Raw genomic sequence first — 41,876 nt, 5'->3', positions numbered from 1 at the left:
TTGGACCCAGCCAGCCGTCGACGGCCGCCGCGAGCCGGATGCAGCCGGACGGTAGCGAAACGGCCCTTCACCAGTGTCACCGCTGGTGAAGGGCCGTTCTGCCTGCCGTGGCGGGTCCAGTGTTCGAACCTGGGTAGGCTAAGCCGACGGATTTACAGGACGCCATGGATCTTGGCGCTACTCCCCCGCTGACCTGCACGAATCCTCAGTCGGCTCACTCGATGCAGTCGGCGCATTCCGCATATTTTCCGGATCTTGGCCTTGTTGCCGCCGTAGGCGATGACCTGCTCAGCGATAGCGCGGAAGCCGACGTCCATCGATTGTCCAGGCGTAGTTACAACCGCTGCCGTCTGGGAGCCATTCAGTGCATCCGAGGAAGTCGCCATAGATCGGTGAAAAACTAACCCTGATTCGACCGCGACCACACCGGCAGGTCCCACCGACCGCTACGCCTCGCCCCCTCGGACCGGCGCTAGCACGATCCTGGGCCTCGTCTGGGACCACCCGCTTCACCACCCACCACAGAACGCGGATCGCTATGCCGAGGCCAATGACGAAGTGCAGCCAATTCACGCTCACCATCCTGTGATCGCTAAGCGAACCCAGCAAGTCGGTTTCGGCAACCGCAGCACCTGCCTGGTCATCCCGTCTGCCGTCGTCCCACCCACCGGGGAGCGGGCCAGGCCCCAGGGGTGAAGGTGGAGCGCCCCACCGGACGAACGACCTTCACCCCTGGGGCCTGGTCTGCTCGGCTCGTTCTGGGACGACGGCAGACGGGATGACCAGGCTTCCACCTCCACCACTGACCACCTGTGCTCGGTATAGCTCCCATCCCGGAGCCGGAAGCGCCCCCGCCGGAGGCGCCTGAGCAGCACCGTGTGATCTGGAGCTGCCGCCGAACGGGCCGTTCGTACGGATGACAAGATGGCGCCTATGGCGAGGCCGACCATCCGAGTCGTTGCGTACGATCCGGCATGGCCAGCTTTGGCTGCCGCTGCGATTGAGGAGCTGGAGCAGGCGTTGCCTGGATTCATGGCGGAGATTGAGCACATCGGCTCGACTGCTGTGCCCGGGTTGGCGGCCAAGCCCATCATCGATCTGATGGCTGCGGTCACTGATCTGGAGACTGTTGAGCGGCACCAGGAGGTTTTGGCAGAGCTGGGTTATCACCGTCACTTCAACGGCATGGTCGACCGTCTGCTGTACGTGCGCGCCGCCGGCGGCGTGCGCAGTCACATCCTGCACGTGGTCACGCTGGAGAGCTGGCCAACCCGCAACCAGCGGATTCTGCGCGATTACCTACGCGACCATCCAGCCGACGTCGAGCGGTATGCCCGGCTGAAGCGGGAGATCGCCGCAGCTAGGGTCGCTCCTGGCGACTATGCGCGAGCGAAGACGACCCTGATCCAGGAGATGACGGATCGGGCACGGGCAGAGCGTGGCTTGCCATCGGTGCCCGTGTGGGAGAAGACGGAGCGGTAGTACAAGTCCGGCTGTCTGCCCGGTGGACCGCCCGATCGGCACGGCCGGAGGGACCGGCGCCCACGCCGCACGCCCGTAGGGCGTGCCGGAGCGGGCGGTCCGCGGCGGCGCTTGCGCCGCCGCCTTGATCTAATACAGCAAGATTCGGCAACGTTTCGAGGTTGATCGCAGACCAGGCAAGCTCGCCTTCTTGCCGTCAATATTCGTACCAAGCTACTTGCCGCTGGACTGAGTGTCATCGGTATAGGCCATAACCCCAGCAGCTATTCGCTTCTGAGCTTTTTTGAACAGTCGATTAGACGTCGGTTCACTTTTTAGAACCAAGTCATTGTATTCGGCACGCAAAGACCGCACGACAGCCTCCAGGTCAGTGTACGACTGAGCTTGCAATGCAACTCTGCGTTCAAGCCTGACATTATGCCTCAATCGAGTAAACAGTCGGGCGCTGTCTTTGTAGAATGGCGCCTTTCGTTCCGCGCCCAAGAATGCGCCAGTTGCTGCCACCGCACCCGATATTGCGGATAGTGTTCCAAACTTATTCGACGCGTTGAGGGCCACAGCGAAACCCGCCAATGCCGATATCAAAGCAGGCAGGAAAACCATCAGCTTACCCCAAAACTCCGCAGCCTTCGCTGCCTCAAAATAGGCCGTTGCCGTATACGTGGCATCCTCGTATAGAGAGTCCATCTCCCTCAGGAGTGGTTTTACTTCATCAGCATTAACCACGGTACCTCCGTGCGGGCGGCAGCGGAACTTCCGGTTCGCTTTCTAGATATCGACACACCCAGCGCAGGTCGGGCACCGCCTGCGCGGCACGACCAAACCATGAGGCATCGTCTTGACGTGTCTCGTATATCGCTACGAGTAGCGCTCGACGCAATGCAAAGGAAGGGTCACGACGAAACTCTTGCCTAAGTAGAGCACCGTCCCCTGGACGTGCGTTCCGCCCGACATATCTCGCCGCATATTCTCGCAAGAATGTTTCTTCGTTCCTATCTCGCAGCATCCCCCAAGCCGCTTCGTAGGCCTGCAAGCTATGCATGTCTTGTCGCATCATGAACCCGAGAATATGCAGCTCAGCATACGGATAACCTTTAAATACTCTCTTCGATATAGCTTCCGTACAGAATCGACGCACCTTGTCAGGGTACCCTGCGAAGTGCTCTAGATAGTTAACGAGATCCTGCGCCATCTGTGGCACATGCTCGAAGTTTCGGACGATCCAATCGATCGCGTACGGGTCGTCGAGTTTTTTGAGCAAATTTAGACTGAATCTAGCATCTCGCTCGTTAATATCCACACCTTCCGTAGCTTGATCGAAATACTTGCGGACTTCAGCTGGAGCAGAATCAGAGCCGATATTCGCGTTATATCGGATTGCATCTTTTTCCATGTCATCGAAAACTTGCGGGACGTCCTTCGCATCGAATATTTCAGTTTTATGGCCAGACATACTCAAGCGACGCCCTCTCATAGCTCGATTAACCTCAAGCAAGCAGTGGCGAAGTATCTCCCGATCCGGCCCGAAGATGAAGATGTCATCAGAGTACCTCATGTGTTGCAATGCACTGCGGGTGATGATTCTGTCAACCGGAAGGAGATATAGATTAGCGAGTATGCCCGACGCATCACATCCTTGCGGCAGCCCCCAGACGTGATTCATTTCCTGGAACGTATGCAAAAAGTCATGAAGTCGCACGAGCATCTGTTCATCGACTTTGAGCTGCCGCAACTCCTGAACGAGGATACCGACGTTGATATTTTCATAGAATGCCGATACATCAGTTCTAGCCATGAGAAGAGCCGGATGCCTCTGATTGAACGTGCGGCCATATTTTCGCATGCGCACCCATGAACCAACAGGACGCCTAAGATCACCCTTGAAATCGGACCAGCGATAACTGTAAACGACCCTGGGAATTTCGATGTCAATCTTCGAGACCATAGAGAATACGCATGCTTCATAGTAGAGGCGATCCTCTATGCGTAGCCTTGCGAGAGGCCTAACGGTCAGCTCATCTTTAGGGAGATCAACCACTTCTACGTAGCCTGGGGTGTAGCCGCCGCCTTCCACCATTTCGACAAAGTGACGCCGGTACATATCCCACTGATACTCGATGTCCGCTAGCCGGATTACATCGGGCAGCTCAACCTCATCCTGATTTTTGAGGAATCGCCGCCACGCGAAGTCTAGTGCCCCTTCAAAAGAATCGAGGTCAGGGATATCTTCAATCCCGCCGACGGCCACTACATCCCCCTGGGAGTCGCGCACTAGGGCACTCGACAAGGAGACGATGCTACCTGATCTAAGCCGCTTTGCGGCACTTGCAAGACCAATACGCTTTGCACTGTATGAGCACGTTTGGCACCGCCAACGACCCGCAACCTGGCCGAAGATTCCCCACGACGCCAGAGGGGCTTCGCAGGCGCAACTGGCCATCACGCTGAGCTGCCCAGGTCTGAGGCTCGCCGGCATCTCATCCTTGCCTGGCCGCTTTACTCATCCGATGGTGTAGACCCTGGGTATGCAGCAGATCCGACAGGAACGACTTCGAGAGTTGGGTGAACGGATCCGAGCGCTACGCAGCGGGGCGCAGTTGACCGGTGCGCAACTGGCCGATCGTGCGGGCGTAACACAACCTACGGTCTCGAAGATCGAGACTGGGCGGATGCTTCCAAGCAGCGAAGTTATCAGCGCGCTGGCGGGAGCGCTTGGCGTGGACGAGGACGTGCGCGACGAGTTGATGAGTCTGTTGGAGCGGATCGACGCAGAGATCAGCACACTCAGACGCATAGGTGACGCGGCCCTCGCTCGGCAAGAGGCCATAAGTGTTCACGAGCGAGGGGCTACGGCGGTCGAGTGCTTCCAATCTGCATTGATCCCAAGCCTGTTGCAGACGGCCGAGTATGCCCGTCGAACCTTCAAGGCGGCCCGGTTTGACGATGAGCAAGACGTAGCTCGAGCAACGGCGGCGCGCATCGAAGGTCAGGGCTTGCTGTACGAGCAGAGCCGACGCTTCTCATTTGTGCTAACGGAGAGCGCACTCCGCACCTGGCCTGGCTCGCCGGATGTGATGCGAGCGCAACTGGCGAAGATCGCTGACGTCTCAACGCTGGAGAACATCTCGGTAGGTGTCGTGCCGTGGTCGGCGATCGTACCGACCTTCCCGTTGCATGGCTTCGTGATCTACGACGAGTCGGCGGTCAGAGTTGAGACCTTCGTTAGCGAGCTAGTGGTGAACGATGAGCAGGAGATCGCGATCTACCGGCAGACCTTCGCAGCCTTCCGCGAGGTGGCGCTTGTCGGGAAGGAGATGCGGGAGGTTGTGTCCCGGATCGCCCAGGATTACGAACGGTGGTCCGCAGGAAGGTAGAGGCATAATGCCTCTGATTCCTTGAGGCATAGGCATACGCAGGAATACTCTCGGTGTCCAGTGCATAGCCCCCTAGACAGGGAGGTGCGCCGTGAGGCCACCCTGGACCCGCTGTCTCCCCGGCCTGCCCGCCTCGGTCACCGAAGCCCGCCGCTTCGTGACCGCCTACCTGCACGATCTCCACCCCGAGATGGCCATGCGCGCCGAACTCGTCGTCAGTGAACTGGCCACGAACGCGATCAAGCACACCCGGAGTGGCCTGCCCGGAGGAATGCTCTGGGTGACCGTCATCCTCTTCGACACGGCGGCGCGTATCTCGGTAACCGACCAAGGCGGCATCACCACGCCCGTCCCCCAGGTGGCCGACGACTCGGCCGAGGGCGGTCGCGGCCTGCAGCTCATGTCCCTGGTGGTCAAGGACTGGGGACACCATTACGAAGGGTCGCACTGCACGGTGTGGGCGTTGGTCGATGGGGTCGATCGGGCGTGAGTCCGCGGGGCGTCCCTCGGCTCCGGAGCAGTCTGATCGGCCCTTCTTCTAGGCCTGTTTTGTCTATCCCCCTAGACTCGGTCCAGTGGATCGAGGAGGGTGGCATGTCGGATGAGGTCGACCGCATTGCGGCTACCAAGGATCCGTTCGTGCTGCTTCGCCTCGCCACCGAACGCCTCGCGATGGCACAGCAGGAGGTGACCGAGCTGGCGCGGTTGCGGCGGCGGGTCATCCAGGATCTGCACAGTCAGGGGCTTTCGTACGCGCAGATCGCCAAGCAGGCCGGCCTGAGCCGGGGACGTATTCACCAGATCCGCCATACCGGTCCGGCCCCCGAAGGGGCGTTCCTCGGCACTGGGGCCGTGACCGTGGTTACTCCCCTGCGACCGGACCCGAACACTGGTCGCAGCCATGTCACCTTGGATGACCTGACCGCAGGCAAGCGGCTGGAAGACCTCGCCCGGACCTTCGACCTGGAGGCCGGCTCCGAACACGTCGGTGTCAACGGAGAAATCGACCTCAACCGCTCCGGCCTGCTGGTCATCTGCGGCCCGCGCATGTCCGACGCCGTGCGCGAGACGTACGAAAAGGACCCGGTCCTGTCCTGGCGGCGCTCGACGGAGGGCACGTGGACGCTGTACGACTCCAAGGCGGACAAGACCTTGCGGTCGGGCTCGGACGCCGACCCAGCCAGGCCGCATGACATCGGCTACCTCGGCAGGCTCCCTCGCCCGGACGGGAAGGGCACCGTGCTGACGATCGCCGGTGTTCATCCGCCCGGCTCGCTTGGAGTCGTGCATCTGCTCGCCACCGAGATCGCCACGTTGTGGGGCCAGGTCGGTGACCGGCCGTTCTCCGTCGTCGTAGGAGTCGACTACGACCCGGACACCCACGAGCCAGCCAAGGTCGAGCTGCTGACGCCGCTGTATCAGCACGAGGACCTGTAAATGCGCGCCTCGTTTGCATCGGTTCCCGGCTCGGCCGACCGGTCGAACGAGGACTTCGCCGCCGCATCGCATGACGTCGTCGTGCTTCTGGACGGGGCGGGTACTCCCCCAGGGGTCGAATCTGGGTGCTCACATGGGGTGGCCTGGTACGCCCGCCAGCTCGGCGCTCAGTTCCTCATCGAAGCGGGCGCCACGCCCCGTCGGCCTCTCGCCGACGCGCTCGCAACGGCGATCGAGCGACTAGCCGCCCTGCACGGGGACGCCTGCGACCTCACTCACACCAACACGCCGTCCGCGACCGTCGCGGCCGTTCGACGGACCGGCGATGACCTGGAGTACCTGGTGCTCGCGGACTCGGTCCTGGTGCTCGATGTCCTCGACACTGACCCGGTCGCCGTGACCGATGACCGGCTGGCTCGCATCAGCCGGAGCCTGCGCGCCGAGATGGACGCGCTGCCGACCGGAAGCCCGGAACATACCCGAGCCCGCTGTGCTTACGCGCACAAGCTCGGCTCCTACCGCAACACCGACGGCGGCTTCTGGGTCGCCAGTACCGACCCGGCCGCCGCCGCGCATGCCCTTACCGGCTCGTTGCCGACCGATCGACTCCGAGCGGTCGCGTTGCTCAGCGATGGCGCGAGTCGCCTGGTCGACCGGTTCGGCCTTACCGACTGGTCCGACGCTTTGAAGATCCTCGCCGACGACGGCCCGGCCGAGCTCATCCGCCGGGTTCGCGCCGCTGAAGACAGCGACCTACACGGTGAGCGGTGGCCGCGGGGCAAGGCCAGCGACGACGCCACGGCCGTGTACTGCCTGCTCTGAACACGCCCATCCGAGAATTTGTCGACCCCCCTAGACAGTTCGCCAAGTCGGACCGTACCTTGGATGCATAGCCCCCTAGACACCGTCGACGGGACCGACGGACTCGCATCTGTCTAGGGGGGTCGACATCAAGGAGAGCACTGCATGGCACTCAAAGGCGGTACCCGCTTCAAGGTCACCATGGCCGACGTCTTCCCCAACGGCTGCAACCTGGTCCCCGCCCCGCCTCGATCGTGGAGGCCCAGGACTACGACGAGCGGTCAGGGCGACGGTCCCCGGCCAAAGACAAGATCACCGGTCAGCGAGTGTTCACCTGCCGAGTGATGGACATGGACCCCGAACTTGATGGCCGGCCGCGGGAGATCGCGGTCAAGATCCTCGCCGACGTCCAGCCCGTCGCACCCACTGGTACGCCCTTCGAGCCGGTGGAGTTCGAGGGCATGACGGTCACCCCGTACGTCACCGACAAGGGCCGGATGGCCTTCTCGCTGCGGGCCACCGCGATCACCGCGCCCAAGGGCGGCAAGGCGGCTGCGGCCCCTTCGGCCGGTAAGGCGGCGGCCTGATGGGACGGGGACCTGCGCTGTCGCTGCCGATCAACGGGCATTCCGGCGCGGAGTTCCGCAGCTACCCCCGCGCGAACCCGATCTTCACCTTCCGTGCCGGTCACGTGCTCGTTTCGCTCACGCTCCCGGACCGGCTGCTGCCCGATCACGTCGCGTTCGCTCGCGCCTTGGCCGACCAGGCGGTGGCATACGCGACCGAGGTCGAACGGATCTACCGCAACGGCAACACCGACAGGAGGACCGGATGAGGGAGACCGGCTACACCTACACGACGATCACTGCTCGGGCCGGTGAGCCCATGACCATCGGCACCGCGTTCTACCTCGACCGGACCGCGAACATCCAGTTCTACGACGGAAGCGATGGCCGGCCGTTCATCGCGATCGATCACGGTCAGGTGAGCGTGCACATCGGACCGCGCCCCACCACCGCGCTCACCGCAGAGGACGTTGCGGTAATCCGCCGATTCGCTCAGGCGTCTGCGGGACTGCTGGCCGAGGTCGAGCGCCTGCACGCTGAACAGTCCAAGCAGCCTGGTCACGCTGCGGCCTGACGCAAAGCGGGGCGGCTGGAAGCTCTCACCCTTCCGGCCGCCCCCTGTGATCGCCCTCTCACGGAATCCACCTCTGGAGGAGATCGAGTCATGTCTACCCGAACCAAGCGGCCTCGCTGCGTCGTATGCCGCAATCCCCTCCCCGAGAACGCCAGGAACGGTAAGTGCCTGCCGTGTTTGGGGCAGACCGTGCTGTTCCCCAAGCGCACCGCCGAACGCCTCGCCCGCCCGACCGGCTCCGTCGGGGGTGGTCGGTGATGGGCTGGGAGTTCCGCAAGTCGACTCCGTCGGACAACGTGATGGTGCCCGCGACGGCCGACCCGTTCGAGTCACCGAAGTGGGCGCCGCCTGTCTGGCACATGCCTCCGGTGCTCGTGCTGACCGTTCACCTCGTCCGCGCGCTCGTGCGCTTGGCGCTCTTCCTCGCCCGCCACCCCATCACGGTCGCAACGGTCGGGTGCCTCGCCTGGCTGACCTACACCATCGGATGGCAGCTCGTCGCCGTCCTGGTCGCATTCGCAGCCCTGTGCCTGGGCTGCTGGGCCGCCTACTGGTGGGACTCCTTCCTCCACCTCGTCGGCTACCCGGCCCGTGCCCGCTGGCGGCACCTGTTGGTGTACCGGCGGCGCTGGCAACCGGTGATGGTGATGTCCGGGCTGGCGTTCTACCGCAACGCCCGCGAATACCTTCCCGTCATCAAACGCGTGACGGTCACCACGACTACGGACCGTGTCCTGGTCAAGATGCTGTCTGGGCAGGCTCCGGGCATCTGGCGGGACCACGCCGAAAACCTTGCCCACGGCTTCGGGGCCGCGCTGTGCCGCATCCGCACCGCCAGCAAGCCCGGCTACCTGTGGCTCGAACTGGTCCGCCGCGACGCACTCGCCGAACCGCTGGCCGCCCTGCCAGTCGGCACCGAGGACGGCCGCGCCGTCGACCTGTCCGCTCTGCCCATTGGGCGGCGAGAAGACGGCTCGACCTGGCGGCTACGGCTCCTCGGCACGCACGTCCTGATCGCCGGTGCGACCGGAGCCGGCAAAGGCTCGGTTCTGTGGGGCCTGGTCCGGGCACTGCTCCCGGCCATACGCGCGGGCCTGGTCCAGGTCTGGGGGATCGACCCCAAGCGCATGGAACTGGCCTTCGGCCGAGACATCTTCAACCGCTACAGCGACGACGCTATGGGCGGCATGGTCGACCTGTTGGAGGCCGCCGTGGCGGAGATGCACAAGCGCGCGGCCCGGTTCGGTGGAGTCACCCGAACGTTCATCGCGACCGCGGCGGACCCCTTCCTGGTCCTGATGGTCGACGAACTGGCCTTCCTCACCGCCTACTGCCCTGATCGCGACCTGAGAAAGCGCGCAGACGCCGCGCTGGCCACGCTGACCACTCAGGGACGCTCGGTCGGGATCTGCATCGTCGGCGCGCTCCAGGACCCGCGCAAGGACGTCATCAACATCCGGAACCTGTTCCCCACCCGGATCGCGCTCCGGCTGGATGAGGCCGACCAGGTCGACATGGTTCTCGGAGATGGCGCGTACGAACGCGGCGCACTCGCCGACCAGATCTCGCCCATCCCCAAGACCGGCGCCGGAGTTGGCTACGTCCGGCTGGAGGACTCACCCGACCCGGTACGCGTACGGGCGGCGTTCGTCTCCGACACGGACATCGCGGCCATGGCCGGCTACCTCGCGGAGGCCGCATGATGACCGACCACACCACGCCGGACGCTCCGCACAAGGTCCGGCCTCCGCTGGCGCGTGAGGTCGTGAAGGCCGTCGCCGTCGAACACGGCGTGTGCATCCGCCCGGTAGCGATGCGCCGCACGGACCTGGTCACGGGTGAGACCAAGATCGTGAGCATGCCGTGCGGGCACACCCTCGCCTCGGTTTGCCCGCCGTGCGCCGAACGCAAGCGCAAGCTTCGCGCTACTCAGTGTCGGGAGGGCTGGCATCTCGGCCAGGAGCCGGTGATCGAGCGGGCCGACCCGGACGACGAACAACGCTTCTGGATGGAGAAACGGGCTGAGGTGCAAGCCTGGGCGGACCGAGCCGAGGCGGCCGGTGAGGATGCCTCGGAGTGGCGGGAACTGCTGACCGAGATCAACGCAGAACTCACCCGAACCGGCGTTGTCGGACGCCTCTCCGCCGACAAGCCTGAACGACCCAAGCGGTCCACCAAGCGCCGCCAGGACGTGCCTGATCTTCCCCGCCGTCCCGTGGCGGCTCGGACGGTCGGGAAGACCTACACCGCCCCGGACGGAAAGACGTTCCGGCCGTCGCTGTTCCTCACGCTCACCCTGGACTCCTACGGGCGCGTGAAGAACGACGGGACGCCGGTCGACCCGGCGACGTACGACTACCGGCGGGCGGCTCGCGATGCCCTGCACTTCTCCAAGCTGGTGGATCGGTTCGTGCAGAACCTGCGCCGGTTCGTCGGCTATGACGTGCAGTACTTCGCCGCCGTCGAACCACAACGCCGGCTGGCTCCTCACCTGCACATGGCAATCCGCGGGACCATCTCCCGCGCCGAGTTGCGCCAGGTCGTCGCGGCGACCTACACCCAGGTGTGGTGGCCACCGACCGACCGGGTCGTGTACGCGGGGGAGCGCCTGCCGTACTGGGACGCACAAGCACGGGCCTACCTCGACCCGGATACCCACCAACCCCTAACTACCTGGCAGGACGCGCTCAAGGCACTCGACGATGACGACGCCGAACCGCTGCACGTCGGCCGGTTCGGACGTCAGATCGACGCACAAGGCGTCATGGCCGGTACGCCGGAGTCTTCTCGGCTGATCGGCTACCTGACCAAGTACCTGGTCAAGGACATCGCCGAATGCCACGACGCCGAGACTCCCGCACAGGCTGACCACGCTGACCGTCTGCTGGAGGCGCTGCGGTATGAGCCGTGCTCGCCGACGTGCGCGAACTGGCTGCGCTACGGCGTCCAGCCCAAGAACGCCCGGTCCGGCCTGACACCGGGCTACTGCAAGGCCAAAGCACACCGCCGCGAATACCTCGGCTACGCCGGACGCCGCGTCCTGGTGTCCCGCAAGTGGTCCGGCAAGACCCTCGCCGACCACAAAGCCGACCGCAAGAACTGGGTCCTCGCCCGCCTGGCCGAGGCCGGCGTTTCGACAACCGGCCACCCCACCACACCCGGCCGCTACGCCTGGGAACTCGCACCACCCGACGACCCGGACGTCAAACCGGTCGAACAGCGCCTACTCGCCTCCATCGCCGAACGCCTGGAGATGCGACGCCAACTCGACCACGCCAACACCACCCTCGATCTTTCGGCAACGCAGGAGGCCGCGTGAGCACGAGGCGGGACGAGCTTCTGACCATTGACCAGGTCCTCGAAGAACTCGGCGGAGTCTCCCCACGAACGTTCTACCGGTGGCGTGAGATCGGGAAGGCCCCTGAAGCGATCCGGCTGCCCAACAACGAACTTCGCATTTGGCGGAGTGAGCTGATGCGCTGGCTCGGCACTCTCCGGGAGGCGGCGTGAACACGTCGTACAAGGTCAAGTTCTGGGAGATCCGCCCGAACAAGTCCAAGCCGAAGCCAGGTAAGCCGAGCAAGGTCATCTCCTACACCGTGCGCTGGACCGTGGGCGGGCGCGAGAAGTCGCAGACCTTCCAGCGTTCGGTGCAGGGGAAGAACTTCCTTTCAGACCTGCGTCAGGCCGCGAAGGTCGGCGAAGAGTTCGACATCGACTCGGGTCTCCCGCTGTCGATGCTCCCCACAGAGGGGGAAGAAAAGCCTGTCCGAACCTGGCTTGAGTTCGGCGTCGCATACATCGACATGAAGTGGCCGGATGCCGCGCCCACCAGCCGTGATGGCCTCACGGAAACGATCGCGACGGTTTCCCCTGCCCTCGTGCGGGACGACGCCCCTGAAGCGCCTGACCCGCACACGCTCCGGGAGGCTCTGCGGGCGTACTACCTCGCTCCCCAGGATCGCGAGCGTCCCCGGCCTTCTCAGATCACGGACGCGCTCACGTGGCTGGAGAAAGCCTCGCTGGAGATGCCGGAGGTCGCTAAGCCCTCCAACGTCCGGGCCGCGCTGAATGCCTTGTCGCGACGCCTGGACGGCAAACCGGCGGCAGCGGCCACAGTGGCGCGCAAGCGGGCGGTGCTGCACAACGCCTTTGAGTACGCGGTCGAGCTGGAGGAGTTCGCGCGCAACCCGATCGGCAAGGTGAAGTGGACGCCACCCAAGCTGGCCGAAGAGGTCGATTGGCGGGTGGTGATCGGCCCTCGCCAGATGCGGGAATGCCTGACCGCCGTTACGTACGTCGGCAAACGGGGGCGGGGCCGGCGTCTGCGGGCACTGTACGCCTGCATGTACTACGCGGCGCTTCGCCCTGCTGAGGCTGTTGCCCTGCACAAGGATGACTGCACGCTCCCGGAGGACGGGTGGGGCAAGCTGGTGCTCACGCGATCGCTACCCGAGTCGGGAAGGCGGTATACGGACGAGGGGACATCCCACGTGCAACGCGGGCTCAAGCTCCGGCCCGTCAACGAGATCCGGACGGTTCCGATTCCACCGGTCCTCGTGAAGATCCTCCGTGAGCACATCGCAGAGTTCGGGACGGCCGAGGATGGGCGGATCTTCCAGACCGAGCGGGGCGGCATCGTCGGGTCCACCGCCTATGGCGATGTGTGGGCTCAGACTCGCGCCCTCGCCCTCACTCCCGCCCAGCTCGCCTCTCCCCTGGCTCAGCGGCCGTACGACCTACGGCACGCGGGGGTGTCGCTGTGGCTCAACTCCGGTGTTCCGGCAACTGAGGTAGCCGAGCGTGCGGGCCACAGCGTCAAGGTCCTGCTCCAGATCTACGCCAAGTGCATCGAGGGCCAGGAGGACGGCGCGAACAAGCGGATCAGCGATGCGCTCGGCGAGTGATTTGATCTACCCTGTCGGGGCTCCGGTTCACGCCGGAGCCCTTCGCCGTTTCCGGGGTCTACCTGCGGAGACGCACCCGGATTCATTCCGCGTATATTCCGGGACCAGTGACAAACGGCTGCATCCGGCGGCCGGTGGCTGCCTGGGGCGATCAAGAAACGAGAAGGCCCCCAACCGCATCTCTGCTGGTCAGGGGCCGTTCCACCTGCTGTGGCGGGTCCAGGGTTCGAACCTGGGTAGGCTAAGCCGACGGATTTACAGTCCGCTCCCATTGGCCACTCGGGCAACCCGCCTGGTAAGCCGCCGTGGCGACGCTCAGAAGGATAGCGGACTCTGGGCCTAAGGGTGACATCGGTTTCGGGAGGCCCGATCACAGGCGTCGGTGGCCCGCGAGCGCTCGAGCACTCACTAGGCTCACAGGTTTCCATAAAGAGCCGTTATGTTTCGGAGCTGTCGTTAGAGGGCGCCGAGTTGCTGTGGTTGCTCACGATGACAAAGCGGGCGATGGCGCTCGATGGCGCTTCGCCGGTGGGCGGTCAAGGCCCCGGCGGCGTTGGCCTCGCTCGAATTTTCGAATCATTGGGCGGATTGCCGTTACAGATCGCTACTGTGCGTGCATGTTTGGCTGCGTGTCGTCCGGTCATGTCGTATGAGCCGGAAGCTTTCGTTGGCCGCCGGTCAGGTGGCGCGGACCGCGTCCGCCCGGGTGCTGCTGCGTGGCGGGGTGGATGAGGGCACCGGTGAGGCCTTGATGGCCCGGGCGGTGGCCGAGCGGGTGGGCTGGGCTGCGGACCTGGTCGCCGGGATGACCACTGGACTGTTGGCCGGGCACTGGAATGCCGGGGAGGTGGCTCGGCTGGCCGCCGGGGTGGATGATGCGGGTCAGGTGTTGCCGTCGAATGCATGGATGGCGTTGCGCCGCCTGGGCTGGGGCGTGACCGTCCCCGACGGGGTGCGGGTCAATGACCGGATCGTGCGGATGGCTCAAGAACAGGCCGGAAGAGCCCTGCACGGTGCCCAGCACCGCGCGCAGATGGTCGTTGGCATCCTGGCGACCTGGCCCGCCGACCCGGACAAGCGCACCCCGACAGAATGGGACGCCGTCCGCGAAGCGATCCCTGATGGCCGGTTCCTGCCCGGCAGTGTGATCAAGGCGCGCACACGGCAGGTCAGCGCGTTCGTCGCCGGGCATGGGCGGCTGCCGGTCGATTTGTTCGACCTGGAGGAGGCGCCGCGCGCGACGCGGATGCTGGTACTGGCCGCCGTCGACCGCCAGCAGGCCACCCTAGAACGCGCCGACGACGACCCGACCAGGGCACTGCTGCGGCTGCAACTGCCCACTCGCCCGGATCCGCGCTCCTACGCCGACTGGACCTGGGTGGCCTGCCCGTTCACCCCGCCGCCCACTGTCCCGCCCGACGCGGTGCTGCACCTGCCCACGCTCCGCCCGCAAGGCCGAAAGGTGCACGCAGATCTGGCGTTCTCCCACCCCGTCCCCAAAGCCGAACGCAAGGGCCACACGACGGCGCTGGGCGTGGACTGGGGGTTGAACACCTTGCTCAGTGCCGGGGCCTGCCGGTTGCGTCCCGACGGCACCATCATCGCGGTGGGGGCCGGGGCGATGTTCAGGGCCGCCGGGGTGATGGCCCGCCAGCACCGGCTCCGCCGCCACGGCGAGCACCTGCACGCCAAAACCGGCACTTACACCCGCCTCATCGGCGACCGGGAGGATCATCATCTGGTCGTCAAGCACGCTGTGCTGACGGCCGAACGTCGGCACGTGGCCGATCGCCGGTCGGGTCTGAACGACGCATTGGCCTGGTCGGCGGCGCGGTGGGCGGTGGATCAGGCGATCGCCGCCCGGGCGAGTGTGATCTACGTGGAGGATTTGCGGTCGATGGAGGCCAAGGGGATGGGCCGCACCCTCAACACCCGGTTGTCCCAGGAGGTGCGCGGGCAGATCGTCGGCAACATGCGGCACCTGGCCGCCGAGACCGGCATCGCCGTCGTCACCGTCCCCGCCCGCAACACCTCCAAGCACTGCCCGCAGTGTCTGGCCCCGTTGCGGCACTGCAAGGCACCCGACCGGCCCACCGCTCCCGGATGGAAATGGGCGATCTGCCCCAACTCCGACTGTGGCTGGCAAGGCGACCACGGCGCATGGCGGCGCATCGCCGCCCGCGGCCTCACCCACCAGACGAAGACCATCGTCGACCGCGCCACCGGCCACATGGCCATCGGCGGCATCATCGACACCGTCGAAGCGACCGCGGTCCTCGCCCCCACCGCATCCGAGCAACACCAGGCCAGCGGGGGTGACCGGTCCAAGATCGGCCCCACCCCGCGACGAACTCCACGCCCCGCGCCCAGGCGACGCAGGGCACCCTCCACCCCCGCCCCCCAAAGGCCGGCGGGTCAGCGTCCGGAGGGAAACGCTCACACGGACCACAAGCTGCCCCGCGCGGCCTGCCGGTACCAGGGCGTGCGCACACCCGTGCACACGATCAGCTCAAACACACCCACCACCCGCCGGGACCGACCACGGCACTGGCCGCGAGGGGCTGCGCTGGGCGCGGGCTTCCACCTCCACGCCCACGCCACCCCACCACGGTGGGAAGATCCTCCAGCCACAACACCTAATGTAGCTACGGATCCCTAAGCTGATCAGAGACGCTCTTCAGAGAGATCGTCGTAATCCGTGAGGACATGAACCGTGGCTTCGGAAAGCTCTTTCGACATCGTGTCAAAGCTCGACCGGCAGGAGGTGGACAACGCTCTGAACCAGGCCGCCAAGGAGATCGCCAACCGGTTCGACTTCCGTAACGTCGACGCGGGGATCCGGTGGTCGGGCGAGACCATCGAGGTCCAGGCGAACAGCGAGGAGCGGGCCAACGCCGTCCTCGACGTCTTCAAGGAGAAGCTGGTCAAGCGCGGCGTCTCCCTGAAGGCGATCGACGCGGACGAGCCCAAGGCGTCCGGGAAGCTCTACAAGCTCACCATCGGGCTGAAGGAGGGCATCTCCCAGGAGGACGCCAAGAAGATCGGCAAGATCGTCCGGGACGAGGGCCCGAAGGGGATAAAGGCGCAGATCCAGGGTGACGAGCTGCGGGTCAGCTCGAAGAAGAAGGACGACCTGCAGGCGGTGATCACCCTGCTCAAGGGCAAGGACCTGGACGTCGCCCTGCAGTTCACCAACTATCGGTAGATCATCAGACGGTCAGGCCGTCTACCTGCGTCGGGAGTCTCGCGCGGTCCGCGAGGGCACATCCGGGGCACATGACCAAGAGCGCCGTCAACGATCGTGCGCGTCTTCTCATGTGCCTCGGGCCGCTCCGCGACGTACTCGTTGAGGATGATCGTGGATGTTCGGGGTCCCCGCGACGCGGGCGGCCGGCCCCAGATGCGACGAGGTCACCCGGCGCATCGGGTTCAACCCGTTCGCCAAGGACAGCAGCTTGGCCTCGCGCCGTTATCTGCGACACCGGTAATGATCGCGACGATAACCGAGCCTTCGGCGAATCGACCGCGCTCAACGAGGTCGAGAATGCCGTACATCATCTTTGCGCCATAGACGCGGTCTAGTTGCAGGCCGTGTTGGTCGGCGAAGTCATCGATGAACGCGGTCAGTCCCGGTTTCTGTTTTGCGTATCCACCGAAGTGGTAGTCGAGCTCGATCCGCCACCGACCGCGCTCTCGACCGTAGGCCTGCTCTTGCAGCTCTCGGACCTCATCGCCCAGGAACCTGCCTCCCTTGAGCACGGAGAACCCGATCGCCTCCTGCCCGGTCTGGAGCCCTGCGGCGACTCCGGCCAGGGTCCCACCCGTTCCCACCGGGCAGCAGATGGCGGTGAAATGTTCGGTGATCTCTGCCGGAATCTCGGCGCATCCTCGCAGTGCCAGAGCGTTGCTTCCCCCCTCTGGCAGCAGATAGAACTCGCCGAACTCATCGTGCAGCCGTTGCACGACGTCCGATTCGTGCTTGCGCCGGTAGGTCGTGCGGTCCAAGTACGCCAGGGTCATGCCCTGCTCTACGGCGTAGGCCAACACGGGATTCAACGGCTCATGCGGCTCGCCGCGGATGACCCCGATCGTCCTGAACCCGAAGTAGTGGCCGGCGGCTGAAGTAGCGCGGATGTGGTTGGAGTAGGCACCCCCGAAGGTCAGCAGCGTCTCATGACCATCGCGCTGGGCGGCTTCGAGGTTGTACTTGAGCTTGCGCCACTTGTTCCCAGGGATCTCCGGGTTGATCAAGTCATCCCGCTTGAGCAGCAGCCGTACCGAGCGATCGGCAAACCGAGAGTCCACCAGCTCCTCGACCGGCGAGGGTAGGCGAAGGGTCGCGTCCCTGATCCTGCCGCGTTCGGTTGCCGCCATACCCCAGTGCCTCCTCGGTCTCAGCCGACGAGGCGGGAGTCGTCTTCGGGAGAGAGGCGGCGGGCGAGGTCGGTCAGGTCGAGGTCGAGGGCCTCGGCCAGGGCGGCGACGGTGAAGAAGGCGGGGGCGGCGATGGCGCCCCGCTCGATTTTGCGCAGGGTGTCGAGGGAGATGCCGGCCTCGGCGGCGACGGAGGCCGCGCTGCGCGGGCCGCGTGCGGCGCGGAGCACTTGGCCGAGGGCCCGGCCGCGGTCGCGCTGGTCTTCGGTGAGCGGGGTTCGCACCATACCGAGGATTATAAGACTGGTATTAAAATCTACCCCATGGTGACATTGAGGAGTCAGGCCGAGATCGATCGGATGCGCGAGGCGGGCCGGGTGGTCGGGGAGGCGCTGCGCCGGGTGACCGACGCGGTCGAGCCGGGGGTCAGCCTCGCCGAGCTGGACGCGATCGCGGCCGCCTGCATCAAGGAGCACGGGGCTCGCCCCAATTTCCTGAACTACCACCCGTTCTGGGCGCCCACTCCGTACCCGGGAGTGGTGTGCCTGTCGGTCAACGACGTGATCGTGCACGGCGTCCCGGACGGGCGGGTCCTGAAGGCGGGGGACATCCTGTCCATCGACTGCGGCGCCGAGGTCGGCGGCTACCACGGTGACGCGGCGGTGACGGTGCCGGTCGGGGAGGTCGACGATGACGCGAAGCGGCTGCTGGAGACCACGCGGGCGGCGCTGACGGCGGCGATCGCGGTGGCCGTCCCCGGTGGTCGGATGGGCGACATCGGGTACGCCGTGGAGACCACCGCACGGCCGTACGGGCTGCTGGAAGGGGTCGGCGGACACGGCATCGGGACGGCCATGCACGAGGAGCCGGACGTCCCGAACACCGGACGGCCCGGACGTGGGTTGCGGCTGCGTGAGGGGCTGGTCATCGCGATCGAGCCGATGCTGATCGAGGGCGGTGTCGACGAGGGGCGTACGCTCGCCGACGGCTGGTCGATCGCCACCGCCGACGGCAGCCGGGCCGCCCACTTCGAGCACACGATCGCGATCACCGCGGACGGTCCGATGATTCTCACCGCGTGAGGCTCCAGCCGGAATTCGCCGACGGCACCGCCCGGCCGTCCCGACCGGAACTCGCCGACGCCAGCCCCCGGCCGTCCCGACCGGAATTCGCTGGCGGTGCGGCCCGGCCGTCCGGTAGGACTACCTGCCGTGACGACGTGGACGCTGGCCCCTGAGCCCGTTGAATCTCCGGACGCCACCCGGCTGCGCCGGGAGTACTACGCCGAGGTCGCGAGCCGCTACTGGAAGCGGCCCGCGACCCCGCAGGAGGTCGACGAGGGATTGGCCGGGGACGGCGCGGAGTTGCTCGTCCCGCCCGCGGGTCAGTTCGTCGTCGGCAGGTACGGCGGTGAGGCCGCGGCCTGCGGCGGCGTCCTGCTGCTCGACACCGACGCCGACGCCGATACCGGCACCGACGCCGACGCCGACGCCCGCACCGCCGAGCTGACCCGGGTGTATCTGCGTCCGGCCTTTCGCGGCAAGAAGGGCGCGGGTCTCCTCCTGGAGTTCCTGGAGGAGGAAGCGCGTGCGCTGGGTGCCCGGCGGATGGTCCTCAACACCCGCCTCGATCTGATCGAGGCACGGTCGCTGTACGTGCGGCACGGCTACGCCGAGATCCCGGCCTACTGCACGGGTCCGTACGTCGAGATCTGCTACGGCAAGGATCTCCGACCGGCCGGGTAGCCGGAGACGGCGCGGTGCCCCGCACGCACAGAACAGCGCGGTGCCCCGCACGCGCAGATGAGCGCGTACGGGGCACCGATCCGGACACTCAGGAACCGATGGCCGCGATCAACGGTTCGTGGCCTTGCCCTTGGTCCAGGAGCTTTCGAGGTTGCCGCCGTTCTGCGCCGTCTCCTTGCGGAGGGTGCTCTGCGTGCCGGCGGACTTGCCCGACGCGAGGCGGATCGCGATCTTGTCCTCGATGTCCTTGGGCGCACCGCCCTGGTAGCCGTTGAACATGATGGAGAAGAACAGCGGCTGTCCGGTGTCGTCCTTCACGTAGCCGCTCAGCGCGGTGACGCCGGTGAGGGTGCCGGACTTCGCGTGGACGTTCCCGGCGGCGGCGGTTCCCTTCATCCGCGTCGCCAGGGTGCCGCCGACGAGCTTGTCGGGCTGACCGGCGATGGGCAGTGCGTTGTACCAGGTCGAGAACCAGGGCTTCGGCTGCACCGCCTGGAGGATGACGCTCACCTGCCTGGGCGTGGTCTGGTTCGTGCGCGAGAGCCCGGAGCCGTCGGTCTGCTTGACCTTGGCGGTGTCGACGCCGAGCGTCTTGAGGTACCGGGAGATCGCGGCGATGCCCGCGGCCCGGGTGCCCTTGCCCGCGGCCTTGCGGCCGATCGCCTTCGTCAGGATCTCGGCGATCTGGTTGTTGCTGAGCTTGAGGAAGGGCGTTGCCAGCTGGGACAGCGTCATCGACTGCCGGGTGGTGACGGCCTTGGCGCCCTTGGGGGTCGCGGCCTGCTTGGTCGCCCCGACGACCTTGACGCCGTGCGCCTTGAGTGCGCGGCGGAAGACGTCGGCCGCGTACTGCGTCGGGTTCGGCGCGGTGGAGAGATGGTCCTCCTTGCCGCCGTTCGCCGGGTAGGAGCCGGTGATGACGACCGTGCCGCCCTTGCGGTCGACCGACACGGTGGAGCTCGTTCCCGCCTTCGCCGTCGTCGCGCGATTATCGATCTTCACGACGCTCGTCGCCGGGGTCAGGGCGACCTTGACGGGCTTGCCCTCCTGGCCCGGGGTGATGCTCACGCCGATCGATCCGGCGTCGAACACATCGTCCGGGGAGACGTTCAGGGCCGAGATTCCGGCCGCGTAGGAGTAGGGCAGGTCCGTTGGGTCCCAGCCCGGCGGGGTGTACTCGTGGTCGAACCAGGTGTCGTCGGCGATCAGGTTGCCCGTGATCTTCTTGATGCCCTTGGCCTTGACCGCGGCGGCGAGTTTGTCGTAGTCGGCTCCCCGCAGGGTGGGGTCGCCGGTGCCCTTCAGGTACAGGTTCCCGCCGCGCGTGTAGACGCTGGTCTTGAACCGGTAGTCGGCGCCGAGGATCCCGAACGCCGCGGTGGAGGTCTCGATCTTGTTGTTCGAGCCCGGGATCTTCTGGTCGTCCGAACCACGGTCGTAGAGGACCGCGCCGGTCTTGGCGTTGCGGACGATGACACCGATGCTCGCGCCCTTGAGGCGGCTGTCCGTGAGGATGTTGTCGATGTCGGTCTTAAGGTCGCCGCTGGTGGCCGCCGTCTGCGTCGCGGTGCTCGTATCCGTCTGCGCGAGGGCCACGGCCGTCGTCGCAACGACCGCTCCGCCCGCCACCACGGCGAGCGCCCCCTTCAAAGATCGACTCATAGCAGCCGATCGTAACGATCACGGCACACCCCGCATGCCGCACTTACGGGATTTGCTACTGATTGCCGCGAAATCGCCGATAAATCGCCGCGAGAGCCTCAGGTGGCGTTCCGCCGCCGCGCCCGGATACGAGCCCGCTCAGCGGCGGTAGCCGGCCATCTCCTCGAGGCGGGCGATGCGCTGGGCGGTCGACGGGTGGGTCGAGAACAGGCGGACCAGCCCCTCGCCCCGGAACGGGTTGGCGATCATCAGGTGGCTCACCGCGGTCAGGCGGCCGTCCTCCGGTAGGGGCAGCTGGCGCGTGCCGCTCTCGATCTTGCGCAGGGCGGAGGCGAGGGCGAGCGGGTCGCCGCTGAGCTGGGCCCCGGACGCGTCGGCCTGGAACTCCCGGGTGCGGCTGATGGCCAGTTGCACGATCGTGGCCGCGATCGGGCCGAGGATCATCATGAGCAGCGCCCCGAACACGCCGGGGCCGTCCTCGTCGTCGGAGTTGCCGAACGGGATCAGCCAGGCGAGGTTCGCCACCCAGGTGACGACAGCGGCCAGCGCCCCCGCCACCGAGGAGATCAGGATGTCGCGGTTGTAGACGTGCGACAGCTCGTGCGCGAGGACCGCGCGCAGTTCACGCTCGTCCAGGATCTGCAGGATGCCCGTCGTGCAGCAGACCGCCGCGTTGCGCGGGTTGCGCCCGGTGGCGAAGGCGTTCGGCGCGATCGTGGGCGAGATGTACAGGCGCGGCATGGGCTGGCGGGCGCCCGTCGACAGCTCGCGGACGATGCGGTACATCACCGGCTGCTCGACCTCGCTCACCGGCCGGGCGCGCATGGCCGACAGCGCGATGCGGTCGCTGAGGAAGTACGCGACGCCGTTCGTGACCAGCGCGATCACGAGGGCGATCGTCAGACCGGCGCGGCCGCCGAGCGCGCCTCCGATGAGGAGGATCAGCGCCGACATGACCCCCAGCAGGGCGGCCGTCTTCACACCGTTGAAACGCACTCCGACACCTCCCCTTGTCCCCGTTAAGATCAACGGGCTGACCTGGAGAAATGTTCCCGTCAGGACCTGTCTCGAAGTCCCCGTCCGTAGCGAGCGGTGTCCAGATGGCGGCAGGCCCTAAGGCACTGCCAGGGCCGCGGCGTGCAGCACCAGTTCAGGAGCCACGGAGACCACGACCGCCCCGGCCAGCGCGACCGCGATCGCGATTCCGCCCGCACGGCCCACGCGTACGCGTTCGACCTTTCCGGCGGCGAAGAGCCGCGCGGCCCAGGTCAGGTAGTAGTACAGGCCGATGACGGTGTTGATCGCCATGATCACCGCGAGCCAGGTGGCCGCGCCGCCGACCGCCGCCCGGAACACCACGACCTTGGCGAGCAGCCCCATGACGCCCGGCGGCAGCCCGGCCAGGCAGAGGAGGAAGAACGCCAGGGCCAGGGCGCTGCCCGGGTTGACCCGCGCCAGGCCCCGGTAGGACTCCAGGTCGCGGACCCCGCGTCGGGCGGCGACCGTGACGACGGCGAACGCCCCGATGTTCATGATCGCGTACATGGCGACGTACGCCGCCGTGGCCGTCATCCACTCGTGCGGGCGTACGCGGGCGCCCCCGGCCATCGGCGCGAGGATGTAGCCGCTCTGCGCCACCGAGGACCACGCGAGCAGGCGCACGGCGTCGGTCTGGCGGAGAGCCAGGAGGTTCCCGAGCGTCATCGTCGCCGCGGACAGCACGCCCATCAGCGGGCCCCACGTGTGGCCGAACGGCCAGAACCCGACGGTCAGCACGAGGGTCAGCCCGGCGAAGCCGCCCGCCTTCGACACGACCGACAGGAACGCCGCGACCGGCAGCGGGGAGCCCTGGTAGACGTCCGGGGCCCAGAAGTGGAACGGCACGGCCGCGATCTTGAAGCCGAAGCCCGCGACGGTCAGGACGATGCCCGCCGCCGCCACGGGCCGCAGGTCGCCGTGCACGTGGGCCAGGCCGGCGGCCACCCGGTCGAGGTGCATCGCGCCGGTGACGCCGTACACGAGGCTGATGCCGAAGAGCGTCACCGCCGACGACACGACCGACACCAGGAACAGCTTCAGCGCCGCCTCGGACGCCGTCCCGTCGTACCGCCGCAGCGCCACGAGCGCGAACACCGGCAGCGACAGCGTCTCCAGCGCGACGACGAGCGTGATCAGGTCCCGGCCCGCCGCGAGCAGCAGCGCGCCGAGGATCGCGGCGAGGAGCAGGAAGTGGTACTCCCCCACCGGCAGCGCCGACCGCCGCATCTCGCCGTGCGACAGCAGCACGACGACGATGGCCGCGAGCAGCACCACCGCCTGGAACAGCACGGTGAAGTCGTCGGCGACGTACGAGCAGGAGGGGTGGCCGCCGGGCCGGACGGCGGCCGCGCAGAGCGTCGACCGCCCGTGGCCGAACGGCAGCGCCACCGCGGCCGCCACCAGGGACAGGAGGGTGAGCGCGCCGACCGCCTTCGCGGAGGCGCCGAACGCGTCGGCGAGCAGCACGACGACCGACGCCACCGCGACGATCAGAGCCGGGAGGATCGCCAGGTAGTCGATCGACTGGATCATCGGGCCCCCAGGAGCAGGTGGACGGCCCCGTCGGTGAGGGCGAGAAGCGTCTTCGGCCACAGCCCGATGAACACCGTGGCGGTGATCAGCGGCGTCCAGGCCAGCAGCTCGTGCGACATGACGTCGGCGAACCGGGTATCGCGCCACCGCTCGGCCACCGAGCCGTGCGTGACCTTGGACAGCATCCGCAGGAAGTACGCCGCGGTGAGCACCGCCCCGATCCCACCGACCGCCATGAAGGTCACGAACGTCGGCCTCGGCAGCCCGGCGTGCGGCTGGTACGCGCCGAGCAGCGCGAGCATCTCGCCCCAGAACCCGGCCAGGCCCGGCAGCCCCAGGCTGGCCACCGACGCGAACGTGAGGATCGAACCGAGGTACGGCGCCTTGGCGAGCATGCCGCCGCCCAGGGCGTCCAGGTCGCCCGTGCCGTACCGCTCCTTGACCGCCCCGGCCAGGAAGAACAGCAGGCCCGTGATGAGGCCGTGCGCGATGTTGCCGAACAGCGCGGCGTTCAGCCCCACCGGCGTGAGCGTCGCGATGCCCAGCAGCACGAAGCCCATGTGCCCGATCGACGAGTAGGCGATCATGCGCTTGAGATCCCGCTGCGCGAGGCAGGCGAGCGCGCCGTACACGATCCCGATGACGGCGAGGAGGCCGAGCCACGGCGCCCACACCTTCGCGCCCTCCGGCGCCATCGGCACCGCGATGCGGACGAAGCCGTACGTGCCCATCTTCAGCAGCACCCCGGCGAGGAGCACGGAGCCGACGGTGGGCGCCTCGGTGTGGGCGTCCGGCAGCCAGGTGTGCAGCGGCCACATCGGCGTCTTGACCGCGAAGCCCAGGGCCAGCAGCCCGAACGCGGCGACCTGCAGGCCGTGGGACAGGCCGGCGCCGTGCCGCGCGGTGAGGGCGGTCATGTCGAGCGTGCCGGCGTTCACCGCGACGATGAGGATGCCGACGAGCAGGAAACCCGAGCCGAGCAGGGTGTAGAGGATGAACTTGTTCGCCGCCGCCCGGGCGCGCGCGGCGGAGTCCTTGCCGCCCGAGCCGCCCCAGTCGGCGATCACGAAGTACATCGGGATGAGGACGACCTCGAAGAACACGAAGAACAGCAGCAGGTCGAGGGACACGAACGTGCCGAGCATCCCGACCTCGAGCAGCAGCATCAGCCCGATCAGCGCCTGCGGCGACCCGCCCCGCGCCGACGGGAGCACGCGGGCCGAATAGACCATGCACAGGAACGTCAGCGCCGCCGTCAGCACGATCAGCGGCAGCGAGATGCCGTCGACGCCCAGGTGGAAGCGGAGCCCGATCGAACGGGCCCAGGTGACGTTCACGCCGAGCTGCGGGCCGCGCCGGCCGTAGTCGAAGGCCACCGCCGCCGCGACGGCCAGCGCGAGGGTCACCGCCGTGACGGCCAGCCCGTACAGCCGGGACAGGCGGGTCACCCGGCGCGGGCTCCCGGGCAGCGGCACGAGCATCCCCAGCGCGCCGAGGAGAGGCACGACCAGCATCGCCGCGAGGATCATGTCAGCACCACCACCGCGACCACGATCAGCACCACTCCCGCGAAGAGCCCGGAGACGTACGCCTGGGCGTTGCCGTTCTCGGTGACCCGCAACAGGCCGCCGAGCCGTCGAGCACCCCGCCCGGAGCCCTCGACGCCCGCGTCGACGACCCGAGCGTCGGCACGGACGACGAGCCGGGCCAGGGCCAGCACCGGCCGGACGATCGCGACATCGTAGACGGCGTCGACGTAGAAGGCGGCGCGCAGGACCGGCCGCGCCGGGCCGAGCAGGCGCACCGGGTCCAAGGCCGGGTCGTTGTTCCACACGAGGTACACACCGCCCGCCCCCGCGGCGGCGCACAGCAGCGAGACCACCGCCATGCCCCACTCGGGCCGCAGCCCGTCGCTGCCGAGCCCGAAGAAGCCGAGGATGAGCGCCGGAATCGCCAGGACGGCGACCGGCCAGCGCATCAGCGGCGTCGCCTCCCGCGGCTGGAACTCCGACCGCCGCTCCCCGAAGAACGTCACCAGCCAGGTCCGCATCGCGTACGCGGCGGTGACCACGGCGGTCAGCAGCCCCGTGACGAGCACGAGCCAGGCGACCCACGACGGGATGCCCGGCACCGCCGCCCCCACCACATGCATGGGAGTCGCATGGCTCTTCGACAGCGGCACGTATGCGAACCAGCCGTAGGCGTGCGGCGTCGTGTGCCCGTGGGTGGCGCGCCAGGCCTGGGACAGGATCGTGTCCTTGCTGAAGAAGCCGCTGGCGGGTGGGAGGCCGGCCAGCGCGGCGAAGCCAGCCGTCATCGACCAGAACGTCACCGGCATGGCCAGGCGCAGCCCGCCCATCGCGCTCATCATGTTCGAGCCGACCGTGACGATCACGCAGCCCGCGCCGAGGAACAGCAGCGCCTTGAACGCCCCGTGCGCCAGCAGGTGGAACACCGCGCCGTCGCGCGTGCCGACGGCCAGCCCGGCCGCCATGTACGCGAGCTGGCTGATCGTGGAGTACGCGAGCACCCGTTTGAGGTCGTCCTGCGCGAGCGCGGCCAGCGCGGCGCCGAGCATCGAGATGGCCGCGATGACGCCCAGCACGGTCAGCGACGCGGGCGCGAGCCAGAACGCCGGGTAGAGCCGGGCGACGACGAACACGCCCGCCGCGACCATGGTCGCCGCGTGGATCAGCGCGCTGACCGGCGTCGGACCGGCCATGGCGTCCGGCAGCCAGGTGTGCAGCGGGAACTGCGCGCTCTTGCCGGCGACGCCGCACAGCAGCAGGAGCGTCCCGGCGACGAGCGTCGTGTGCGACATGCCCGGCACGTTCGCGAGGACGGTCCGCAGGTCGAAGGAGTGCGCGCCAATGCCGAGCACGAAGATGCCGAACAGGAAGCCGACGTCACCGAGCCGGGTGACGAGGAACGCCTTCACCGCCGCCCGTGACGTGGCCCGGTCGTGCCAGTAGTGCCCGATCAGGAAGTACGAGCAGATGCCCATGACCTCCCAGCCGACGTACAGCACCAGCAGGTCGCCGGACAGCACGACGAGCAGCATCGCCGCGGTGAACAGCGACACGAACGCGGCGTAGGAGGAGTAGCGCGGGTCGTCGCGCATGTAGGCGACGGAGTAGATCTGCACCGCCAGCGCCACGCAGCAGACGAGGAGCGCCACGACCGCGGACAGCCCGTCGACGTTCAGGGACACGCCGATCGACAGGCTTCCCGTCGGGATGCGCGCCAGCGTGCCCACGCGCAGGCCCGGCCGCTGCCACTCGTAGAGCGCCAGGACGGCGGTGAGCACGGTCGACGCCGCGATGGGCAGGACGGCGATGAGGGCCGGGCCGTTCGCGGGCATCCGCCGGGCCAGCACGAGCGCGCCGCGCCGGGCGGCGCCCGGCGCCGGCGCGCGCAGCCGGCGCACCAGCGGGGACAGCAGATGCGAGACCGTGTGCCCGAACAGCATGCCGGCGAACGCGGCGGCGAACGGGAGCACGACCGCGACGGCCGCCAGGACGATCACCGGCGCACCCCTTCGTCGTCGGTCATGGCGCCCACGTCGAGGTCGGGGTCCGGGTCGCCCTCGGCGAGGGTGCGGAGCCGGTCGACGTCGACCGTACGGCGGTTGCGGTAGATGAGGAGCACCAGCGCCAGGCCGATGCCCACCTCGGCGGCCGCGAGCACGATGACGAACAGCGTCAGCACCTGGCCGCCGTGCAGCCGGTCGGCCCACTTCATGTCGAACACGACGAGGTTGAGGTTGACCGCGTTGAGCATCAGCTCGACGGACATCAGCACGAGGATGGCGTTGCGGCGGGCGAGCACGCCGTACACGCCCACGGAGAACAGCAGGGTCGCGATCACCACCGGGTAGACGAGGTGCATCAGATCTCCTCGTCCACGCGGGACAGCACGATCGTGTCCTCCTCGTCGGGTCCGGTCCGTCTCTTCGCCGCGCCGATCCGCCGCGCGACCGGGCCGCGCGGCGCGGCGGGCCGCCGCCGGGGCTCCGACTCCTCGTCGGGCTCGGGGCCCGCGCCCCGGATGTCGGTACGGGACAGCACGATCGCGCCGATCAGCGCGGCCAGCAGCAGCACCGACAGCGCCTCGAACGGCAGCACCCACGTCTGGAACAGGCTCGCGCCCAGCGTGTGCGACGACCCGCTGCCGACCCGGTCCTTGATCGGCACGTACGCCGACCGGAACCCGCGGACCAGCGTCGTCACCAGCACACCCGCGGTCGCCGCCGCGACGACGAGGGCGACGATCCGGTTGCCGGAGTCGAGATCCTCCGAACGGCCGATCGGCGCGCGGGTCAGCATGATCCCGAACAGCAGGAGCACGACCACGGCGCCGACGTAGATCAGCACCTGCACCCAGGCGACGAACTCCGCCGCCAGCACGACGTACGAGCCGGCCAGCGCACCGAACGACACGACCAGCCACAGCGCGGCGTGCACGAGCTGCCGCGTGCCGACGACGAGCACGCCGGCGCCCACGGCCACCACTCCAAGGAGCACGATGACGACGTCCGCCGCGGTCACCTCGTCTTCAGCTCCTTGGGCGTCTCCGCGCCGAGGTCGTGCGCGGGCGGCGGCGGGACCGTCCACATCCACTCGCGGAGCCGCTCGCGCTCATGGGTCAGCTCGTTGATGTCGTACTCGGCGTACTCGAACTCCGGCGACCAGAACAGCGCGTCGAACGGGCACGCCTCGATGCAGATCCCGCAGTACATGCACAGCGCGAAGTCGATGGCGAACCGGTCGAGGACGTTACGGGTACGCGCCCGGCCGCCCTCCGGCGCGGGCAGCGTCTCCTTGTGCGAGTCGATGTAGATGCACCAGTCGGGGCATTCGCGGGCGCAGAGCATGCAGACGGTGCAGTTCTCCTCGAACAGCGCGATGACGCCACGACTGCGTGGCGGCAGGTCAGGCTGCACCTCGGGGTACTGCCGCGTGATCGACCGCCGCGTCATCGTCCGCAGCGTTACCGCGAGACCCTTCGCCAGGCCAGTTCCGGGAAGCCGTGCCACGGTTCACCATGATTACGTATAGAGAGCGGGTTCCGAAACCGACGGTACTCCCATCGCGTCCAAGCGGGGTGAGGCACTTCGAGGCTCGCCCGGCTTACCATCGGCCCATGACGCGGTCGCCGATGCCCCCGCCAGAACGACGATCGTCGCAACTTCCGCCGAAGCCCCCCTCCGACGGGATGGGCTGGGCGGTGGTGCCGCTCATCACGGTGGGTCTCGGCTCGCCGGTCTCCTTCCTGTACGCCGCGGTCCGGCGGCGGTCGGCGGGGCTCGCGGTGGCCGCGGCGGGGTACACGGGCGCGCTGGTCGCGTCGTACGAGGCGCTGACCGCGCAGGGCGACGTGCCGCACACGCTCGGCCTGCTCCTGCTGCTCGGCACGTGGATCTTCAGCGGGATGCACGCCGTTGGTATCCGCTCGCGCCTCTACCCGCCCGCCGACCCCAGCGAACACCGGAACCGCCGGGTCGTGGAGGCGGCGCGGTACCGCCGGACGCTCCGCGAGGAGGCCCGCCGGATCGCGACGGAGGATCGCGTCATGGCGCATGAGCTGCAGATCGGCCGGCCCGACCTGGGCCCGCGCGCGTACGACGACGGCGGGCTGATCGACGTGAACCACGCCCCGCCGCAGGCGCTGAGCATGCTGCCCGGCGTGACACCGGAGATCGTCGACCGGATCGTCCGCTGCCGGGCCGAGCACGGGGCGTTCATCTCCGCCGAGGAGCTGGCGATGCAGGCCGACCTGCCGCCCCGGATCGTCCCCGACATCGCCGAGTACGGCCTGTTCCTGCATTGACGGGTGGGGTTGACCGAACCCCGGTTTCCGTACTGCCACGATCGCCCGGTGGGGCACCCGGTCGCGAGCATGGAGGCACGACTTCGCCGCTCGACCGGGGAGACCTCGATGACCGCCTTGACCTCTCGATCCTTGACCGCCGCCTGGTGGCGGACGCCGTTCACCGCCGAGCCCTGGCGGCGCACCGGCTACGTCCTCGCGTCACCCGTCGCCGCGCTGCTGGCGATCGCCGATGGCGGGCGGCTGCAGCGCCGGCTGGCGGCCGCGCTCCTCGGCCGCGAGGTGCGCGCCACCCGGCTGCGGGGGATCGCCGCGCTGCCGCTCGCTTACCTCAGCATTGTGATCACCGCCTACGGATGGCTGCTCGTGGCCATGAACCTCGGCTACCCGGTACGTTGGCTGATCGGAATGGGCGGATCGTACGAGCACGCGTGGGGCGGTCCCACGTTCGCCGGAGCGTGGGCGTTTCACGCGGTCTTCGGTGGGCTGACGTTCCTGTTCCTCATGCCATGGATCCTGCGCGGCCTGAACGCGCTCCACGTCCGGATCCTGGGGCGATGCGACGCCTGAGCCCCGGCGCGGCGTCGTCGGCGGTCCTCGGCCGGCGAGCGCGGGCGGCGTCCCGGGTGGTGGGCATGCTGCGGGCGTCGTTCGGCCGGCGGGCGGCGGCCGATCTGCTGTACGCCCTCACGAGCATCCCCTTGGCCGTCCCCGGCTTCTTTTACGCGGTGGCGTCGCTCGCGCTCGGCTCGGGCCTGGCCGTCACCGCCGTCGGCATCCCTCTGCTCGCGCTGGCGCTGACCGGCGCCCGGCGGTTCGGCGGCCTGTACCGCGCGCCGGCCGGGCGGCTCCTCGGGGAGCGGGTACGGCCGCCGGCGTCGCCGCGACCGGGCACCGGCTTCTACGGCCGGGTCCAGGCCGCGCTCGGCGACGCCGCCGGCTGGCGGGCGATGGCCTACTTCCTCCTGCGGCTGCCCCTCGCCGCGCTGTACCTCTACGTCGTCCTCTGCACCTGGGGGTGGGGCGTCGTCGGGCTCACGTATCCCCTGCAGCGCGCGTTCGGCTGGAATGACGTGACGACCCGGGACACGCGCGGCGTGCTCGGCGGCTTCCACTTCGGCACCTGGCCGTCCGATCTGGTCGTCGCGGCCGTCGGCGCCGTCCTCCTGTTCGTCGCGCCGTGGGCGGTGCGGGCGGTCGTGCTGCTGGACCGGATGCTGATCCGGCGGCTGCTGGGCGCGTCCGAAACCGCCGAGCGCATCCGGACCCTGGAGGAGACCCGGGCGAGCGCGGTCGACGACGCCGCCGCGACGCTCCGCCGCATCGAGCGGGACCTGCACGACGGCGCACAGGCCCGTCTGGTCGCGCTCACCATGCAGCTCACCCTGATGCGGGAGACCTCGCCGGACGGCCCGGTCCGCGAGCTCGCCACCGCCGCTCAGTCGACGGCGAAGGCGGCGATCACCGAACTGCGCGAACTCGTACGCGGCATTCACCCGCCCGTCCTGGACAGCGGGCTGGACACCGCTCTGGCCACGCTCGTGGCGGGCGCCGGCCTGCCCGTGGAGCTACGCGCCGACATCCCCGTACGGCCGACGGCGGCGATCGAGTCGATCGCGTACTTCTGCGCCGCCGAACTGCTGACCAACGTCATCAAGCACAGCGGCGCGAGCCGGGCCAGGATCGAGATCGTTCAGCGCGACGATCGCCTGCGGCTGAACGTGTGGGATGACGGCTCGGGCGGCGCGATCGTCGGCGCGGGTTCGGGCCTGCCCGGACTCGCTGAGCGGATCCGGCCGGTCGACGGCCGCCTGGAGGTCGTCAGCCCGCCCGGCGGCCCGACGACGGTCACCGTCGAACTCCCCTCTCACGCGTAGGATCCGCCCGTGCGCATTGTGATCGCAGACGACGCCGTCATCCTGCGGGAAGGGCTGGCCCAGCTGCTAGCCGCCCGCGGGCACGAGGTGGTCGCGGGAGTGGGGGATGCAGCGTCGTTGCGGGAGGCGGTCGCGGCGCACCACCCGGACGTCGCCGTCATCGACATCCGGATGCCGCCGACGCACACGGACGAGGGGCTGCGTGCGGCGCTCGACCTGCGCCGTGACCATCCGCACGTCGGGCTCCTGCTGTTCTCCCAGTACGTCGAGACGCGGTTCGCCGCCGACCTGCTGGCCGGATCACCGTCGGGCGTCGGCTATCTGCTCAAGGAGCGCGTCGCCGACCTCGACGACTTCGTCGACGCGCTGCGGCGGGTCGACGCCGGCGGGACCGCCCTGGACCCGGAGGTGGTCAAGCAGCTGCTGGGCTCCCGTCACCAGGGCGTCGGCGCGCTGACCCCGCGCGAGCGAGAGGTCCTGGCCCTGATGGCCGAGGGCCGAGCGAACGCGGCGATCGCCAAGACCCTCGTCGTCTCCGACCGGGCGGTCGAGAAGCACATCGCCAACATCTTCACCAAGCTCGGCCTGGCTCCGGGCGGCGACGATCACCGCCGGGTGCTGGCTGTCCTCCACTACCTCAGGTCTTAGGGCCTGTCTCGGGCCTGAGGCCGCGGTCGACGAAGCCGATCATCCAGTCGAAGCTCTCGTCGACGCCGCCGCTCCACTGGAAGCCGTTCGAGGCCTGCAGCGCGGCGAAGCCGTGGAAGAGGCACCGCAGCGTGCGCAGCGCGTGGTCCATCTCGCTCTCCTCGACGCCGTAGCCGCGCAGGATCGCGGCCATCGACTCGAGGACCCGGGCGCTCGCGTCGTACAGATCGTCGCCGGGCCCGGTGAGCTCGGCCCCGATCGTCGCGGTGTAGCGGCCGGGGTGGGCGGTGACGTACGTGGCGAACGCCCGGGCGAAGGCGGCCAGCGCGTCCGAGCCGGCATTGCCCTGGATGGCGGCCCGGACGGCCTCGCCGAGCTCGGTCATCGCCAGGGCGGCGATCCGGCGGCGCAGGTCGTCCAGGCCGTCGACGTGCTTGTACAGGGACGGGGTGCGGACGCCGAGCCGCTGGGCGAGCGCGCCCATCGCCAGGTCCTGGTAGCCGACTTCGTCGGCCAGCTCGGCCCCGGCCCGGACGACGTCGGTGGCGGTCAGTCTTCCCCGTGGCATGGATCCTCCTCCGATCAGGCCGCCGTGTGCTCCTTGAGGAACGGCACCATGACCGCGGCGACCTCCTCGGGGAACTGCGTGTGCGGGTAGTGCCCGGCGCCCTCGATCATCGCGACCGTGCCGAGCCCGGCGGGCATCTCGGCGACGATGCCGTCCGCCTCGGCCTTCGGGTCGGCCCAGTCGGGGTCCAGCGTGCCCATGATCACCAGCGCCGCGCACCGGATGTTAGCGAGCTGCGCGCCGGCGTCGACCGGCTTGGACATCCCCATCTTCCGCATGGCGGCCATGCGGCCGTCCTCGCTCAGGTTGGCGCGGATCGCGTCGACCCGCTCGGCGAAGTCGGCGGGCTTCGCGCCGGGGAAGGCGTGGTCGAGGTAGCGGGCCCACAGCTTCACGCTGCCGGACATCGCCGTCCTCATGAGCAGGCTCAGGCCCTTGCGGTACCGGCCGTTCGCCAGGAAGCCGCCGAAGTCGATCTTCTGGGCGCGGGTGAACGGGTCGATCTCGACGATGGCGCTGACGAGCTCCGGCTCCTGGGCCGCCGCGATCGTGGCGGACCCGCCGGAGAAGGAGTGCCCCACGACGACCGCCGGCCCGCCCAGGTGGCGGATCAGCGCCAGCAGGTCGCCGGCCGTGTCCGTACGGGTGTACGACGCCCAGCCGGTGCTGGACTCGCCGTGCCCGCGCAGGTCCGTAGCCGCCACCCGGAAGCCGGCCGCGACGAGCCGCTGGGCCAGGACGCCGTAGGCGCTGCGCATGTCCCCCATGCCGTGCGAAAGCACGACCAGCGGGCCCTCACCGGTCACGTCGTAGGCGATCCGTCCGCCGTCGATGCTCAGGAACTCGGTCATTGCCATCTCCTTAGCTAAACTTGGTAGCCATAAGGCTAATTCGATTAGCCATAGCCGTCAAGCCCCCGCGATCAGGGCCGGGTCGGGGCGCAGGCGATGGTTCACGAGCGACCGCCCCACCGGGCGTAGGCCCGGTCGGGTCGGCGCCGCCGCACGGGGGCGGCTGCTCTCCCCTGTCCGGCCCCGTCACGCCGGGTCGTCGGGGGCACAGAAAAAGCGGAAGGCGATCCGGCGAGCGTCCTCAGGGGCGTCCGCCCGTGTCCGTGAGTAGCGCTCGACCAGTGCGAGATAGTCGCGCATGAAGGCGTGGAGGTCCTCTTTCGCGAGGTAGGCGCCATTGTGCCGCTGGACCTGGGCCCAGCCCTCCGGCCCGGCGTACTCCTTCAGCGCACGCAGGTAGAGCTCCGTGTCGGTGGCGAGCTTCAGCCTGGCGAAGTTCTCGGCGGCGGCGTACTCGACCGGCGTCATCGTCGCGGGGTCGGGCGGCGTGTGGCTGAACGGCAGCGGCCGCCACCACCGCTCTCGGCCACGGGACTTCTCCGGGACCTCCTCGATGAGGTTCAGCTCGGCGAGTTTCCGCAGGTGGTAGCTGGTCGTCCCGGTGCTCTCCCCCAGCGCGGCGGCGAGGGCGGTGGAGTTCGCCTCACCGTGGCGCTCGAGGTACTCCAGGATGCTGCGCCGCAGCGGGTTGCCGAGCGTCCGGTACAGCGCGGTGCGCTGGGCGCTGTTCAGATCCGCCATATTGCAAAGATATCTCTGCAGAGAAATCTCGGCAATGAGGTACGGTGTCCGGCGTGCGGGGTCACGGGCCGGCACCCGTCCCGCACAGCGCCATCCCGCCTCCGGGCGGGCTCTCAGAAGTCTGCGGAAGGACCAGCATGATCAAAGAGATGGTGGCCGCGGGTCTCGCGCTCAGCGGCATGCACGGCATGAACGGCATCCCGACGGCCGCACGGGGATCGGTCGTCTCCGTCACCCGTGTCGCGCACCTGTCCCGCGCCGACACGACGGCGTACCTGCGCGGTGACGGCATCACGACGCCCGTTCGGTACGGCGTCGACGCCTACCGCGTCGTTTACCGGACGGTCGATGCCTCGGGCGGCGCGACCACCGCGAGCGGCCTGGTGGCCCTCCCCGGCTCACGCGCCCGCCGACTGCCCGTCGTGGCGTACGAGCACGGCACGCTCGTGCTGAAGACCGACGCGCCGTCCACCGACGGCACCACACGACCGGACCGCGCTCGCACGATGGCCTTCGCGGCGAACGGATACGCCGCCGTGGCACCCGACTACCTCGGGCTGGGCGAGGGGCCCGGACGCCACCCGTACACGCACGCGCCGACCGAGGTCAGCGCCTCCGCGGATCTGCTGCGAGCGACCGGCACACTCGCCGAGCGACACCACCGGAGCCTGGACGGCCGCGTCCTGGTTACCGGGTTCTCCCAGGGCGGCCATGCGGCCATGGGGTTCGGCAAGGCGCTACGCACCGGCGAGGTGCCGCGTTTCCGGCCAGCGGCACTGGCCGCGGTGAGCGGACCGTACGACGTGCAGGGCGTTGAGACGCCGGCCGGGCTGGACGGGCGGGTCGCCCCGCGCAACGCCGTCTTCTACTTCGCGTACTGGATCACCGCGATGAACCGGATCTACCACCTGTACGACCGGCCCGCGGAGGCGTTCCAGGAGCCGTACGCCGGATTGGTGGAGGGCCTGTTCGACGGCCGGCACGACGAACAGGCGATCGCCGGCGCGCTGCCCGCCGACCCCCAGCAGCTGCTTACGCCCGCGTTCGTGAACTGGGCCCGGCAGCCGAGCGGCGCGCTGCTGCGGGCGATGCGGGAGAGCGACGGCACGTGCTCGTGGCGGCCGCGCATCCCGGTCCGGCTCTACGCCGGAAGCGGCGATGAGAACGTGCCGATCCAGAACGCGCGGAACTGCGCTGCGCGACTCGGCGGCGCGAACGTGATCGACCTGGGCGCGAACGTCGACCACAACGCCTCGATCCGCTTGGCACTGCCGGGAATCCTGACCTGGTTCGAGCAGATCGTCCCCGCACCGCGCGGCTGAGCGGCGGCGCCGGGCCGTCGAGCCGGCACTCGACGGCCCGGCCGTGACGCGCCATCCCGCCCGGGGGCGGGCTCTCAGAAGCGCGCCGCCCCCGAGAGTATCGCCCCGCCTTCGCGGCACTGAGCGTGTCGTGCGGGCTGAGCACGAAGGGCGCGATGACGGTCCACGACCCGTACGGACGCGGTCAGCCGATGGCGATCTTGATGACGCCGGTGAGGGCGAGCTGCACGAGGGCGAGCGGCACCAGGCCGGCCCAGGCGAGCTTCTGCAGCTGGTCCTCGCGCAGCCGCGGATAACTCACCCGGAGCCAGATCACGACGAACGACAGCGCGAACACCTTGATCAGTGTCCAGAGCCAGCCGAACTGCTCATCGAGCACCGGGCCCTTCCAGCCGCCCAGGAAGAGCACGGTCGTCAGCGCGGACAGCACGACGATCCCGGCGTACTCCGCCAGCAGGAACAAGGCGAACCGCAGCCCGGCGTACTCGGTGTACGGGCCGAAGATGATCTCGGAGTCGGCGACCGGCATGTCGAACGGCGGGCGGCGCAGCTCGGCCAGGCCGGCGACGAAGAAGACCACTCCGCCGATCACCTGCCAGGGCAGCCACCACCATCGCCACTGCTCGACGATCGTGGAGAGGTTCAGGCTGCCGGCCGCCATCGCCACCGACGATGCCGCCAGCACCATCGGCAGCTCGTACGAGAGCAGCTGCGCCGCGACCCGCATGCCGCCGAGCAGGCTGTACTTGTTCGCACTCGCCCAGCCGGCCATGATCGCGCCGAGCACGCCCACGCCGATCATCGCCAGCGCGAAGAACAGCCCGGGATCCATCGAGACGGCCACCTGGCCGCCCGGCCCGACCGGGATCACGATCAGCGTGACGAGGTACGGGATCAGCGCGACCGCCGGCGCGAGCTGGAAGATCCGCCGGTCGGCGGCGGCCGGGATCACGTCCTCCTTCTGAGCGAACTTCACCCCGTCCGCGACCAGCTGGGCCCAGCCGTGGAACGCCCCGGCGTACATCGGGCCCAGGCGCCCCTGCATGTGGGCCATGACCTTGTGCTCGGCCTGCCCGACCAGCAGCGGCAACACGGCGAACGCGCCGACCACCAGCAGCAGCTTGATGACGACGACCAGAACGTCAGACATCGCCGCCCTCCGGGTCGATGCCGCGCGCCCGCCGGCGTACGGGCTGTTCCGCGGGGGCCTCGCCCGCCGACGCGCCGCGGCGCGGGCTCCGGCGCGCGTCCGCGGCGGGACCCTGGCGGGCGGCAGGGCCCCAGTCCTGCGGCACTCCGGGCGGCAGCATGCGGCGGCGGCTCGGCGCGCCGTGCCCGGACTCCCCCGGCTCCTTGGCCCCCGGCCAGGGCTTGGCCACCCGCGCGGCCAGCACGAACTCCTTGCGCAGCGGATGCCCCTCGAACCCGTCCGGGAGCAGCAGTGGCTTCAGGTCCGGATGCCCATCGAAGATCACGCCGAACATCTCATGCGTCTCCCGCTCATGCCAGTTCGCGCCACGGTAGACCGCGGTCACACTCACCAGTCGCGGGTCCTCACGCGGCACGATCGTCCGGACCAGCAGATGATGTCCCTGTTCCAGAGAGTGGACGTGCGCGACGATCGCGAACCCGCGCTCCAGCTCGTCGACGGCGGTCAGCCAGTCGAAGAAGCCGCAGCCGAGGTCGTCCCGGGCGAACGTCAGCGCCTCCTCCCACAGCTCCGGCGGCACGTCGACGGTCAGCATGCCGAAGGCTTCCTCGGTGTGCACGTCGTCCCCGAACCGGCGTGTCCACGCCACCGCCAGCTCAATCGTCATCGCTCAGCCCCGGAATGATGTTGTGATCGGTGTCGCCGCCCACGGGCGGCGGCTCGGTGAACCGCCGCAACCGGCCGCCCAACCGCCGCGTCCTCTTCTGCGCCGCAGCGTCGGCCTGTCGTGGCCGCTCGCCCTCCGCCCCGGCGCCTTCTCCGGCGGACGGCCGGCCCTCGGCCGGCTTCGCCGCACCCTTTTCCCCGGCCGCCTTCGCCGCACGCTTTTCCTCGGCCGCCCTGCGAACCTCCTCCACCGAAGGAAGCACCTCGGTCGGCTCCTCCGCGGCCGTCTCCCCGGCGGCCCGGCGAACCTCCTCCGCCGGGGGCAGGTCCCGCGTCGTCTCCGTGTCCTCCACCGGAGTCAGGTCCCGAGTCGTCTCCGTGTCCTCGGCGGGCGGCTCCGGCACCGGAAGATCTTGCGTCTCGGCTGCCGGAGAGACCGGTTCGCCGGGCACGTCCGGGACGGGGACCTCCTGCGTCTCGGTGCTGTCCTGTGCCCCGGCCGCATCGGGCGAGGGCTCGGCCGGTGGCAGCTCCTGCGTGCCGGTCGACCCGATCTCATCGCCCAGCGGGGTCAGCTTCTGCGTTGGCTGCTCGGCCGCCTCGATCTCCTCGGGCTCGGGCACGGGCGGCAGTACGAGCGGGCGGCGAAGCACCGCCGGCGTCGGCGGCTTCCGTACGACCGGCGGGGGCGGCGCGACCGCCTCCGGCGTCCCGGTGTACCGCTCACCGAGGGACTCCGCGGCGATCTTCTCCTGCAGTTTGAGGATCCCGTGCAGAAGGGCCTCCGGCCGCGGTGGGCAGCCCGGAACGTACACGTCGACCGGGATGATCTGATCGACGCCCTTCGTCACGCAGTAGGAGTCCCAGTACGGCCCGCCGCAGTTGGAGCACGCGCCGAAGGAGATGACGTACTTCGGCTCGGGCATCTGCTCGTAGAGCCGTTTCACGGCGGGCGCCATCTTGTCGCTGACCGTGCCGGAGACCACCATCAGGTCGGCCTGCCGGGGCCCCGGAGCGAAGGGGATGACGCCGAGCCGGATGAAGTCGTGCCGCGACATCGACGTCGCGATGAACTCGATCGCGCAGCACGCGAGCCCGAAGTTGAACACCCAGAGGGAGTACCGCCGCCCCCAGTTGAGCACGAACTTGATCGGCTTCGGGGCGAGCCGGGAGGCGGGCCCGATACGCGGCGCGGGGAGATCGACGGCACCCATGCCCCCATTCTTACGTGTCCCGAAGCTCTGCCTCACGACAAGGTGGCTGCGGATCGCAGCAATGGGGCCGACTCGTCGCAGTCCGATCGCAGTCCACAAGAACGCCCTGCACTCGGTCGACTACTCTATGAGATCGACGACTCGTCCGCGGAGGACGGACGACTGACCGCCGGGGCGGGTCAGACCCAGCTCAGGACGCCCTTCTTCCAGGCGTACGCGAGGCCGGCGGCGATGAAGGCGAGGAAGACGAACATCTCGCCGAGCGTCACGTAGCCGTACCCCTTGGCGGAGAAGACCGTCGCCCAGGGGAAGAGGAAGACGGCGTCGACCGCGAACACGACGTACAGGTAGGCGAAGACGTAGTAGCGGACGTACGACTGCGCCCATCCCTCGCCAACAGGGTCGACACCGCACTCGTACGTCGTGAGCTTCTCCCTGGTCGGCCGATGCGGGCGCAATGCCCGGTTGGCCAGGAGCGCGCCGCCCACGATCGCACCGCCGATCACGAACAGTACGACGACCATCAGGTAGTTCCCGTAATAGCCGTGCATGGGGATCAGCGTAATCCGATCGGCCCCGACCGACGACCGTCCCGGGCGTCGAAGCGCGACGGGTCAGCCGCCCGAAGAGACCGCCGCGAGGCCGTGCAGGCCGGCACGGATGCGGTCGGGCGGCATGTCGCGGGCCGGACCGCCGCGATCCGGGGCCGCACAAGGCGTCGGCACGGCGGGACGGCTCATCGGCGCTCACCTCGACGCACGCTCCGGCGACGCGCACCGAACCACGACGCAGCGCGGAGTCACCGACCACCACCGCCTCCCCGAGCGGAAGCGTGCGCGCGCAGTCCACGACCGTACGGGCGAGCGAGGTCAGCGACCATTCACCGCCCCGTAGGTCGTCCGGCGGCAGATCGGCGTAGTGCAGCCGCACCCCGGGATCGGTCGCCCGCTTCGGACTCGTGGCGGGCACCGTCACTTGGCAGGCGTCCGGTGACCGGAGCATCCGGCATCCCCACAGCAGCGCGGCCGAGCCGTGCGACACGACGCCGCCGTACCGAACCGCGGCGGCCACGGCGCGCGGCGTGCCGGGTAACGCGAAAGTGCCCCAGAACGGACGGACGAGTCTGCCCTCGGCGAGGGCACGGTCCAACGACCGGCGGCCGACCTGGCCGATCAGCTGGGCGAGCGTGACGGCTCCGCCGTTTCGGGAGATGAAGGTCACCGGGTCCATACGTCGAGAGCCTTCAGCAGTCGCGCGACCCGCACCACCCTTCTCCACAGGCTGTGGATAACCATCGGGAGAACGGGTCGGACGGTAAGGGCACGCGGGACCCCGCCCCTCATGAACGGCCGCCCGACAGCGGCCCAGGCCCGCGAGGCGCTCGGACACGTGCGTACGGGCATCGAGCGGGTAACAGAACCGCTTCCCCGCCTTGTCCGACGATCAGGCACAAACATAGGGTCACGGCGACGAACGGATACAGGGGACTTCATTGAGCACGGATCGAGACGGCGTTCAGGGGCCGTCGCCCGCACAGCCGGACCCGGAACAGCCTGATCGACCGGCCGAGGCCGCGCCCACCGAACCGCCGGAAGCCGCGGAAGCAGCGAATCCGCCCGCGCAGGCCGCAGATTCGGAGCAGAGCGCACCGTCCGCGCCCCGCGAGTCATCCCCTGGAGAGGGAGGATCGAGCCCGAGCCGACCGGACTCCCCGGAGCCGCCGGCTGAGACCGGTGTCTGGCCGGGCGAGGCCGGGCAGGCCGAGCCGTCGGCGGCGCCCCCTGCGACCGCGGCGTGGCAGGGCCGTCCCGATTCCCCCATGCCTCCTGAGCAGGGGGCAGCGTGGCAGCCGCCCGAGCCGCCGGGCGAAGGCCAGGATCAGCGACCGCCCGAGGGGTCGGCCTTTCCCGGTGCGCTGGGCCCTGTCGGCGCGCCCGGCGGCCCAGGCGGCTTCGGGCCGCACGCCGAGAACCCCAACGGACCGGCACCGTACCCGGGCCACCCCCTTGGACCTGGGCCCTACGCGGAGAACCCCGGGCAGGCGCCGTACCCGGGTGGCCAAAGCGGACCTGGGCCCTACGCCGAGAACCCCAGCGGACCGGCACCGTATCCGGGTGGCCCCGGTGGGCCTGGGCCCTACGCCGAGAGCCCCAGCGGACCGGCGCCGTACCCGGGTGGCCCCGGTGGGCCTGGGCCCTACGCCGAGAACCCCAGCGGACCGGCGCCGTACCCGGGTGGCCCCGGTGGGCCTGGGCCCTACGCCGAGAACCCCAGCGGACCGGCACCGTATCCGGGGATCCCCGCCGGCTCCGGGCCGTACGCGGGGCAGCCCGGCGGGCCGCCGGGCTGGGGCGGGGGGCAGCCGTGGGGCGTCCCTCCGCAGCCGTACGGGTTCGGGCCGCAACCGGCGAAGAAGTCGAAGGGCCCGCTGATCGCGGTCCTGGCCGGCGGCGGTGCGCTGCTGGTCCTGCTGGCGGTCATCGTCGTCGTGGCGCTGAGCGGCCCGGATGACAACCCGAAGACGACCTCGGGCAAGGCCGCGAACAAGGCCGGTCAGGCACTCGGTCAGGCGGCCGGGGTGACGCTCACGGGGACGTACGACGGCGGGCAGTCGACGTTCAGCGTCACGAAGGCGGGGAGCGTGCGCGGCACCTACACGGCGGGCGGGTCGCAGGTCACGCGGCTCGACGTCGGCGGGACGACCTACCTCAAGACGGACCGCACCTTCTGGGCCGCCCAGGGAGGGCTGTCCGCCGACCGGGCCGCCAAGGCGGACGGCAAGTGGACGAAGGCTCCCGACGATCTCGCCAGGCTGAACCTGGCCGATCTGTCGCCGGCCCGGCTCGCGTCCGCGCTCCGGGGGGCGATGAACGATCCACTCGCCGTACGAACGACGGTCAACGGCGTCAAGGCGATCAAGATGAGGACCGGCCCGCGGACGTACTACATCTCCAAGAGCGAGCCGCGTCGTCTGCTCCGGGTCGAGGGCTTCTCGGGGTCGCAGCGGTACACGTTCGACGTCGCCGCGTTGCCGGCCGCCTCGATCACGACGGTGTTCACGGCGCTCCGCAGCGACGTCCAGGGCCTGGCGAACGCCTACGATCCCGATCTGACCGTGCTGCCGGTGAGCAAGGTGCAGTTCGGCAGCTGCGGCGAGGCGGGCTGTACGGTGCGGGCCGACATCCGCGCGACGACGGTGAGCGACTCCTCGGGGGCCGTCCACGTCACGATGAAGGTGGCGTTCAGCGGGGGCGGGGGGACCGTGTCGACGTGCACGGACGCGGTGTCGACGAGCGTGAATCGCCAGACGAGCCTCTCCTGCCGGACCAGCGGCGGGGACTGGTCGTCCTGGTACCGGTCGCACAACGGACGGTTCACCGTCCACGCGAAGGCGAATTTCGACGCGACCGTGAACTCATCCGCGGACGTGAACGGGCTGCTGGGCAAGTTGGCGCAGGAGCAGCGCACCGGCTGAAACGGGGCCGGCGCGCGGCGGCCCTGCGACGACGGCGAGGTC

40 protein-coding genes, 1 tRNA gene and 1 pseudogene are annotated in these 41,876 nt (G+C 68.9%); 22 read left to right on the top strand and 20 right to left on the bottom strand.

What is annotated here, in order from left to right:
• Window positions 1–933: 933 nt before the first annotated feature.
• A complete protein-coding gene (locus AB0I04_RS51570; RefSeq protein ID WP_360903105.1) occupies window positions 934–1,482 on the top strand; it encodes a GrpB family protein in 549 nt (182 codons plus the stop codon).
• Window positions 1,483–1,695: 213 nt separating this feature from the next.
• On the opposite strand, the gene AB0I04_RS51565 is transcribed toward AB0I04_RS51570, so the two are convergent.
• Window positions 1,696–2,208 carry a hypothetical protein gene (locus AB0I04_RS51565; RefSeq protein ID WP_360903102.1) on the bottom strand — a complete coding sequence of 171 codons (513 nt, stop codon included), beginning with the start codon at window positions 2,206–2,208 and terminating at the stop codon, window positions 1,696–1,698.
• Window positions 2,201–3,754, bottom strand: a complete 1,554-nt coding sequence (locus tag AB0I04_RS51560; RefSeq protein ID WP_360903099.1) for an RNA-directed DNA polymerase — start codon at window positions 3,752–3,754, stop codon at window positions 2,201–2,203. The genes AB0I04_RS51565 and AB0I04_RS51560 overlap by 8 nt, the downstream gene beginning before the upstream one ends.
• Window positions 3,755–4,007: 253 nt before the next feature.
• On the opposite strand from AB0I04_RS51560, the gene AB0I04_RS51555 reads away from it, so the two are divergent.
• From AB0I04_RS51555 to AB0I04_RS51505, 11 genes are all read left to right on the top strand, one after another.
• On the top strand, window positions 4,008–4,856 hold the full coding sequence (locus AB0I04_RS51555; RefSeq protein WP_360903096.1) for a helix-turn-helix transcriptional regulator: 849 nt from the start codon (window positions 4,008–4,010) through the stop codon (window positions 4,854–4,856).
• A 91-nt stretch (window positions 4,857–4,947) separates the two neighbouring features.
• Window positions 4,948–5,346, top strand: coding sequence for an ATP-binding protein (locus tag AB0I04_RS51550; protein WP_360903093.1), 399 nt, complete (start codon window positions 4,948–4,950; stop codon window positions 5,344–5,346).
• A 104-nt stretch (window positions 5,347–5,450) separates the two neighbouring features.
• Window positions 5,451–6,293 carry a sigma factor-like helix-turn-helix DNA-binding protein gene (locus AB0I04_RS51545; protein ID WP_360903090.1) on the top strand — a complete coding sequence of 281 codons (843 nt, stop codon included), beginning with the start codon at window positions 5,451–5,453 and terminating at the stop codon, window positions 6,291–6,293.
• Complete coding sequence (locus AB0I04_RS51540) at window positions 6,294–7,115, top strand: protein phosphatase 2C domain-containing protein (RefSeq protein WP_360903087.1); 822 nt, start codon at window positions 6,294–6,296, stop codon at window positions 7,113–7,115. It abuts the gene before it with no gap.
• A 329-nt stretch (window positions 7,116–7,444) separates the two neighbouring features.
• The gene (locus AB0I04_RS51535) at window positions 7,445–7,681 is read left to right on the top strand and encodes a hypothetical protein (RefSeq protein ID WP_360903084.1); all 237 of its coding nucleotides are present in this window, start codon (window positions 7,445–7,447) and stop codon (window positions 7,679–7,681) included.
• The gene (locus tag AB0I04_RS51530; RefSeq protein ID WP_360903081.1) at window positions 7,681–7,929 is read left to right on the top strand and encodes a hypothetical protein; all 249 of its coding nucleotides are present in this window, start codon (window positions 7,681–7,683) and stop codon (window positions 7,927–7,929) included. Before AB0I04_RS51535 ends, AB0I04_RS51530 begins: the two co-directional genes overlap by 1 nt.
• On the top strand, window positions 7,926–8,234 hold the full coding sequence (locus AB0I04_RS51525; RefSeq protein WP_360903077.1) for a hypothetical protein: 309 nt from the start codon (window positions 7,926–7,928) through the stop codon (window positions 8,232–8,234). Before AB0I04_RS51530 ends, AB0I04_RS51525 begins: the two co-directional genes overlap by 4 nt.
• 257 nt (window positions 8,235–8,491) lie before the next feature.
• Window positions 8,492–9,937 carry an FtsK/SpoIIIE domain-containing protein gene (locus AB0I04_RS51520; RefSeq protein WP_360903074.1) on the top strand — a complete coding sequence of 482 codons (1,446 nt, stop codon included), beginning with the start codon at window positions 8,492–8,494 and terminating at the stop codon, window positions 9,935–9,937.
• Window positions 9,934–11,553, top strand: coding sequence for a replication initiator (locus tag AB0I04_RS51515; RefSeq protein WP_360903071.1), 1,620 nt, complete (start codon window positions 9,934–9,936; stop codon window positions 11,551–11,553). Before AB0I04_RS51520 ends, AB0I04_RS51515 begins: the two co-directional genes overlap by 4 nt.
• The gene (locus tag AB0I04_RS51510) at window positions 11,550–11,744 is read left to right on the top strand and encodes a helix-turn-helix domain-containing protein (RefSeq protein WP_360903068.1); all 195 of its coding nucleotides are present in this window, start codon (window positions 11,550–11,552) and stop codon (window positions 11,742–11,744) included. Before AB0I04_RS51515 ends, AB0I04_RS51510 begins: the two co-directional genes overlap by 4 nt.
• Entirely contained in the window at window positions 11,741–13,141 is a 1,401-nt protein-coding gene (locus tag AB0I04_RS51505) for a site-specific integrase (protein WP_360903065.1), read from the top strand. Before AB0I04_RS51510 ends, AB0I04_RS51505 begins: the two co-directional genes overlap by 4 nt.
• A 211-nt stretch (window positions 13,142–13,352) precedes the next feature.
• Here AB0I04_RS51505 and AB0I04_RS51500 read toward each other — a convergent pair.
• A tRNA-Tyr gene (locus AB0I04_RS51500) sits at window positions 13,353–13,434 on the bottom strand.
• Window positions 13,435–13,790: 356 nt separating this feature from the next.
• On the opposite strand from AB0I04_RS51500, the gene AB0I04_RS51495 reads away from it, so the two are divergent.
• Together AB0I04_RS51495 and AB0I04_RS51490 are read left to right on the top strand one after the other, a co-directional pair.
• On the top strand, window positions 13,791–15,800 hold the full coding sequence (locus AB0I04_RS51495) for a transposase (protein WP_360903062.1): 2,010 nt from the start codon (window positions 13,791–13,793) through the stop codon (window positions 15,798–15,800).
• 54 nt (window positions 15,801–15,854) lie between these two features.
• The gene (locus tag AB0I04_RS51490) at window positions 15,855–16,346 is read left to right on the top strand and encodes a YajQ family cyclic di-GMP-binding protein (RefSeq protein ID WP_360903059.1); all 492 of its coding nucleotides are present in this window, start codon (window positions 15,855–15,857) and stop codon (window positions 16,344–16,346) included.
• 224 nt (window positions 16,347–16,570) lie between these two features.
• On the opposite strand, the gene AB0I04_RS51485 is transcribed toward AB0I04_RS51490, so the two are convergent.
• Together AB0I04_RS51485 and AB0I04_RS51480 are read right to left on the bottom strand one after the other, a co-directional pair.
• A complete protein-coding gene (locus AB0I04_RS51485; protein WP_360903056.1) occupies window positions 16,571–17,515 on the bottom strand; it encodes a pyridoxal-phosphate dependent enzyme in 945 nt (314 codons plus the stop codon).
• A gap of 20 nt (window positions 17,516–17,535) precedes the next feature.
• Window positions 17,536–17,802, bottom strand: a complete 267-nt coding sequence (locus tag AB0I04_RS51480) for a helix-turn-helix transcriptional regulator (RefSeq protein WP_360903053.1) — start codon at window positions 17,800–17,802, stop codon at window positions 17,536–17,538.
• A gap of 36 nt (window positions 17,803–17,838) precedes the next feature.
• Between AB0I04_RS51480 and map the strand changes: the two genes are divergently transcribed.
• Together map and AB0I04_RS51470 are read left to right on the top strand one after the other, a co-directional pair.
• Entirely contained in the window at window positions 17,839–18,597 is a 759-nt protein-coding gene (gene map, locus AB0I04_RS51475) for a type I methionyl aminopeptidase (RefSeq protein ID WP_360903050.1), read from the top strand.
• A gap of 129 nt (window positions 18,598–18,726) precedes the next feature.
• On the top strand, window positions 18,727–19,260 hold the full coding sequence (locus AB0I04_RS51470; protein ID WP_360903047.1) for a GNAT family N-acetyltransferase: 534 nt from the start codon (window positions 18,727–18,729) through the stop codon (window positions 19,258–19,260).
• A 108-nt stretch (window positions 19,261–19,368) separates the two neighbouring features.
• On the opposite strand, the gene dacB is transcribed toward AB0I04_RS51470, so the two are convergent.
• The 8 genes from dacB to AB0I04_RS51430 form a co-directional block, all read right to left on the bottom strand.
• Entirely contained in the window at window positions 19,369–20,922 is a 1,554-nt protein-coding gene (gene dacB, locus AB0I04_RS51465) for a D-alanyl-D-alanine carboxypeptidase/D-alanyl-D-alanine-endopeptidase (protein WP_360903044.1), read from the bottom strand.
• A 138-nt stretch (window positions 20,923–21,060) separates the two neighbouring features.
• Window positions 21,061–21,918 carry a zinc metalloprotease HtpX gene (htpX, locus tag AB0I04_RS51460; protein ID WP_360903041.1) on the bottom strand — a complete coding sequence of 286 codons (858 nt, stop codon included), beginning with the start codon at window positions 21,916–21,918 and terminating at the stop codon, window positions 21,061–21,063.
• A 117-nt stretch (window positions 21,919–22,035) separates the two neighbouring features.
• The gene (locus AB0I04_RS51455) at window positions 22,036–23,493 is read right to left on the bottom strand and encodes an NADH-quinone oxidoreductase subunit N (RefSeq protein WP_360903038.1); all 1,458 of its coding nucleotides are present in this window, start codon (window positions 23,491–23,493) and stop codon (window positions 22,036–22,038) included.
• Complete coding sequence (locus AB0I04_RS51450; protein WP_360903035.1) at window positions 23,490–25,022, bottom strand: NADH-quinone oxidoreductase subunit M; 1,533 nt, start codon at window positions 25,020–25,022, stop codon at window positions 23,490–23,492. The genes AB0I04_RS51455 and AB0I04_RS51450 overlap by 4 nt, the downstream gene beginning before the upstream one ends.
• Complete coding sequence (locus AB0I04_RS51445) at window positions 25,019–27,019, bottom strand: NADH-quinone oxidoreductase subunit L (RefSeq protein WP_360903032.1); 2,001 nt, start codon at window positions 27,017–27,019, stop codon at window positions 25,019–25,021. Before AB0I04_RS51445 ends, AB0I04_RS51450 begins: the two co-directional genes overlap by 4 nt.
• Window positions 27,016–27,381, bottom strand: coding sequence for an NADH-quinone oxidoreductase subunit NuoK (gene nuoK / locus AB0I04_RS51440; RefSeq protein ID WP_360903029.1), 366 nt, complete (start codon window positions 27,379–27,381; stop codon window positions 27,016–27,018). The genes AB0I04_RS51445 and nuoK overlap by 4 nt, the downstream gene beginning before the upstream one ends.
• A complete protein-coding gene (locus AB0I04_RS51435; protein WP_360903026.1) occupies window positions 27,381–28,040 on the bottom strand; it encodes an NADH-quinone oxidoreductase subunit J in 660 nt (219 codons plus the stop codon). Before AB0I04_RS51435 ends, nuoK begins: the two co-directional genes overlap by 1 nt.
• Window positions 28,037–28,471, bottom strand: coding sequence for a 4Fe-4S binding protein (locus AB0I04_RS51430; protein ID WP_360903023.1), 435 nt, complete (start codon window positions 28,469–28,471; stop codon window positions 28,037–28,039). Before AB0I04_RS51430 ends, AB0I04_RS51435 begins: the two co-directional genes overlap by 4 nt.
• A gap of 164 nt (window positions 28,472–28,635) precedes the next feature.
• Here AB0I04_RS51430 and AB0I04_RS51425 point away from each other — a divergent pair, with 164 nt between their 5' ends.
• The 4 genes from AB0I04_RS51425 to AB0I04_RS51410 all read left to right on the top strand — a co-directional run bounded on the left by AB0I04_RS51425 (window position 28,636) and on the right by AB0I04_RS51410 (window position 31,847).
• Window positions 28,636–29,322 carry a helix-hairpin-helix domain-containing protein gene (locus AB0I04_RS51425; RefSeq protein WP_360903021.1) on the top strand — a complete coding sequence of 229 codons (687 nt, stop codon included), beginning with the start codon at window positions 28,636–28,638 and terminating at the stop codon, window positions 29,320–29,322.
• Between the two features lie 108 nt (window positions 29,323–29,430).
• The gene (locus AB0I04_RS51420) at window positions 29,431–29,892 is read left to right on the top strand and encodes a hypothetical protein (protein WP_360903018.1); all 462 of its coding nucleotides are present in this window, start codon (window positions 29,431–29,433) and stop codon (window positions 29,890–29,892) included.
• Window positions 29,880–31,199: a sensor domain-containing protein gene (locus AB0I04_RS51415; RefSeq protein ID WP_360903015.1), complete on the top strand. Its 1,320-nt coding sequence runs from the start codon at window positions 29,880–29,882 to the stop codon at window positions 31,197–31,199. Before AB0I04_RS51420 ends, AB0I04_RS51415 begins: the two co-directional genes overlap by 13 nt.
• A 9-nt stretch (window positions 31,200–31,208) precedes the next feature.
• A complete protein-coding gene (locus AB0I04_RS51410) occupies window positions 31,209–31,847 on the top strand; it encodes a response regulator transcription factor (RefSeq protein ID WP_360903012.1) in 639 nt (212 codons plus the stop codon).
• On the opposite strand, the gene AB0I04_RS51405 is transcribed toward AB0I04_RS51410, so the two are convergent.
• From AB0I04_RS51405 to AB0I04_RS51395, 3 genes are all read right to left on the bottom strand, one after another.
• Window positions 31,837–32,415 carry a TetR/AcrR family transcriptional regulator gene (locus tag AB0I04_RS51405; RefSeq protein WP_360903009.1) on the bottom strand — a complete coding sequence of 193 codons (579 nt, stop codon included), beginning with the start codon at window positions 32,413–32,415 and terminating at the stop codon, window positions 31,837–31,839. The two genes, AB0I04_RS51410 and AB0I04_RS51405, sit on opposite strands and share 11 nt — an antisense overlap.
• A 14-nt stretch (window positions 32,416–32,429) precedes the next feature.
• Window positions 32,430–33,266 carry an alpha/beta hydrolase gene (locus AB0I04_RS51400; RefSeq protein WP_360903006.1) on the bottom strand — a complete coding sequence of 279 codons (837 nt, stop codon included), beginning with the start codon at window positions 33,264–33,266 and terminating at the stop codon, window positions 32,430–32,432.
• Between the two features lie 186 nt (window positions 33,267–33,452).
• Window positions 33,453–34,007, bottom strand: a complete 555-nt coding sequence (locus tag AB0I04_RS51395) for a winged helix-turn-helix domain-containing protein (protein ID WP_360903002.1) — start codon at window positions 34,005–34,007, stop codon at window positions 33,453–33,455.
• Between the two features lie 137 nt (window positions 34,008–34,144).
• Here AB0I04_RS51395 and AB0I04_RS51390 point away from each other — a divergent pair, with 137 nt between their 5' ends.
• On the top strand, window positions 34,145–35,329 hold the full coding sequence (locus tag AB0I04_RS51390; RefSeq protein WP_360902999.1) for a hypothetical protein: 1,185 nt from the start codon (window positions 34,145–34,147) through the stop codon (window positions 35,327–35,329).
• A gap of 184 nt (window positions 35,330–35,513) precedes the next feature.
• Here AB0I04_RS51390 and nuoH read toward each other — a convergent pair whose 3' ends face one another.
• The 4 genes and pseudogenes from nuoH to AB0I04_RS51370 form a co-directional block, all read right to left on the bottom strand.
• Window positions 35,514–36,479, bottom strand: coding sequence for an NADH-quinone oxidoreductase subunit NuoH (nuoH, locus tag AB0I04_RS51385; RefSeq protein ID WP_360902997.1), 966 nt, complete (start codon window positions 36,477–36,479; stop codon window positions 35,514–35,516).
• Window positions 36,472–37,146 carry an NADH-quinone oxidoreductase subunit C gene (locus AB0I04_RS51380; protein ID WP_360902995.1) on the bottom strand — a complete coding sequence of 225 codons (675 nt, stop codon included), beginning with the start codon at window positions 37,144–37,146 and terminating at the stop codon, window positions 36,472–36,474. Before AB0I04_RS51380 ends, nuoH begins: the two co-directional genes overlap by 8 nt.
• Window positions 37,147–37,858: 712 nt before the next feature.
• A pseudogene (locus AB0I04_RS51375) lies at window positions 37,859–38,359 on the bottom strand (NADH-quinone oxidoreductase subunit B family protein); the annotation flags it as partial.
• A gap of 179 nt (window positions 38,360–38,538) precedes the next feature.
• The gene (locus AB0I04_RS51370) at window positions 38,539–38,910 is read right to left on the bottom strand and encodes an NADH-quinone oxidoreductase subunit A (protein WP_360902993.1); all 372 of its coding nucleotides are present in this window, start codon (window positions 38,908–38,910) and stop codon (window positions 38,539–38,541) included.
• 1,268 nt (window positions 38,911–40,178) lie between these two features.
• On the opposite strand from AB0I04_RS51370, the gene AB0I04_RS51365 reads away from it, so the two are divergent.
• Window positions 40,179–41,834: a hypothetical protein gene (locus AB0I04_RS51365; RefSeq protein WP_360902990.1), complete on the top strand. Its 1,656-nt coding sequence runs from the start codon at window positions 40,179–40,181 to the stop codon at window positions 41,832–41,834.
• The last annotated feature ends 42 nt before the right edge of the window (window positions 41,835–41,876 follow it).

This window comes from Actinoallomurus sp. NPDC050550, from assembly GCF_040655075.1.
In the GTDB taxonomy this organism is placed as follows: Bacteria; Actinomycetota; Actinomycetes; order Streptosporangiales; family Streptosporangiaceae; genus Actinoallomurus.
This window is presented reverse-complemented; position numbering and strand designations above follow the sequence as displayed.

What these genes read in the sequence shown, in the direction of transcription:
- AB0I04_RS51570 (WP_360903105.1), top strand. Translation starts at nt 934, where the DNA reads ATGGCGAGGCCGACCATCCGAGTCGTTGCGTACGATCCGGCATGGCCA.
- AB0I04_RS51555 (WP_360903096.1), top strand. Translation starts at nt 4,008, where the DNA reads ATGCAGCAGATCCGACAGGAACGACTTCGAGAGTTGGGTGAACGGATC.
- AB0I04_RS51545 (WP_360903090.1), top strand. Translation starts at nt 5,451, where the DNA reads ATGTCGGATGAGGTCGACCGCATTGCGGCTACCAAGGATCCGTTCGTG.
- AB0I04_RS51540 (WP_360903087.1), top strand. Translation starts at nt 6,294, where the DNA reads ATGCGCGCCTCGTTTGCATCGGTTCCCGGCTCGGCCGACCGGTCGAAC.
- AB0I04_RS51535 (WP_360903084.1), top strand. Translation starts at nt 7,445, where the DNA reads ATGGACCCCGAACTTGATGGCCGGCCGCGGGAGATCGCGGTCAAGATC.
- AB0I04_RS51530 (WP_360903081.1), top strand. Translation starts at nt 7,681, where the DNA reads ATGGGACGGGGACCTGCGCTGTCGCTGCCGATCAACGGGCATTCCGGC.
- AB0I04_RS51525 (WP_360903077.1), top strand. Translation starts at nt 7,926, where the DNA reads ATGAGGGAGACCGGCTACACCTACACGACGATCACTGCTCGGGCCGGT.
- AB0I04_RS51520 (WP_360903074.1), top strand. Translation starts at nt 8,492, where the DNA reads ATGGGCTGGGAGTTCCGCAAGTCGACTCCGTCGGACAACGTGATGGTG.
- AB0I04_RS51515 (WP_360903071.1), top strand. Translation starts at nt 9,934, where the DNA reads ATGATGACCGACCACACCACGCCGGACGCTCCGCACAAGGTCCGGCCT.
- AB0I04_RS51495 (WP_360903062.1), top strand. Translation starts at nt 13,791, where the DNA reads ATGAGCCGGAAGCTTTCGTTGGCCGCCGGTCAGGTGGCGCGGACCGCG.
- AB0I04_RS51485 (WP_360903056.1), bottom strand. Translation starts at nt 17,515, where the DNA reads ATGGCGGCAACCGAACGCGGCAGGATCAGGGACGCGACCCTTCGCCTA.
- AB0I04_RS51480 (WP_360903053.1), bottom strand. Translation starts at nt 17,802, where the DNA reads ATGGTGCGAACCCCGCTCACCGAAGACCAGCGCGACCGCGGCCGGGCC.
- map (WP_360903050.1), top strand. Translation starts at nt 17,839, where the DNA reads ATGGTGACATTGAGGAGTCAGGCCGAGATCGATCGGATGCGCGAGGCG.
- dacB (WP_360903044.1), bottom strand. Translation starts at nt 20,922, where the DNA reads ATGAGTCGATCTTTGAAGGGGGCGCTCGCCGTGGTGGCGGGCGGAGCG.
- AB0I04_RS51455 (WP_360903038.1), bottom strand. Translation starts at nt 23,493, where the DNA reads ATGATCCAGTCGATCGACTACCTGGCGATCCTCCCGGCTCTGATCGTC.
- AB0I04_RS51450 (WP_360903035.1), bottom strand. Translation starts at nt 25,022, where the DNA reads ATGATCCTCGCGGCGATGCTGGTCGTGCCTCTCCTCGGCGCGCTGGGG.
- nuoK (WP_360903029.1), bottom strand. Translation starts at nt 27,381, where the DNA reads ATGCACCTCGTCTACCCGGTGGTGATCGCGACCCTGCTGTTCTCCGTG.
- AB0I04_RS51430 (WP_360903023.1), bottom strand. Translation starts at nt 28,471, where the DNA reads ATGACGCGGCGGTCGATCACGCGGCAGTACCCCGAGGTGCAGCCTGAC.
- AB0I04_RS51425 (WP_360903021.1), top strand. Translation starts at nt 28,636, where the DNA reads ATGACGCGGTCGCCGATGCCCCCGCCAGAACGACGATCGTCGCAACTT.
- AB0I04_RS51420 (WP_360903018.1), top strand. Translation starts at nt 29,431, where the DNA reads ATGACCGCCTTGACCTCTCGATCCTTGACCGCCGCCTGGTGGCGGACG.
- AB0I04_RS51415 (WP_360903015.1), top strand. Translation starts at nt 29,880, where the DNA reads ATGCGACGCCTGAGCCCCGGCGCGGCGTCGTCGGCGGTCCTCGGCCGG.
- AB0I04_RS51405 (WP_360903009.1), bottom strand. Translation starts at nt 32,415, where the DNA reads ATGCCACGGGGAAGACTGACCGCCACCGACGTCGTCCGGGCCGGGGCC.
- AB0I04_RS51400 (WP_360903006.1), bottom strand. Translation starts at nt 33,266, where the DNA reads ATGACCGAGTTCCTGAGCATCGACGGCGGACGGATCGCCTACGACGTG.
- AB0I04_RS51395 (WP_360903002.1), bottom strand. Translation starts at nt 34,007, where the DNA reads ATGGCGGATCTGAACAGCGCCCAGCGCACCGCGCTGTACCGGACGCTC.
- AB0I04_RS51390 (WP_360902999.1), top strand. Translation starts at nt 34,145, where the DNA reads ATGATCAAAGAGATGGTGGCCGCGGGTCTCGCGCTCAGCGGCATGCAC.
- nuoH (WP_360902997.1), bottom strand. Translation starts at nt 36,479, where the DNA reads ATGTCTGACGTTCTGGTCGTCGTCATCAAGCTGCTGCTGGTGGTCGGC.
- AB0I04_RS51380 (WP_360902995.1), bottom strand. Translation starts at nt 37,146, where the DNA reads ATGACGATTGAGCTGGCGGTGGCGTGGACACGCCGGTTCGGGGACGAC.
- AB0I04_RS51370 (WP_360902993.1), bottom strand. Translation starts at nt 38,910, where the DNA reads ATGCACGGCTATTACGGGAACTACCTGATGGTCGTCGTACTGTTCGTG.
- AB0I04_RS51365 (WP_360902990.1), top strand. Translation starts at nt 40,179, where the DNA reads ATGCCTCCTGAGCAGGGGGCAGCGTGGCAGCCGCCCGAGCCGCCGGGC.